54 protein-coding genes (1 of these 54 running past the window's edge) are annotated in these 56,300 nt (G+C 62.0%); 29 read left to right on the top strand and 25 right to left on the bottom strand.

Annotated features, from left to right (window positions below; genetic code table 11):
• Positions 1-1,032 carry the 5' portion of an MFS transporter gene (locus tag JQ592_RS21125; RefSeq protein WP_211404718.1) on the bottom strand. Its footprint begins 369 nt before the window's first position, so the window shows 1,032 of its 1,401 coding nt (coding positions 1-1,032); its start codon is at positions 1,030-1,032; its stop codon lies off the left edge, out of view.
• 327 nt (positions 1,033-1,359) lie between these two features.
• Between JQ592_RS21125 and JQ592_RS21120 the strand changes: the two genes are divergently transcribed.
• A complete protein-coding gene (locus tag JQ592_RS21120) occupies positions 1,360-2,253 on the top strand; it encodes an IclR family transcriptional regulator (protein ID WP_349630481.1) in 894 nt (297 codons plus the stop codon).
• Between the two features lie 26 nt (positions 2,254-2,279).
• On the opposite strand, the gene JQ592_RS21115 is transcribed toward JQ592_RS21120, so the two are convergent.
• The 15 genes from JQ592_RS21115 to JQ592_RS21045 form a co-directional block, all read right to left on the bottom strand.
• Entirely contained in the window at positions 2,280-2,528 is a 249-nt protein-coding gene (locus JQ592_RS21115) for a hypothetical protein (RefSeq protein WP_211404716.1), read from the bottom strand.
• Between the two features lie 316 nt (positions 2,529-2,844).
• Positions 2,845-4,011 (bottom strand): LPD7 domain-containing protein, encoded by a 1,167-nt coding sequence (locus JQ592_RS21110; RefSeq protein WP_211404715.1) that lies wholly within the window; start codon positions 4,009-4,011, stop codon positions 2,845-2,847.
• Positions 3,995-5,938: a type IV secretory system conjugative DNA transfer family protein gene (locus JQ592_RS21105; RefSeq protein ID WP_211404714.1), complete on the bottom strand. Its 1,944-nt coding sequence runs from the start codon at positions 5,936-5,938 to the stop codon at positions 3,995-3,997. The genes JQ592_RS21110 and JQ592_RS21105 overlap by 17 nt, the downstream gene beginning before the upstream one ends.
• Positions 5,904-6,935, bottom strand: coding sequence for a P-type DNA transfer ATPase VirB11 (gene virB11, locus JQ592_RS21100; protein WP_211404713.1), 1,032 nt, complete (start codon positions 6,933-6,935; stop codon positions 5,904-5,906). The genes JQ592_RS21105 and virB11 overlap by 35 nt, the downstream gene beginning before the upstream one ends.
• Positions 6,932-8,077, bottom strand: a complete 1,146-nt coding sequence (virB10, locus tag JQ592_RS21095) for a type IV secretion system protein VirB10 (RefSeq protein WP_211404712.1) — start codon at positions 8,075-8,077, stop codon at positions 6,932-6,934. The genes virB11 and virB10 overlap by 4 nt, the downstream gene beginning before the upstream one ends.
• Positions 8,078-8,088: 11 nt before the next feature.
• Complete coding sequence (gene virB9, locus JQ592_RS21090; RefSeq protein WP_211377411.1) at positions 8,089-8,940, bottom strand: P-type conjugative transfer protein VirB9; 852 nt, start codon at positions 8,938-8,940, stop codon at positions 8,089-8,091.
• Positions 8,937-9,608, bottom strand: coding sequence for a virB8 family protein (locus JQ592_RS21085; protein ID WP_211404711.1), 672 nt, complete (start codon positions 9,606-9,608; stop codon positions 8,937-8,939). Before JQ592_RS21085 ends, virB9 begins: the two co-directional genes overlap by 4 nt.
• A gap of 349 nt (positions 9,609-9,957) precedes the next feature.
• On the bottom strand, positions 9,958-10,944 hold the full coding sequence (locus JQ592_RS21080; protein ID WP_211404710.1) for a type IV secretion system protein: 987 nt from the start codon (positions 10,942-10,944) through the stop codon (positions 9,958-9,960).
• Positions 10,945-10,955: 11 nt separating this feature from the next.
• Positions 10,956-11,204 (bottom strand): EexN family lipoprotein, encoded by a 249-nt coding sequence (locus JQ592_RS21075; protein WP_211404709.1) that lies wholly within the window; start codon positions 11,202-11,204, stop codon positions 10,956-10,958.
• Positions 11,201-11,923 (bottom strand): P-type DNA transfer protein VirB5, encoded by a 723-nt coding sequence (gene virB5 / locus JQ592_RS21070; RefSeq protein ID WP_211404708.1) that lies wholly within the window; start codon positions 11,921-11,923, stop codon positions 11,201-11,203. The genes JQ592_RS21075 and virB5 overlap by 4 nt, the downstream gene beginning before the upstream one ends.
• Complete coding sequence (locus JQ592_RS21065) at positions 11,920-14,286, bottom strand: VirB4 family type IV secretion/conjugal transfer ATPase (RefSeq protein ID WP_211404707.1); 2,367 nt, start codon at positions 14,284-14,286, stop codon at positions 11,920-11,922. Before JQ592_RS21065 ends, virB5 begins: the two co-directional genes overlap by 4 nt.
• Positions 14,279-14,617, bottom strand: coding sequence for a type IV secretion system protein VirB3 (locus tag JQ592_RS21060; RefSeq protein WP_211404706.1), 339 nt, complete (start codon positions 14,615-14,617; stop codon positions 14,279-14,281). Before JQ592_RS21060 ends, JQ592_RS21065 begins: the two co-directional genes overlap by 8 nt.
• On the bottom strand, positions 14,617-14,913 hold the full coding sequence (locus tag JQ592_RS21055) for a TrbC/VirB2 family protein (RefSeq protein WP_211404705.1): 297 nt from the start codon (positions 14,911-14,913) through the stop codon (positions 14,617-14,619). Before JQ592_RS21055 ends, JQ592_RS21060 begins: the two co-directional genes overlap by 1 nt.
• A gap of 80 nt (positions 14,914-14,993) precedes the next feature.
• A complete protein-coding gene (locus JQ592_RS21050) occupies positions 14,994-15,569 on the bottom strand; it encodes a type IV secretion protein (RefSeq protein WP_211404704.1) in 576 nt (191 codons plus the stop codon).
• 40 nt (positions 15,570-15,609) lie between these two features.
• Positions 15,610-16,245, bottom strand: coding sequence for an acyl-homoserine-lactone synthase (locus tag JQ592_RS21045; RefSeq protein WP_211404703.1), 636 nt, complete (start codon positions 16,243-16,245; stop codon positions 15,610-15,612).
• Between the two features lie 457 nt (positions 16,246-16,702).
• Here JQ592_RS21045 and JQ592_RS21040 point away from each other — a divergent pair, with 457 nt between their 5' ends.
• On the top strand, positions 16,703-17,431 hold the full coding sequence (locus tag JQ592_RS21040; protein ID WP_211404702.1) for a helix-turn-helix transcriptional regulator: 729 nt from the start codon (positions 16,703-16,705) through the stop codon (positions 17,429-17,431).
• A gap of 78 nt (positions 17,432-17,509) precedes the next feature.
• Here JQ592_RS21040 and JQ592_RS21035 read toward each other — a convergent pair whose 3' ends face one another.
• Positions 17,510-17,767: a WGR domain-containing protein gene (locus JQ592_RS21035; protein ID WP_075968524.1), complete on the bottom strand. Its 258-nt coding sequence runs from the start codon at positions 17,765-17,767 to the stop codon at positions 17,510-17,512.
• Positions 17,768-18,412: 645 nt separating this feature from the next.
• Between JQ592_RS21035 and JQ592_RS21030 the strand changes: the two genes are divergently transcribed.
• From JQ592_RS21030 to JQ592_RS20975, 12 genes are all read left to right on the top strand, one after another.
• Positions 18,413-18,589, top strand: coding sequence for a hypothetical protein (locus tag JQ592_RS21030; protein WP_028343048.1), 177 nt, complete (start codon positions 18,413-18,415; stop codon positions 18,587-18,589).
• A 204-nt stretch (positions 18,590-18,793) separates the two neighbouring features.
• Positions 18,794-19,678 (top strand): DUF3991 and toprim domain-containing protein, encoded by an 885-nt coding sequence (locus tag JQ592_RS21025; protein ID WP_211404701.1) that lies wholly within the window; start codon positions 18,794-18,796, stop codon positions 19,676-19,678.
• Positions 19,679-20,009: 331 nt separating this feature from the next.
• The gene (locus JQ592_RS21020) at positions 20,010-25,823 is read left to right on the top strand and encodes a DUF1419 domain-containing protein (RefSeq protein WP_211404700.1); all 5,814 of its coding nucleotides are present in this window, start codon (positions 20,010-20,012) and stop codon (positions 25,821-25,823) included.
• 247 nt (positions 25,824-26,070) lie between these two features.
• Complete coding sequence (locus JQ592_RS21015) at positions 26,071-27,756, top strand: ParB/RepB/Spo0J family partition protein (protein ID WP_211404699.1); 1,686 nt, start codon at positions 26,071-26,073, stop codon at positions 27,754-27,756.
• A gap of 86 nt (positions 27,757-27,842) precedes the next feature.
• Positions 27,843-28,319 (top strand): hypothetical protein, encoded by a 477-nt coding sequence (locus tag JQ592_RS21010; protein ID WP_211404698.1) that lies wholly within the window; start codon positions 27,843-27,845, stop codon positions 28,317-28,319.
• Entirely contained in the window at positions 28,316-29,206 is an 891-nt protein-coding gene (locus JQ592_RS21005) for a DUF7007 domain-containing protein (protein ID WP_211404697.1), read from the top strand. The genes JQ592_RS21010 and JQ592_RS21005 overlap by 4 nt, the downstream gene beginning before the upstream one ends.
• Positions 29,203-29,616 (top strand): hypothetical protein, encoded by a 414-nt coding sequence (locus JQ592_RS21000; protein ID WP_211404696.1) that lies wholly within the window; start codon positions 29,203-29,205, stop codon positions 29,614-29,616. The genes JQ592_RS21005 and JQ592_RS21000 overlap by 4 nt, the downstream gene beginning before the upstream one ends.
• A 397-nt stretch (positions 29,617-30,013) precedes the next feature.
• A complete protein-coding gene (locus JQ592_RS20995; RefSeq protein WP_211404695.1) occupies positions 30,014-30,601 on the top strand; it encodes a hypothetical protein in 588 nt (195 codons plus the stop codon).
• A 340-nt stretch (positions 30,602-30,941) separates the two neighbouring features.
• Positions 30,942-31,868 (top strand): ArdC family protein, encoded by a 927-nt coding sequence (locus tag JQ592_RS20990; protein WP_211404855.1) that lies wholly within the window; start codon positions 30,942-30,944, stop codon positions 31,866-31,868.
• Between the two features lie 654 nt (positions 31,869-32,522).
• A complete protein-coding gene (locus JQ592_RS20985) occupies positions 32,523-32,840 on the top strand; it encodes a DUF736 domain-containing protein (RefSeq protein ID WP_211404694.1) in 318 nt (105 codons plus the stop codon).
• Positions 32,841-33,060: 220 nt separating this feature from the next.
• Complete coding sequence (locus tag JQ592_RS20980) at positions 33,061-33,441, top strand: helix-turn-helix domain-containing protein (protein ID WP_433996431.1); 381 nt, start codon at positions 33,061-33,063, stop codon at positions 33,439-33,441.
• 13 nt (positions 33,442-33,454) lie between these two features.
• Entirely contained in the window at positions 33,455-34,267 is an 813-nt protein-coding gene (locus tag JQ592_RS20975) for a hypothetical protein (protein WP_211404692.1), read from the top strand.
• On the opposite strand, the gene JQ592_RS38595 is transcribed toward JQ592_RS20975, so the two are convergent.
• Together JQ592_RS38595 and JQ592_RS20970 are read right to left on the bottom strand one after the other, a co-directional pair.
• The gene (locus JQ592_RS38595; protein WP_283816150.1) at positions 34,264-34,395 is read right to left on the bottom strand and encodes a hypothetical protein; all 132 of its coding nucleotides are present in this window, start codon (positions 34,393-34,395) and stop codon (positions 34,264-34,266) included. The genes JQ592_RS20975 and JQ592_RS38595 overlap by 4 nt on opposite strands.
• 110 nt (positions 34,396-34,505) lie before the next feature.
• Positions 34,506-35,276, bottom strand: a complete 771-nt coding sequence (locus tag JQ592_RS20970) for a helix-turn-helix domain-containing protein (protein ID WP_211404691.1) — start codon at positions 35,274-35,276, stop codon at positions 34,506-34,508.
• Positions 35,277-35,436: 160 nt separating this feature from the next.
• Between JQ592_RS20970 and JQ592_RS20965 the strand changes: the two genes are divergently transcribed.
• The 3 genes from JQ592_RS20965 (at position 35,437) to JQ592_RS20955 (ending at position 37,069) form a co-directional block, all read left to right on the top strand.
• Positions 35,437-35,982, top strand: a complete 546-nt coding sequence (locus JQ592_RS20965; protein ID WP_211404690.1) for a recombinase family protein — start codon at positions 35,437-35,439, stop codon at positions 35,980-35,982.
• The gene (locus JQ592_RS20960) at positions 35,979-36,089 is read left to right on the top strand and encodes a WGR domain-containing protein (protein WP_211404689.1); all 111 of its coding nucleotides are present in this window, start codon (positions 35,979-35,981) and stop codon (positions 36,087-36,089) included. The genes JQ592_RS20965 and JQ592_RS20960 overlap by 4 nt, the downstream gene beginning before the upstream one ends.
• Before the next feature lie 116 nt (positions 36,090-36,205).
• Positions 36,206-37,069: a restriction endonuclease gene (locus JQ592_RS20955; protein WP_246820566.1), complete on the top strand. Its 864-nt coding sequence runs from the start codon at positions 36,206-36,208 to the stop codon at positions 37,067-37,069.
• Between the two features lie 197 nt (positions 37,070-37,266).
• On the opposite strand, the gene JQ592_RS20950 is transcribed toward JQ592_RS20955, so the two are convergent.
• On the bottom strand, positions 37,267-37,842 hold the full coding sequence (locus JQ592_RS20950) for a mobilome CxxCx(11)CxxC protein (RefSeq protein WP_211404688.1): 576 nt from the start codon (positions 37,840-37,842) through the stop codon (positions 37,267-37,269).
• A gap of 228 nt (positions 37,843-38,070) precedes the next feature.
• Here JQ592_RS20950 and JQ592_RS20945 point away from each other — a divergent pair, with 228 nt between their 5' ends.
• Positions 38,071-38,751, top strand: a complete 681-nt coding sequence (locus JQ592_RS20945; RefSeq protein WP_211404687.1) for a hypothetical protein — start codon at positions 38,071-38,073, stop codon at positions 38,749-38,751.
• A 447-nt stretch (positions 38,752-39,198) separates the two neighbouring features.
• On the opposite strand, the gene JQ592_RS20940 is transcribed toward JQ592_RS20945, so the two are convergent.
• From JQ592_RS20940 to JQ592_RS20930, 3 genes are all read right to left on the bottom strand, one after another.
• Positions 39,199-39,627, bottom strand: coding sequence for a GIY-YIG nuclease family protein (locus JQ592_RS20940; protein WP_211404686.1), 429 nt, complete (start codon positions 39,625-39,627; stop codon positions 39,199-39,201).
• Positions 39,628-39,928: 301 nt separating this feature from the next.
• Entirely contained in the window at positions 39,929-40,666 is a 738-nt protein-coding gene (locus JQ592_RS20935) for a type IV toxin-antitoxin system AbiEi family antitoxin domain-containing protein (protein WP_211404685.1), read from the bottom strand.
• A 285-nt stretch (positions 40,667-40,951) separates the two neighbouring features.
• Positions 40,952-42,151, bottom strand: a complete 1,200-nt coding sequence (locus JQ592_RS20930) for an RHE_PE00001 family protein (RefSeq protein WP_211404684.1) — start codon at positions 42,149-42,151, stop codon at positions 40,952-40,954.
• A gap of 1,964 nt (positions 42,152-44,115) precedes the next feature.
• Here JQ592_RS20930 and repA point away from each other — a divergent pair.
• The 4 genes from repA (at position 44,116) to JQ592_RS20910 (ending at position 48,303) form a co-directional block, all read left to right on the top strand.
• A complete protein-coding gene (gene repA / locus JQ592_RS20925; RefSeq protein WP_211404683.1) occupies positions 44,116-45,330 on the top strand; it encodes a plasmid partitioning protein RepA in 1,215 nt (404 codons plus the stop codon).
• Complete coding sequence (gene repB, locus JQ592_RS20920; RefSeq protein ID WP_211404682.1) at positions 45,327-46,346, top strand: plasmid partitioning protein RepB; 1,020 nt, start codon at positions 45,327-45,329, stop codon at positions 46,344-46,346. Before repA ends, repB begins: the two co-directional genes overlap by 4 nt.
• A 197-nt stretch (positions 46,347-46,543) precedes the next feature.
• Positions 46,544-47,776, top strand: a complete 1,233-nt coding sequence (repC, locus tag JQ592_RS20915; protein WP_211404681.1) for a plasmid replication protein RepC — start codon at positions 46,544-46,546, stop codon at positions 47,774-47,776.
• A 107-nt stretch (positions 47,777-47,883) separates the two neighbouring features.
• Complete coding sequence (locus JQ592_RS20910; RefSeq protein ID WP_246820564.1) at positions 47,884-48,303, top strand: hypothetical protein; 420 nt, start codon at positions 47,884-47,886, stop codon at positions 48,301-48,303.
• 141 nt (positions 48,304-48,444) lie between these two features.
• Here JQ592_RS20910 and JQ592_RS38305 read toward each other — a convergent pair whose 3' ends face one another.
• Entirely contained in the window at positions 48,445-48,645 is a 201-nt protein-coding gene (locus tag JQ592_RS38305) for a hypothetical protein (protein WP_024342295.1), read from the bottom strand.
• Between the two features lie 147 nt (positions 48,646-48,792).
• Between JQ592_RS38305 and JQ592_RS20905 the strand changes: the two genes are divergently transcribed.
• The 7 genes from JQ592_RS20905 (at position 48,793) to JQ592_RS20875 (ending at position 54,282) form a co-directional block, all read left to right on the top strand.
• Positions 48,793-48,975, top strand: coding sequence for a hypothetical protein (locus JQ592_RS20905; RefSeq protein ID WP_211404679.1), 183 nt, complete (start codon positions 48,793-48,795; stop codon positions 48,973-48,975).
• 713 nt (positions 48,976-49,688) lie between these two features.
• Positions 49,689-50,000 carry a DUF736 domain-containing protein gene (locus tag JQ592_RS20900; RefSeq protein ID WP_211404678.1) on the top strand — a complete coding sequence of 104 codons (312 nt, stop codon included), beginning with the start codon at positions 49,689-49,691 and terminating at the stop codon, positions 49,998-50,000.
• Between the two features lie 61 nt (positions 50,001-50,061).
• Positions 50,062-50,205 (top strand): hypothetical protein, encoded by a 144-nt coding sequence (locus JQ592_RS20895; protein ID WP_188108185.1) that lies wholly within the window; start codon positions 50,062-50,064, stop codon positions 50,203-50,205.
• 344 nt (positions 50,206-50,549) lie between these two features.
• Complete coding sequence (locus JQ592_RS20890) at positions 50,550-51,311, top strand: ParA family protein (RefSeq protein WP_211404677.1); 762 nt, start codon at positions 50,550-50,552, stop codon at positions 51,309-51,311.
• Positions 51,301-52,269, top strand: coding sequence for a ParB/RepB/Spo0J family partition protein (locus tag JQ592_RS20885; RefSeq protein WP_211404676.1), 969 nt, complete (start codon positions 51,301-51,303; stop codon positions 52,267-52,269). Before JQ592_RS20890 ends, JQ592_RS20885 begins: the two co-directional genes overlap by 11 nt.
• A gap of 421 nt (positions 52,270-52,690) precedes the next feature.
• Positions 52,691-53,209, top strand: a complete 519-nt coding sequence (locus JQ592_RS20880; protein WP_211404675.1) for a MobC family plasmid mobilization relaxosome protein — start codon at positions 52,691-52,693, stop codon at positions 53,207-53,209.
• The gene (locus tag JQ592_RS20875; protein WP_246820562.1) at positions 53,206-54,282 is read left to right on the top strand and encodes a relaxase/mobilization nuclease domain-containing protein; all 1,077 of its coding nucleotides are present in this window, start codon (positions 53,206-53,208) and stop codon (positions 54,280-54,282) included. The genes JQ592_RS20880 and JQ592_RS20875 overlap by 4 nt, the downstream gene beginning before the upstream one ends.
• 434 nt (positions 54,283-54,716) lie before the next feature.
• Here the strand turns inward: JQ592_RS20875 and JQ592_RS20870 are convergent, their stop codons facing one another.
• Complete coding sequence (locus tag JQ592_RS20870; RefSeq protein ID WP_211404674.1) at positions 54,717-56,222, bottom strand: hypothetical protein; 1,506 nt, start codon at positions 56,220-56,222, stop codon at positions 54,717-54,719.
• Positions 56,223-56,300: the final 78 nt, after the last annotated feature.

Below are 56,300 nucleotides of genomic sequence, written 5' to 3'. Positions count from 1 at the left end.
GGTCAGAAAGCCCAATGAGGCGACGATCGGAAGCGACAGCGCGAACAGCATCGCCACTGGCGTAAAGCCATGCTTGTCGAGCGGTCGAGCGAGCGCGAGACCCCCGACCGTGCCGCCGATCTGGAACAGCGAGGTGGCGAGCGCGGCATGCGAGGTCGGTACCTTCGCGGTCGCAAGGACCGTCGGCAGCCAGCTGTTGGTGAAATAGAACGACATTTGGCAGCAGATGAACATCACCCACAAGAGTGGGGTGAGATACGCAAGGCGGCCTGCAAACAGCAGCTTTGGCGTGAAGCCCGAATACGCCGGTTCGTCCTGGATCACGAAGCACGTCTCTGGACCAACGCCGATAGCCGGGTTGAGGGCTTGGACGACCCGAACGATCGCCTCGCGGCTGCGATTCTTCAGCACGAGAAATTTCAGGGACTCCGGCAGGAGAAAGATCGCGAGGACCGCTGCCGCGATCGGAACCACGCCGCCGATGAGAAAGAGGACCTGCCACCCATGCTGCGGCACCAGCGTCGCGGAGATCAGGCCCGGAAGCGCCCCGCCGAAGGTGATGCCGGTGAACATGATGATGATCATTGTCGCGCGGATGCGCCGCGGCGCGAACTCCCCGTTCAATGCGGTGATGTTCGGAAGCAGCCCGCCGATTCCGATGCCGGCGAGGAAGCGCAGATAAAGCAGATCCGTCACCGAGCCAGCCTCGATGCACGCGAGCGTAAAAAGCCCGAACGTGAGGCACGAGCCGACGATCGCGACCTTCCGACCGAACCGATCGCCCAAATAGCCGAAGAGCGGCGACCCGAAGAGAACACCGAGGAGGCTGGCGCTGAAGACAGGCCCGAGCGCAGCCATGTTCGTGATGCTCCATTCCTTCACCAGGAACGGCGCGGCAAATGCGGCCGAGGTGATGTCGTATCCATCCATGAGGACGAGCAGAAACGAGAACGCCACCAGCTTGATGTTGAAGCCGTTGATCCGGCGCTCGTCGATTAGGCGCGATACGTCGACTGTCTTCGGCTCGAGCATGCTTCCTCCGGTTGATCGTGCGGTTGGTCGCTACCAGAGAGGCGCGGCTACCGCGTTCCGTATTTCGGAATAGACGTTCTAATATGCTGTACGCTAATCGCACCGCGGCCCGCAAGTCAATAGTGCTTGCCCGCAACGCAACGGCCGCTACCGAGTGGCGCGGTAAATCGGCCAGCGCTCGCTACAGGTTCGAAATTCATGTAAAGTTCGCTGTCCCAGTCGCTTCTTGCACCTTCGCCGCGCGAAGGCCTGAGTGGCCGCTCCCGTCCGCTTAGCGTTCAGGTCCGATTGCATGCGTAGACGTGGGCGCGTCGGCGACGATAGATTGTGGGGATTCGAGTGCCTGTTTCGAGGAAGGACCGCTCCGAACCAGCTTCCGGACGCGATCCACGCCGTACGACCGCGCCGGCGGGCGTAGACAAAACTCTGACGAAAGGCTTGATGCTCATCGAGACCCTCTGCCGGAGCAAGCAATCGCGCGGTGTCTCGGACCTTGCGAGCGAACTTTCCCTCACCAAAAGCAACGTCCACCGGCTCCTTCAGACATTGGTCGCCAGTGGTTTCGTGTCGCGGGAGGCAGGCAGCGATCGTTACGTCATGACCACGAAGCTGTGGCGCTTGTCCCGCGCGCCGCGCTTTCACGATGCTCTGCTCGCGTTGGTCCACCCGCTCCTGAGTGAACTCGTCGCCGAGACGGGGGAAACCGCTACATTCGTGATCGTTGAGGGCAACACCGTCGTCACGCTGGACCAGGTGGAAACACCCCAGACCATTCGCGTGTACTATACGGTAGGTGATTCACAACCTCTCGACCAAGTTCTTAGAGGCGGGCGTGGCATCAGCGGGATCCAACAGGTCGCCTTCGCCTTCCAGCCGGACGTTGACGTTCGAGGTGCATTGGACAGAATCCGCCAGGAACTCGGCCGCCCGCCAACGTACGTCGATGAGCAGATCGCCCGGGTAGAGGCGGTTCGACGCGATGGGTACGCTCTCGTAAAAGGCGAGTGGATGGAGGGCGTCAACGCCATCGCCGCCCCGGTCAAAGGCGACGCTGGCGATCTCGTCGGTATCGTCATTAGCTTCGGTCCTGCGCACCGGCTGACCGGGGCGGCCCTCGATCGAATCCGAAAGTCGACATGCCAAATGGCAATTCGGTTCACAGATAAGTTGGTTCGTGACCTGCCCGACCGCCAGACGCATGCGTCTCGCCCAAAAAGCTGAACCTTCAGCTCAGGTGACCGTCCTTTTCACTTGTCGAGGCCGATAACCCTCCCTGGCGTCATACTGACCTGTAGAGCAGCCCTCAGGCCGAGCGCCTCGTCTGGCAGCTCCTCAACGCCAAAGATCGTGCGACTGCGGATTCCGATGATCGCGCCCAGGTGTACCGAGATGATGTCGCCCGGCATTCCGAGATTTCTCGCCCCCCATTCCGAGACGATGTCGCTCGGGCATGGAGCGTTCTGGCAGTCGTTTTTCTGGCCCTGGTCGAGCCGCACGGTCGCCCTGCAGGTTGGTTGGCATGCAGCCGAAGTCTTACCGCCACGCCTCGGCCCGGCCGGACGATGGACCGTACCGCGCCGCGCTAGATGCTAAGCGTTTGATTTATATGGTGGGCGCACAAGGGCTGGAACCTTAAGAGTCAGCTGCCCTCAGAGGTGCTCGCACCGCGCGACATCTAGGCGTCACGCCACCAGCAATTCCCGGCTTCAGGAGTCCGATTCCGCTGTTCTGCATTGTCGCGACGGTTGAGTTGTCTTCGAGGGGGTACTTTCCCAAAAGCCCAGTGCGGCCCAGTGATTGACCTCGGTGCATTCAGCGCTCACGCTTACGCATTCTCGCGCGTTCCCCAGTCTGAGCTATTCGGATCTCCTTATCTCTTTCCAATGGATGACGATCTCGAACCGTTTCCATGACTGTTGCCCGCAAAAACGTATGCCCGTTCTCTAGATGCTGGGCGATGCGCTCCTTGGCGAAAGCCATAATGTTCTGGCGAGCATTCTCATCGTTCGGCAGAGCGCGTTCGACGAGCTTGTTGATAGCGACAATCTGGGATTGGGCCGCGAGCAGGTCGGAATCATGCGCGGCCACCGGTCGGTCTGCACGGCGTGCCTCCACCGTTACACTCCACCTGTTGCGCCACATCTGGCGCCGTTCAATGCTAGCGATTCCTGTGGCGGCGTCTGTGGACTTGATCGCCCTGATGACGGGCTCGACGCCATCCCTTCGCAGAGAGATGCGATCGCCAGGCCTGGCGCCACTGTCTGCGACGTCCGTTACCACGCCGACGCCCCACACCTGATGTCGCCGGCCATCGTCCAGTTCAATGGCCACATAGGTTGAGGGCTCCGCGTCGGGGCGGTTGCGGTAGGGGCCATAACCGACCGCCATCAGACGTCCGGAAACGCCCTGGTCATGATCGAGCCTATCCGCTTGCAGTGGCCTGTTGGAGGCCGAGCGAGCCTCGACATCGTTGGTCCGGGCCTGGGCTCGATCCCATGCGACTCGTCGGTCAGCGAGCGCCTGGCGATCAAGCTCGTTTGGCCGATAGCCCTGCACCTCTATTCCGCGCGCACTAGCCTCGAGCCAGGCCTCACGCCGGAACTCTGCGGAGCCACGGACGTGTAGTGCCTCCCACTGGCGATGTTGTGCAACGCTGACCATGTCCCGGATCACCTCTGTGGCAGCTATGCGGGTGACCAGGCGATCGTCAGTGGCCTTGAACGCGAGGTACTCTTTCCGTTCATCGGCATAGAGTCGCGCTTCGCGGTCGGGTCCATCCTTTTGGGATTCCTTGGCCACCACGTAATATTTCCGACGAATGCGATCGGGAAACGCACTATCGGTGACCTCCGCGGATGAAGGCGTGTTGGGGGCTGTTGCTATGGACTTATCGTCCCCCTTGTCTCGGGGGGAAGCGCGCCCCGCGCGACGTTGTCGCTCCAGGCTAAAATCCTCGCTAGCGTCATGCCCGTCGTTCATGCTCAACCTTCTGCTTGTGGCCAGTCCGCTGCGTCGGCGGAATGGCCTGAGCGTCGATGTAGTTCAGGGTCCAAGCTTTGAGATCGTCCTCAGAGAGCCCTTCGAGCTCGACGTCTACATCCCCAAAATCGAAAGAGGCGTTCGCTGGAATTGTGGAGGGGTCGGCCACCTCCTCGTCGGTCAATGGGCGAGACCGAAATACCGCGCGCAGCTCGGCGACCTCGGAGCGAAGCTCCTTGATCTCGGCGTCAAGCAGCGCGGTCGAGCGGCCCCTCGGCAGCTTCGGGACAGGGGCCGGCAGCAGACGTGACAGGAACGCCTTGTCTTCGTAGTAGACGATCTTGTCCGCGACGACAGGCGGAAGGCCGGTGCCCAGGATGAACGCCTTCGATTTGGGAAGAAGTTTCAGCTCTTGCGGGAGCATCAGGGCGCGGCGGTGTTCAGAAATGGTCTCGCTGGTCGAGCGCGTCGCCAAGCCTTTCGGTCCGCTGCGGCTGCGCGCTTTGACGGTGTCGAAACCAATCCGTTCGGAAAGCTCATTAGCGACATCCTGTTCCTTCGGGGCGAAGACCACCTCGACGGCGTGGTTGGTCATGAAGTTGCGGGCCGCGTCGATTCCGTAGATCGCGCGTAGCTGCGCCGGACTCTGGACGACCGTAAGGAGGCGGATGCCATATCCGGCGATGAAGGCGACTGATTTCGCGAGAACGCTGACATTGCCCAGCGCCGGAAACTCATCGAGCAACAGCAGCACCTTGCGATTGACTTTGGAGTTCTGTTCGGGCAGCTCGCGGGTATTGAGATCGACCACCTGCTGAAAAAACAGATTCAGAAGCGGCGCCATGCGGTCGAGATTGTCAGGGGTCACGCCGAGATAGATCGACATCGGCCGTTGCCGCAGCTGCCGCAAGTCGAAATCGTTGGTTGCGGTCGCCGCGTCGATGCGGGGATTGAGCCAAAGGCCGAGCCTCGCGGTCACGGTCTTACGAACCGAGTTCATGGTGTTTTCGGAAGCCGCGAGGAAGTCGTTCAATGCTGTAATGCAGTGTCGCGACAGTGGGGAAGGGCCGGACTTGCGAGCGACGATGAGTTTCTCAAAATGTGCCTTGAGGTCACTGGCCACGGCAAGCTGGTGCAGGATTTCGCCGATCGTCAATGGAAGACCTGGCGTTTCCGCGACATAGCCGCCGATCGCGACAAAGGCCGAGCGGGCAGCCTCGAACCAGAAGGGATCGCCTCGGCTTTCGGCCGGAAACAGCATGACGGCAATGCGCTGTAGATCGTCATAGAGGTCCGCGGGATCGCTGCGCACATAGCCAAGCGGATTGTAGCACGCGGTGCGACCATTTTCCTCGAGCGGATCGAATAGATAGACTTCCTGCCCGTGGGCTGCGCGAAACCCCGCCGAGCGATCCCAGTTCTCCTTCTTCACATCCAAAACGACGACTGAATCCGCCCAATTGAGAAGGTTTGGAATGACATAGCCGACGCCCTTTCCGGCTCTGGTCGGAGCGTAGACCAGGACGTGTTCCGACCCGCCGAAGCAGAGCAGCGCACCATCCTTGCGGCCGAGCAGCACGCCTTCTTTGGATCGCAGGCCAGCGGCCTTGATCTCGCGCTCGGATGCGAAACGAGCGCGGCCGTGAAGCGGGAGAGCACGCTGCCGGAAGATCGCACCGGCCAAGCCAAAGACCACAACCACGCCGGCAAGGGTCGACAGCGTCAGCCAGCGGTCGAAACGCGGGTCGGTACCGTAACGCGGCCAACTCGTTACGATCTCCGACCAGTGAAAGCCGCCATCGTGAAGCCTGAGCCCGAGCAGTAGAACGTTCGAAGCGACGAGCAGGAAGACCGCGCCGGCCACGAGCGCGAGCGCCGTGCCCCCAGCCGCTTTAGCGGGCGTGGTCGCGTTTGCGAACGGGGTCATAGTAGATTTCCGAGATGCGGTAGCGGCCGTTGCGCTTCTGCATCTGGACGACGACGTCGACCAGATGTAGCAACAGCGAACGGATATCGTCGCGATGGAGGTCACGCCCTTCCGCACTCTCCTTGACCAGCAGAGTCATTTGTTCAAAGGCGAGGCGAGCGCTGTCGGCGTGAACCGTCGTGATCGATCCCGGGTGCCCCGAATTCACATTCCTAAGATAAAAGAAGGCGGTGCCGTCGCGCAGCTCCTGCAGCAGAATGCGGTCAGGCCGCATGCGCAAGGACGATTCCAGGAGTTCGCGGGGGCCGATCTTGGCCACACCCTGTCCATCCTTGGCATAGAGCAGCCGGACGCAATTCTGATGCGGGATGACCAGCTCGGCGGTGTCTTCGATGGTGATGAGCCGTTGATGCGCCGGAATAGCAGCAATCAGCGCTTTGGACAGAGTGGTCTTGCCGGACCCCGTCGCCCCCGAGATCAAGATGTTGCGGCGAGTGTGTACCGCAAGCTCAAGGAACTCGCGCCAATGGCCAGTTTCTTTCAGCGTGAGCAGCCGATGCTCGTCGGCATCCAGTTCGTCACTGGCGGAGCGGACCTCATCGAACAGCTTTACCCGCTCCAAGGCGTCCAGGTTCATGGTTAGTGTTGAGGGCTTGCGGATCGTGAGACTGATCATGCCTGCGGGGACCGCGGGCGGCACAACGATTTGACAGCGCTCCTCGCCGATCAAGCTGGTCGACACCACCGGACATTCCGGTCCGATGTCCTGGCGGGTGTGACCGGCGGCCGCTGTCGCAAGGTGTGAGAGGTACGCGTGCGTGAGCGTCGCTTCCTCCTGCCGTCTCCAGCCGTCAGGTCCTTCCACAAAAACCTCGCCAGGACGGTTGACGACGATTTCGGTCAGGGTGTTGTCGGCCAAGTATGGCGCCAGCGGCTCGAGGTAGCGCGCCAGCACCAACCGTCCGCCATCGTGATTGACCGATGCGCCTGTGCTCATTTCGTCACCACGGCTGGCCCGACGAGGCCTCCGGGGAGGGTGCGGTCGAGAATCTGGGTGCGACTTTCGATCCGCTTAAGTTGGTAGACCGACGAGAAATCGAGGTCGCGCGCGACAAAGATATTCACGAGTTCACCCTGGTTCTTGCTCAGCGTCGGCGGGATGTTGATTGATTGCTCGACGGCGATGCCGGCGGCGGTGTTGCTCGCACCAGCAGTGTTGTTGATCTGGATCGAGCCGTCTTGCAATTGCTGCCGCCCGATCGAGGAGGCATCGCTGACGATCGACAGCAACAGCGCCGAACCGAAACGCTCCCAGAAATGCGTGTCGATGTCGCCGTCGAACCCTGCGCGGCCGAGCGCATCAGTGGCAGGCGAGGCCAGCGCCACGATCACGCCCGTCGGCGTCTTGGCGCGCGCCCATAGCACAAACATCCGTTTGGAGCCGCGCCGGACATTGCCACGATATTCGCCGACCACTTGAGTGCCTTTTTCCATGAGCACCACATTGCCGGAATCCGACATCACATCTCGCAACACGACACAGGAGACGAAGCCCGCCACATCCGAGGACATCGCAGTCTCGAGCACGCAAGGGATCGATGTGCCCTGGGTGACCAAAAGATTGCGATTGTGAAGCCGGGCCGCGCGCACGCCTTCGATCGGCGTGGGTTTCAGCTTGTCCGCAAGCTCGTTGCGTGGCTCGGCCCGCCCAAAATCATAGGGATCGATGGGGACGCTTCCGGTCGGGCCATTATGGGGCGGACGCCCCGACGCGACCGGCCGGTTATAGGCGAGCACCGGCGCGCGCCGTGCGCTTTCCAGCATCTGGTCGGGAGCCGGCGCGGGGGCCGCCGGCGTGGCAGCAACAGGTGCGACCGGGATGGACGCCGTGGTGATGGGTGAGGCAGGTGGCTCGGCGGCGGGCTCGAACGCCGCCGCCTGACGGATCATGAGCTTGCGGGCGGACTCGCTGACCGGCTTGTCGCTTTTCCAGGTCCCCCAGATGATCAGAAAGGCGAATGCGGTGAGCGCAAGCGCGCCGAAGCCGCGTTTGAGCATGGCTGCTCGACCATTGTCCCCTCCTCCCACCGGGGTGATTCCTCGCTCGCCGGCAAGCGTTTCATTCTCATGCTCGGTCATGTTGTGCCCGCCTATCGTGCCCTTGGGGTTGGAGTTGGCCTCTTCGCCCGCCGCTCGACCGAGGGGCTCGTGGTGTTGGTGCCGGGATTGACGCCGACAGCATCGAACGCTTCGTTGAAGATGCAGAGCACGATGTCGCCCTTGCGCAGCCGAAACTCGCGGGCCGTGGCGTGGACCACCACAAGCTCGCCGCGGACATCCTTAGGGACGAGACTTTCAGAGCCATCCGAGTTGATCAGGTAGATGGCCGGGATCTCCCGATTACCAGCGAAGCGGAACGTGGTCTCCTTGCCGTCGTCGAAGACGGCTTCGGGTTCGAGGTCGATCGAGCCTTGGGCGGAAAAACGCCAGTTGCGGGCGCCGTAGGCATGATGCAGGTCAAACGTCTGATCGATGAGCGCGCCTTCCCGTTCTGCGCCGCGGGCAGCCGCCTCAATGCGCCGCCGCTCGATCTCGTCGCCGGGATAGGCAAAGCGGACGACGAAGTAGCTGTCCGCCAGCGTGGTCTCAGCGATCGACAGCTCGAACTGATAGGAGCGCTTGCGTCCGTCGGGTCGGGTGGTGACGACCTGCAGATTCGTTGGTGGGTGTTTTTCGCGGGGCTTGAGGAAAAGGATCGAGCCCGCGGGTGCGACCTCCCATGCGATCGCGTCACCGATCGCAACATGGGCGATTTCCTCGTCATCGGCAAACACGACCTGGGTCGAGGCGCGGATGACGCCGTTAAGGCGGACCACATTGGTTGGGTCATAGGTCACGGTCCGTACGCGCGCATCGTGTTGCCCGGGCGCTGGCTGCTGCAGCGCCAACACCGGTCCGGCAAACCCGAGAGCTAAAGTGATCCAGAGCGCAAAACGTTTCATGGCAAGACCTCCGGATCGGCACGATATTCCGAAACCAGAAAGCCGAGCGGATTGATCAGACGGTCGGCCGATGACATCGGTGCGTTGGCGTATGAGAATGTCAGGGTAGAAACCCAATGGGTCACATGGGTTTCTTCGCCCTTGCGGCTCTCTTTCATGAACCGTACGGACGCGACATTGTCGGCCAATAGCGAGATCGCCTTGATCCGCACTGTTGCGACCCCAAAACGGCCCTGAACGACTTGCGGGCTTTCGGGATTGGAGCCGCGGTACCAGGCTGCGAAACGCGCTTGCTCGCCCTGCCCCGAAAGCAAGGAGATCGTGCGGAAATTGGTTTCGGCCTCCGGATAGCTGTAACCTTCGCGTGCGCGAACATAGCGTCCAAGGAAATACTTGGTGACGGCTTCGTCGTACCGCGCCGGCGTCGAATTGAGGGCCGAGACAGTGTCGACAATGCCGGTCGCGTTGTCGACGCGGATGACGAACGGCTCGACGGTCTTGAGCGGAGCCAACGCTGCGACCGCACCGACCGAGGCAACCGCCAAGACACAGGAGCCCGCGGCAATCACCCACGCTGTTCGCCGCGAGCGATGGGCCGAGAGTAACAGGTCTTGTTCCCAACGCCGCGCGTTCTCGAAGTAGCTTTTCAGCTCATCATGGCCGACCATCTCAGGCCTCCTTGCCGCAAGCGCGGTAAGAGGCCTCAATGTCGGCCCACCGGCCGGACGCGGCGAGATGGGTCGAGGGCGTTGGCGGGCTGCTCTCGCCTTTCCGGGTGATGGGGGCGGACGGCGAAGCCGACGGCTCGGGTGTCGTTGGCGGCGCGCCGGACTCCGAATCCCACAGCGAACGGTTGAGCGGCCGCCGAGCCGTGCCGTCACATGACGGCGGCCCCTTTGACCAGGTCCCGCAGCCTCCAAGCTGCGATGCGATGACGCAAATGATGAATACTCGACGCCACATCGTTCTGATGCCCCTGTCGTTGTCTATCGCCTGATTGCTGGCGACTATTGTTGTTTAGGCTGCCGTGGATCCCTGCGATCGGGCACGCTGCATACTGCCGCCCTGTCGGCCGGCTCTTATGGCGGCGAGACCCCTTCTGGCCGACCAGCGCGCGCCGGCATACGCACCTCCGGCCGCCGCCGTGGCATTGGCAACCAGTGGGCTAGTGACCAGCCGGCTAGCGAGCGACGCGCCGCCGCCGGCGAGACCGCCTGCGATGATCGGTAGCTGAAGTGCGATATATCCGGATAGGCCGAGCACGGCACTTATGGCGACAGCGGCCACTACCATCTCGCCCGCCGTTCCTGCGTTGGCTCCAAACCTGTCGATGAAGCCGCTGACAGTGGACAGCATCAACCCGACCAGCGCGACAACCAGGACAAGCAGGATCACGAAGTTCGCGAGCTGCCGAAGCCAGGCTTCTGTAAACGGGCGCGTCGCTTCGAAGAGTCCCAGCGCAATGAAGATCGGGCCGAGTGCGATGACAACGCCTAGACCAACCTTGGCATAGAGCAGGATAGCGAACTGTAAGAAAGAACCAACTGCCACAAAAACGAGAAGAATGCCCGCAATCAGTGCCGGCGCCACATCGGTGATTCCCGCTTGATCGTAGATCTTATTGGCGACGTCGATTCCTTTGGAGAGAAGTTGGTCGAAGGGAGCTCCCGAACTGGTATTCAGTCCTGAGCCCGCTAACGCATTGCCGATTTCTTTCGGCAACGAGTCGAAGAACAGACTCGTGACGTATTGCTGAAACGCGCTGGAATTCGTCGCCAGCAACACCACGACCACGATCCGCATCGCCCGCCAGGCGAATTCCATGATCGGCTCGGAGATCGCGCCGCGCATCACGGCAAAGCCATATAGAATGACGTAGAGCGTCACGGCGGTACGAAGTGGACCGTCGATGTAGGTGGCGAGATTCGAGGCCGACGTCGACACGAATGCCGTGATTGGTTGCTCGAACTCCTTCAGGAAGCTGTCGAAGACGTTTACGGCCATCGTGGCGGTCCTTACTTCAGAGCGTCCTTCATCTCTTTGACGAAGGCCTTCTTGCTGGCTTCATTGGCATTGATGCAGTCGGGTCTTTTCCCGCGCTCGCCCGGATTGTCGCGGCACGCCTTGAGAGCCACCGCAAGTTCATCGCGATGATCCAGGAACCAGCCGACAGTTTTGACTTGTTGACCCTCGTTGGCGTCGTTGCAGCCCGTAAGAGCCGCGGCGATTACGGTGAGGAAAGCAATGGCAAGTCTCGTCTTCATTGCAGAGCCGCCTTCATTTCATCGACCAGTTGTCGCCGTCTCTCCCGCTCCCGCTGGCCATCCATTTCCGCCCGGGCCTGCTGGATCATGGCCAGACCCTGCATTCGGAGCACGTCGTTCTGCAGCAGCGCTTGTTCGGCCTGCAGCCGCGCTGAGAGATCAAGAACCTCTTTGGCGTCAGTCGCCGAGCTGATGCGAGCTCTGAGCTCCTCAAGCGCATCGATGCGCTGCGAGGCCGTGTCGTATACCGCCTGACCCATGGAGTGCTTGGCTCCGGTCTGCCGGGCGATCCGGTCGAGCTCGCTCTGGTAATACGAGTTGCCGCTGTTGCCGGTATAAAGGCGGTTCTGCGAAAGATAATGGTCGATGGCGTTGGCGAAGTTACCGCCACCCTGCCCCGCGACGAGACGTTCGATATCGGAGAACTGTTGGGGCAGAACTTTTCGGAACTGCGGCGTGTTCAAGAGCGCGCCGATGTCGTTGGCGTTGGTCCGCTTGTTGAAGCTGTCATAGAGCTGCTTGGCCTGGCTCAATTGGTCCTGCGCGACCTTGAGCTGCGACGTCAGGGTGTCGACCTGCTTCTTCAGTTCCGTCAGCTGCTCAAATTGCCGCGCGAACACACTTGGGTCGAACACAATCTCCGCCCCAGCAGGTGAGGCAATCAGGAGGGTCACGACCGACAGGGAGGTGAGAACCGTAGGCATACGTTGGATCATCATTGGGCTTTCCTCCTCTCGGCGTGAAACACTGGCAGCCAATGCGCGGGATCGTCACCGACCTGGTTGCGAATGCGATCGAGCAGCTCGACGGTCTCTGTGCGTCCTGACAAAACGGCGAGCGCATCGTCGAAGCCGCTGAGGTCGAGTTCCGCCACCACCGAGTTGTGGCCTTGCTTGACCAGGAAGCGCCGACTTTCGGGGGCGAGCTCCTCCTTGATCAGACGGAATTCCGTGTCGGTCAGATGGAAGCCGTCGACATAGTCCGCGCGTGTGCCCCGCGCGTTCGGCAGGAAGATTTGGGTCGGGCATTGTTCGACGATGGTGTGCGCGATCGGCGAGGCCAGCGCGTCGCGTGGCGACTGCGTGCCAAACACCATGACACCGTTCTGCTTGCGGATGGTCTTCAGCTTGTTGTTGGCGAGATCTCGGAACGCCTCGTCCCCCAGCGCCTTCCAGAATTCGTCGATGTCGATGATCAGGCGCCGGCCGTCGATCAGCCGCTCGACGCGGTGAAATAGATACATCATGAGTGGCGTGCGAACGGTGGGGTGGTCCAAGAGATCGGTCATGTCAAAACCAATGAACCGGGCTTCCAGGCCAATGGCGTCCTCTTCGCCATCCAGCACCCAGCCGAAAGGCGCGCCCCGGCACCATCGCTCGAGCCGTGCACCGATGCCCTCGCGGTCCTGCTGGCCGAGAAAAGCCCGCAGCGTCCCGAACGAACGTTCTGCTTGCCGCAGCTGACCGAGCGCTCGCAATCCGGAATCGATCCGTTCCTCCTCGACAACCGTCAGCGGGCGGTCATCCGGCGTAACGAGTTTCCGAACTAGTTCGCCCAGGAAAGAAAGGTTTGCTGGCGTCAGCTCGAGCGCCCTAAGCGGTGCGCAGCCGGTCGGCATGCCGTTGCGCAAGGTCAGATAGGTGCCGCCGGCGGCGCGCACGAAGATCTCAGCACCCCGGTCCTTGTCGAAGAAAACGTAAGAGGCCCCTAACCGCTCGGCCTGCGAGAGCAGGAAGTTCTGCACGACGGTTTTTCCGGACCCCGATGGGCCGCAGATGAAGGTGTTGCCGAGGTCGCCATGATGGAAGGAGAAATAGTAGGGCGAGCCCGACGCCGTCTTGAGCATCGCCACCGCCGGTCCCCAGTGGTTGCCTGCAGGTTGCCCGGTGGGATAGGTGTGAAAGGGAGAGAGCGCCGCGAAGTTCCGCGAGTTAATCGCGCCAGTGCGCGCCCGGTATTTGAACAGCCCAGGAAGCTGCGCCCAATAGGCAGCTTCAAGTCCAAGATCTTCCCGGGCGACAACCGCTCCCGCATCGGCAAGCGCGCGCCGTGCGACGCTCATTTGTCCCTGCAGCTGCGAAGGCGTGTCGGCGTAGACCAAGAGCGAGAGGTGATGATCTCCAAGCACAAATCGGTTGGATTCGAGATCGTCGAGGGCGTCAGAGAGCTCGTCGATCTGCGAGGCTGCCGGATCCTGAGCCGAAACCAGCTGGTTCTGCTTTCGTGTCAGGACCGTCTTGGCGTCGGCTTTCGCCAAAAACGCGAACGATTGCGTAATGACCAGCTCGAAAGGCGCCGAGAGTAGCGCGTTCAACAGGCCAGGCCGGGTGGACGCCGGATATTCCTTGAGTCCGAAGATGCCAGCGAACCGCGATCCGCCGGCCGCCCGAATCTCGAGAGCTTCGCGGCCGAAGATGACTCGATTTGAGTAGAGTGCGGGGCCGATCGGCCCCTGCGGCAACGGCATCGGCATCCATTCGCCGGAGGCGAGCGCATGGAGCAGCTCCATTGGTTCTGAGAAGATGATGCCGTCGCGCTCAGCCACTCCGACCGCACGGGCGCCGTAACGGTCGAGTGCCGCGATAACATCTCGCGTGGCATCGTTAAGCCGCTTCAGGGCCTCGCCGTCGACTTCGACGGAGTGACCGGCGCTTTGGCGAAGCCGCCTGAAGAACGCGGCGGCCGTATCCGTCGCCGCACGACCGGGATGGCAAACCAGTGTCAGATAGAGATCGTTGCGAAACAGCGCCTCTTTCTGAAGGCGTTCGTGATATTGTGCGTCGAGTCCAGCCGCAAAAGCTGACCGGAAGGTACCGTCCGGATAGACCGACGTTCGGCGGCGCACCAGGTGGGTCCAGAGTGCGAGGCGCGGGTCTGCGACATTGCGCAGGGTGAGATTCAGTTTGCCGTGAAGATCGTTCAGATCCGAGGTCTCGGCAGTCTCAAACGAGGTCCCCTCGATCCGGATCACCGTGAGCAGGGCTCGTGTGGTAAGACTGATCACTGTATCGGTGACATGCCGGCCAAACGGCAGGTAGACGTTGGGCTCGATCTCCCGGGTTTTAAGCGTGGCGTTACGCATAACCGAGGTCCCTGGTTCGATATCGCCTGACGAGTTTGAGCGGCGTGCAGGACGATCCACCCCAGAATGTGGCGTTGCGTGCGCGTCCTCGCGTTTCGATCCAGGCCAGAAGAATTCGGAACATATTGGGGTCGTGCCGGCAGATGATGCGGCAAAGACCGTGGATCGGAATCGCGACCAGGCCGTAGATGATGCTTCCGGCCACCAGAAACAGGATGCAGGAAAACATCACGTTGAGCGCCATAGCTTCCATAGTGACACCGGCAATCATGGCTGGACGCGTGCAGGCGAGGAACAAGGTGTCCTCCGTGAGACGCGCGGCCTCGGCCATCAATGACCTCCAGTCAAGGTTGAGACCACCTCTGAGGCACCGAACGTGATGGCGACACCGAGGACGACATAGGCGGCCTTGCGCAGATCGAGGTAGCCAAACATCCAGGCGATGCCGACGATGATGACCGCCAGCGTCGCCAGCAGGCGCGCAACGTTGCCCGTCAACATGTTGACGATGTTCTGCAGCACGCCCTCAATGTTCGCGGTCTGCGCCAGCGCCGGCTCTACTAACGCGATGCTGAGAACGGCCCCCATGCAAAGCAGGGCGGCGGAGTGTTTAAGAAAAGAAGTCATGACACTGCTCCGATTGGCATTGCAGCCGGACCCTAGGGTCGGACCGCGTATTTTTGAGTGGAGATAGAGAATGGCGATCCCTATCGGTCATAGACGAAGGCTGATGTGCCCCGTCCTGAGCGATAGACGTCCCAGCGAGGATGCTCGCTGACCAACGGTGAAGGTGGATTGATCGGCGACGCATCGCTGTTGGAACGCTCAGTGTCGGCGGACGCGGTTGGCTGGATGTGAGGCTCGGCCGTTTGGCTGGGAGCCCTCGCCGCGAAGCTTGCGACAACGCGGACAACAGCCTGGTCGCGGTCTGAGCTTTTGATGCTGGCCGCTTTCAGTCGCGCGCCAAACAATCTGCCAAGGCCAGCGATATGCTGACACGCGTCGAATGTCGTCGCAGGCGTCAGCCCGGCCTGCTTTGTTTCCGCGGGGTCAAGTTGGGCAAGACCAGTTCGAACCCGCTGGCCCGTGGCGATGGCCTCAGTCGTGAGCTGAATGGCTTCCTCGCGGTCGCTCGCCAGGATCGGAACCGGTTTCCGCCCCTCAATTGTGATGAGCAGCGGCTCGAACGCGCTCGCCTGCCGCACAATCGCCGTCAGCGGCCGCACCAGGTCCGGTGTTGGAGCGCACTGCTCGACCAGAGCAGCAAATGCCGCAGGATCCATTGTTGATCGCCTTCTTGTCTGGAGCTGATGACGTTCGACGCTATGCCGCGAAGGGCAGGCGTGACGGCGCGTCAATGACAGGTCCGGAAATCTTCCCGGCCGCTCGGATCGCACCGAGAGCGTCATTGGTGATCGGCAATAGTCCAGCCACGGCTTTGGTCGCCCCGATCTGTCGGGGTGTCCCGAGACGATCGAGATGCCATCCGGCTCGGCGCAGGATGCGCTCCATGCGCAGGTCAGTGACCGTTACGATGGCCCGAAGGTCGCACTGCTGCCCCCATTCAATCATGGCCGCAAAGAGCAGGAACGTCGCTTCGCGCAGTCCGTTCTCTGTTGTCGCCGTGACGTTCTTGGTGTCAACGCAGAAACGCGAGCTCTCCCAGATCCCGGTGGCTTTCGGTGCGGCGTGACCATCCAGCAACACTGGGAACGTATCCGCGAGCATGTTGGGCCCGGTGGTGGGCAGCAGGCGAACAGAGCCGACAACCTCGCCCTGGTCGAGCGCTAAGAGGTAAATCGGGCTATGTGTGTCGTACTGATCGATCTCCAATCCGTCAGAGATGGAGACGTCCCAATCGAGCCGCTCCTTGAAGACGCGCCCTCGAAGACGATGCATTCCCGTCGCTAGTTCGAAATCATGCAGCAGCGCAGCACGGGTACGGACAATGACCTTCATTCTTAACCTCAAGCTTACGAATCACAGCTTCGAGATCAGAAAAGCAGCCGTTGTCACGGCGTTGCGCTGTCGGTTCTGACAGGGCGTCGTGGAACTGTGGGGGCCGCGACCAATAATCGCAGCGCGCGATCGTCGCGCGCCGTCTCGGAAAAGGTAGCGACGAAGACGCGGAGATTCGACGGGACAACAATGAAACTTCTCGTGTTCCGTAGACAGAGAAAAATCGTCGGGTAGAACGCCGCAATCCGAGGCGGTTTCATCTCTCTCTATGTTCGCGGTTGCAGTTGCTGCTTGAAAGCGGCGCTCAGACGAGTCTGATTTTCGAGTCTGTCAGGACACAGGTTTAGAATTGTTCTTGCCGCAAAGCTGCCGCAACGTGTCAATAGACGCCATGCACGTACAGCGCGAATCGTTAAAAGACTCGCGTTTGGGGCCAGGAAGCAACTGAAGTGGTGCAATGAAAGATGTTAAAAGAGCATGCGATGAGTTTGTCGATTGTCTTCACTCTGCGCATACGGAAGATGATTTTCGGCGTATCGCGGAACGAACAGCGCATGCATTGGGCTTCCGTTGGTTCGCCTATCTTGGCCAACGTGCCAATGGCCCCAATCTGATCTCATCTTATCCGAAGAGTTGGACCAGCCACTATTTTCGCGAAGGATACCACAACATCGATCCCGTTCTTCAGGAACCGCGAACGTCAAGTCGGATGATTCATTGGGACGGACGCGGCGCACGAAGTGCACGTTCGGCGAAAGAGCGCCGTCTGTTTGACGACGCTCTCAGCTTCAAGATCAGGACCGGCCTGACCATTCGCATTCCCTCCAGCCAAAACCAGTTCGCTGCGTTCACCTTGGCGGCGGACGACCGCAGCCTTGGCCTCGATCGTTTCATCGAAACCTCGCGGGACATGTTGGAAATGGTGGGTCTCACCTACCATGCACATGTGAGTGCCAAGATCGGACGCACGGCGGCAGGCGGCGGGATGGGCAACCCACTCACACAGCGCGAGCGGCAGTGTCTCGCGTGGATCTCTGACGGCAAGACGATGCAGGATATTGCGGAGCTTCTTGATGTTACACCGCGAGGTGTGAAATTTCATCTGGACAATGCCAGGCGAAATCTTGCCGCTTTAACCTTACCCCATGCCGTGGCTCTCGCGTTTCGGCGGGGATTGCTCCCGTAATACGCAAAACAGCCATCGGCTTGTAAGATGTGCTCAAGATTGACCGTTCGATCAGGTTGGGAGACTGGGCGGTTGCACTCAGGGCGCAGGACTCTTTTGTACATAACCACGGCGTGTTTTGCGGACGAGCCAGGCCTCGAGCTCTTCGACGGCCTGGACTCTCCCGGCAAACAGATCCATCCGCCGGCGGCCGCGTTGGCCGAGACGCCCCCATTCGCGCACCAGCGCGGTATCACCGAACAGGGTCGGTTCGATCGTGAGTACATAGAACCTGGCCATGTTGCGGGCCGGATCGCAACGTTGGAGCACGAGGTATGGCACCGTGAGTTCGGACATGCGCAAGAATCGCAACTGTCCAAACCGCCGTCCAATTAAGTTATCGAATCGATCAGGCCTATCGATTCAGATTTTCAATACCGGTGACCAAAGCGATTGAGGGTGCTCAACGAGTGGTCTCCGCAATAGATTGGCTGTTGTGCGCCTCTGATTGCGAAGAAGGTGGGCGTCGCCCTGCGGGCCGGGCTGGAGGCTGCGCTGAAGCCCCGCGAGCGGGTCTTCCCCCTTACGGGCTGCCATCCCTGACGCGAAACGGCCGGAGTCGTCGAACAAGACAGCTGCAGAGTCATCGGAAGCGCCCGCGTATTCGGGCAGGACGCTTTCGCGGGCAACCTTCAGGCGGGCAAATCCACTTACGCTCCCGACAAAAGGACGGCGGCTGTTCTAGCTGTCAACAGACCAGCATTGCATCCACCGGACGAAAGATGTGCACCCTGGCTCGCCATACTTCCGGTGAAGGACCAACCCCGCTCTCGAATGGCTTTCCTTGGTTCGGTTGCGGCCTTCCACGATCAACCCGCAAGGGGTTCGCTACGCAAGCGTGCGACCTCTTCGGCTTCGCCTGCGAGGTGACCGCAGCCGCCCCCGAACACGTCGGCGCCTGTCGAGCGGGGATGGTCCCCGCCGCAAGACGGGAGCCTTTCGATGTCGCACAATCTCACCCTCGCTCAGAACCACGCCTTCGATCTGGCCCGCACGCTGATGGTGCCGGTCATCCTTTTCCAGGCTGAGAGCGAATTCGGCGTGATGGTTTCCAGCGAATACGACGGCGATCAGGACGCCATCGTCCATGAATACGACCCCTGGTGCCCGGCTCATTGAGCCGGGTGGCCGGCTGCCGCTGGCGCCATGCCGGCTGCAAGGGAGGCTTCGCCGCGCCGCCGATGCGGCGACTGACGGTTGATCAGCGCGCCCTTGCATTCGGCAGGCTTCGCGGCCGGTCGGGGATGTGCCGCAAGGCCAGGAACAAGTGAGACCAACAGATGAAGGGGCCGGATCTCGCCAGCGCGACTCCGGTGCAGACAAATGAACAAGAGAGAAATTGAAGAGCTGCGCGAAAAGGTGGGCTGCGCAGCCCTGCTGGAGAAGGACGGCTGGAAGGTCGATCGCAAGGAAAGCACCCGGCGCGCGATCAAATTTCGTCGCGACAGCAACATCGTCATCGTCATTCACGAAGGCCGCGGCTGGTTCGATCCCCTGTCGCCGGCGAAGGGGGACGTGTTTTCGCTTGCCGAACACCTCGGCGCCGACGGTTTCGTCGAGGCATGTGACCGTGTTGCGGATATGGTTGGCTTCGTCCCTCGCGCACCAGATTGGCAGCACCCGGCAAGGCCCAAAGCCCTTGCGTCCATCGTAGAGCGGTGGGGACATCGCTTCAGGCCGGGCCCCGGCTCGCCAGCCTGGCGCTATCTTACCGGCGAGCGCGGACTGCCAGCGGACATCGTGAAGCAGGCGGTCACTAGCGATCGGTTGCGAGAGGGCCCCCAAGGCAGTATGTGGGCGGCGCATACCAATTCTCTTGGGGCGCTCACTGGCTGGGAGGAGCGTGGACCGGCATGGCGGGGTTTTGCCACAGACGGCGGCAAGGAGCTGTTTCGCTTCGGGGCGGAAGAGTGCGAGCGGATCTGCATCACCGAGGCGGCCATAGATGCCATGAGCCTCGCCGCGATCGAGGTCCTGCGCCCTGACACCCTTTATGTCAGCACCGGTGGCGGTTGGTCGCCCGCGACCGATGACGCCATTCGCGGCCTCGCCAAACGCGCCAACGCCCGGCTCGTGGCAGCAACCGACAACAATCGGCAAGGCGACATCTACGCCGACGGTGTTCGTGCCATCGCAGCGGATGCGAGTGCGCGGTATGCCCGATTACGGCCGTGCGCCGGCGACTGGAATGAGGATTTAAGGGCCTGACGGCTGCCTGTTGATGTGGTTCGCAAGGGCGACGCGCAGGCTGCGTAGTGACGCCGCGCCAAGGACTCCGCATGAGTGGCTCTCTGATGCCTCGGCATTGAGCGAAGGGAAAAGGAGGTCGAACGACGAGGGAGGGAAGATGAAATGGGAATGAGCGCTGCCGCATGACCGGCCGTCGCGTCAAGGGTGAAGCTTCGCCCGCGTTCCGCGGCCCTTGACCCGCCGGACCTTCGATGCGGCCGGCGAGGAGGTGTGATGAAGGACTGAAGTGACGAAGGGATCAGGCGGATCGATCGCGCTGTCAGTCCGGCCAGGCCAAGAGGAGCCGCCCATGCACACCTCCCCCACTATCCGTAAAGTCCTCGAAGGCGTTGCGACGCGCCATGAGATGCACCGCTTGTTCAACCGCCATCGTGGCGACCCCGCGATGGCCGAAGGTGAAGGCCAGCGTCTCTTCGCCGGCGAGTGGTTCGAGATCAACGAGCGTGAGCACGACTACATGCTCGAGATCCTGCCGCCGCTGTTCATGCGCGCCGACATGTTCGCGATGCGCGAATTTATGACGGGCAGCGTCACCAGCATCTTCTTCGCGCTTGCCATCGACGGAAGGCGGCGTTGGTTCCATGGCTATTGCGATCTTTCCGATCGGCTGTCGCCGGAGTGCATGAAGGCGGCGATCATCGAGCGCGAGTCACGGCCCGTGCGCGCGATGACGCGCGACGAGCGGCTCGAGCATATCTGGTCGAGCACGCATGACGATTATCGCGGCTATGCCGGCGAGCGCTGGCCGCTGGCCATGCGCGGCCGCCGCACCATGCTCGTCTATGCCGGCCAGAGTGGCACAGTCCTGAAGCTGCTCGACGACCTCACCGAGGCCGAGATCGCGGCCAAGCTGCCCCCCTCCCCGCCCCGCGGCGGCCCGTCCTCGCGCCGGGCGTCGCATTTCAGCACCCGGCTAGGTGCCGGTCCACTCATCGACACCCGCAACGCCGAGCCGTCCGTCGCAACCCGCGCCGGCGGACGGCGGCGCGCGCGTAACTGGAGGACATTTCCCATGGCGCATGACGATCCTTTCACCCTCGACCTCTTCGGCAATACCGCCCTTTCATCCAGCCTCGGCCTTGGCGTCACGGCTTTCGCCGGCGATGATGACCATGAGGATGATCCGCCGCCGTCGACGCCGACCTCGGCAGCGCCGGTGGTCGGATCGGCGCGGTGCTCAGAGTCCGGTCCCCGCAAGCGTGGCGACAATTTCTATCTTACCGGCGAGCGCGGACTCGCAAAGAACTGGAAGCAGCGCGCCCGCGACGGCATCGCCGCAGTTCGGCTCGCCGCACAGATCGAGGCCGCGCAACGGCCCGCGACGGTCGAGGAGCAGCGGCAACTGATCCGCTTTACCGGCTTCGGCGCCTCAGAGCTCGCCAATGGCGTTTTCCGCCGACCCGGCGAAACCGAATTCGCGAAGGGCTGGGACGAGATCGGGGCCGACCTGCAGGATGCGGTCAATGAGGCTGACTACGCTTCGCTTGCACGCTGCACGCAGTATGCCCATTTCACGCCGGAGTTCATCGTCCGGGCGATGTGGGCGGGTTTGCTGCGTCTCGGCTGGCGCGGCGGCCGCGTGCTCGAGCCCGGCATCGGCACCGGCATGTTTCCAGCGCTGATGCCGCCGGTTCTGCACGAGGTCTCCCACGTCACCGGCGTCGAGCTCGATCCCGTCACAGCGCGCATCGCGCAGCTATTGCAGCCGAGGGGGCGGATCGTCATCGGCGATTTCGCGCACACCGAGCTGCCGGCGCGGTTTGACCTCGTGATCGGCAATCCGCCCTTCTCCGATCGCACCGTCCGCTCGGACCGCGCGCTGCGCTCGCTCGGTCTGCGACTCCACGACTATTTCATCGTCAAGGCGATCAAGCTGCTGAAGCCGGGCGGGCTTGCCGCCTTCGTCACGTCCCAAGGCACGATGGACAAGGTGGATGGCTCGGCGCGCGCGCTGATTGCAAAGTACGCCGATCTCATCAGTGCCATCCGTCTGCCAGAAGGCAGCTTCCGCGCCGATGCCGGCACCAACGTCGTGGTCGACATCCTGTTCTTCCGGCGGCGCAAGCACGGCGAGCCCGAAGGCGACCTATCCTGGCTCGACCTGGAGGAGGTATGCCCGGCGACCGAGGACGAGGGCGCAATCCGCGTCAACCGCTGGTTCGCGTGCCATCGCCGCCTTGTGCTCGGCGCGCACGCGCTGACCTCCGGCCCGTTCGGCGAGACCTACACCTGTCTGCCGAGTGACGGCGAGGACCTCGTGGCTGCGCTGGACGACGCGATCAACCTCCTTCCGGTCGCAATCTATGACGGCGAACCGGAGGCGATCGACCCAGACGACGAGTGCGAGACCGTGCCGGCGAAGTCGGAGGGCTCGGCGAGCCTCACGGCGCGCGAGGGCAGCTATCTGCTCGATAGCCGGCATGGCTTGATGCAGATCCTTGACGGCCGGCCAGTTGCCGTCACGGTTCGCAAGGGCCGCAGTGCCGCCGGTGTTCCGGACAAGCACGCTCGGATCATCCAGAAGCTGATCCCGATCCGCGATGCGGTCCGCGAGGTGCTGAAGTGTCAGGAGCTCGACCGGCCGTGGAAGGACGCGCAGGTCCGCTTACGCATCGTGTGGTCGAACTTCGTGCGCGCCTTCGGGCCGATCAACACGACCGTCGTGTCGACGGCTGAGGACGACGAGACCGGCGAGGTCCGCGAAACGCACCGCAGGCCGAACTTTCTGCCATTCCTGGACGATCCGGACTGCTGGCTCGTGGCCTCGATCGAAGACTACGACCTCGAGTCCGACACGGCGAAGCCGGGTCCGATCTTCACCGAGCGCGTGATCGCTCCGCCGGCGCCGCCCGTCATCACCAGCGCCGCCGACGCGCTGGCCGTCGTCCTCAACGAGCGCGGCCATGTCGACCCCGACCACATCGCGGAGCTCGTGCACCGTGACGCGGACGACGTCATTGCCGAGCTTGGCAGCGCCATCTTCCGCGATCCCAGCGGTGGGTCGTGGCAGACCGCCGACGCCTATCTGTCGGGAGGTGTGCGCGACAAGCTGAAGGTTGCGGAAGCGGCGGCTGCGCTCGACCCTGTCTATGCGCGCAACGTGACCGCCCTGCGCGAGGTACAGCCCGCCGACCTTCGGCCCTCGGACATCACCGTACGCCTTGGCGCGCCGTGGATTCCCACCGCCGACATCGTCGCCTTCGTCAAGGAAACGATGGGCACGGAGATCAGGATTCACCACATGCCGGAACTGGCGTCGTGGACCGTGGAGGCCCGGCAGCTCGGCTGGATGGCCGCTGGCACGTCGGAATGGGGCACGGAGCGGCGGCACGCCGGGCAGCTTCTCTCTGATGCGCTCAACTCCTCCGTCCCGCAGATCTTCGACACCATCAAAGACGGCGACAGCGAACGTCGGGTCCTCAACGTCGTCGACACCGAGGCGGCGAAGGAGAAGCTCTCGAGGATCAAGACCGCCTTTCAGAATTGGATCTGGTCCGATCCGGATCGGACCGACCGACTGGCGCGGGTCTACAATGATCGTTTCAACAACATCGTGCCGCGCGCCTTCGACGGCTCGCATCTGAAATTGCCAGGCGCATCGGGCGCCTTCGTTCTCTACGAACATCAGAAGCGCGGCATCTGGCGCGTTATCGCCTCAGGTGCGACCTATCTCGCCCACGCCGTCGGCGCCGGCAAGACGATGACGATGGCGGCCGCGATCATGGAGCAGCGGCGTCTCGGCCTGATCGCCAAGGCCATGCTTGTCGTTCCCGGCCATTGCCTGGCACAGGCGGCGCGCGAGTTCCTGGCGCTCTATCCCGGTGCCCGCATCCTCGTCGCCGATGAGACCAACTTCACCAAGGACAAGCGGCACCGCTTCCTGTCGCGCGCCGCGACCGCAACGTGGGACGCGATCATCATCACCCATACGGCATTCCGCTTCATCGGCGTGCCGTCCGCCTTCGAGCAGCGGATGATCCAGGACGAGCTCGAGCTCTATGAGACGCTTCTCATCAGGGTCGAGAGCGACGACCGCGTCTCGCGCAAACGCCTCGAGCGCCTGAAGGAGGGATTGAAGGAACGGCTCGAAGCGCTGGCTACGCGCAAGGACGATCTCCTGACCATCTCCGAGATCGGCGTCGACCAGATCATTGTCGACGAAGCACAGGAGTTCCGCAAGCTATCCTTCGCTACCGATATGTCGACGTTGAAGGGCGTCGACCCCAACGGCTCGCAGCGCGCCTGGGACCTCTATGTGAAGTCGCGCTTCATCGAGACCAAGAACCCTGGGCGGGCGCTGGTGCTCGCCTCCGGCACGCCGATCACCAATACAGTCGGTGAGATGTTCTCGGTGCAGCGCTACCTCGGCTACGCAGCGCTCCTGGATCGGGGCTTGCACGAATTCGACGCCTGGGCCTCGACCTTTGGCGACGTATCGACGGAGCTCGAGCTCCAGCCGTCCGGCAAGTACAAGCCGGTCACTCGCTTCGCGACCTTCGTGAACGTCCCCGAGCTGATCGCCATGTTCCGGTCCTTCGCCGACGTGGTGATGCCGGAGGACCTGCGGCAGTACGTGAAGGTCCCGGCGATCTCGACGGGCAAGCGCCAAATCCTGACGGCAAAGCCGACGCCGGCGTTCAAGCGCTATCAAGCCCTGCTCGACGCGCGGATCAAGGCGATCGAGACGCGCGACCGGCCGCCGGAGCCGGGTGATGATATTTTGCTTTCTGTCATCACCGATGGGCGGCATGCGGCGATTGACCTGCGTCTGGTCGATCCGGACCACGATAATGAGCCGAACAATAAGCTGAATCTTCTCGTCGGCAACGCCTTCCGCATCTGGAAGGAGACGTCTTACAACAGTTACGTGCGCGCCGACGGCAAGCCGTACGAGCTGCCGGGCGCCGCGCAGATGATCTTCTCCGACCTCGGAACGATCAGCGTCGAGAAGACGCGTGGCTTCTCGGCCTATCGCTGGATCAGAGACGGGCTCGTCAGTATGGGCGTGCCCCCGTCCGAGATCGCCTTCATGCAGGACTTCAAGAAGTCCGAGGCCAAGCAGCGTCTGTTCGGTGACGTACGCGCTGGCAAGGTCCGCTTCCTGATCGGCTCCTCAGATACAATGGGGACGGGCGTCAATGCGCAGCTTCGCCTGAAGGCTCTCCATCACCTCGACGTGCCGTGGCTGCCGTCGCAGATCGCGCAGCGCGAGGGCCGGATCGAGCGCCAGGGCAACCAGCACGACGTCATCGACATCTTCGCCTATGCCACCGAGGGCTCGCTCGACGCGAGCATGTGGCAGAACAACGAGCGCAAGGCTCGCTTCATCGCCGCGGCGCTCTCCGGCGACACGTCGATCCGTCGGCTCGAAGACCTCGGCGAAGGCCAGGCCAACCAGTTCGCGATCGCCAAGGCGATCGCGAGCGGCGACCAGCGGCTGATGCTAAAGGCTGGGCTCGAAGCCGACATCGCCCGGCTCGAGCGTCTGCGCGCGGCGCATATCGACGACCAGCACGCCGTCCGTCGGCAGATCCGAGACGCGGAACGCGACATCGAGTTCTGCGCGCGGCGGATCGCGGAGGTCGGCAAGGATATCGAGCGCCTTGTTCCGACCGCTGGCGACGCCTTTGCCGCGACCGTGGCCGACACGCGCTATGTCGAGCGCAAGGAGGCCGGCCGCGCCCTGATGAAGGAAATCCTGACCCTCGTCCAGCTCCAGCAGGAGGGCGCAACCATTATCGCAACGATCGGCGGGTTCGACCTCGAGTACTCCGGCGAGCGTTACGGCCGTGACGGCTATCGCTACGGCACCATGCTGATCCGCACCGGGGAAGCGCATGAGATCGAGTTGCCCCTCACAGTGACGTCGCTCGGCGCAATCTCCCGTCTCGAGCACGCGCTCGACGATTTCGAGGGCGAGCGGGAGCGCTATCGCCGGCGTCTCGCCGACGCATATCGCCGGCTCGCCTCGTACCGGTCGCGCGAGGACGGCGAATTCGTATTTGCAGCCGATCTCGCCGAGAAGCGCCGGCAGTTGGCGGAGGTCGAGAAAGCCCTTGCGACGGATGTGGAGGGCGGGGGCGAGAGCGCTATCGCAGCGTGATGAAGAAGGAAGGGAAAGGCCCGCTCGCAGATCGGCCAGGCCGGCAGCGCTGAAGCTCAACCGCCGCCTGCGCGATCCCAGCCCGTCGTCCCTCGCAGGGCTGTTAGCCCTGCTTGTCCGGCCGGGTGGGGATGCTCGGCCGCAGTTGTGCCGGCCCGACCGCTCCGCGGGGCCCGGGGGTGTCTTCGGGAAGAAGACGAGGAAGGGCCCGCAAGCCGCGGTCCGCGAACCCGAACAGGAGAATCTCATGCATCTCATCAAGATTGATCCGCGTGCGCTGAACGAAAATCCCGACCGCATGCGCCAGACGAAGTCGACGCCTCAGGCGGACGCCCTCCTGCTCGCGACGATCAAGGCGGTTGGCATCGTCCAGCCGCCGGTCATTACGCCCGAGAGCGGCGGCCGCAACGGCTATGTCATCAATGCCGGTCATCGCCGCGTGAAGCAGGCCATCGCCGCCGGCCTCGAGGAGATCGACGTCCTCGTCGACGAGGCGGCGAACGACAACGGCGCCATGCGCTCGATGATCGAGAACATCGCCCGCGAGGCGCTCAATCCCGTCGACCAGTGGCGTGCGATCGAACGCCTCGTCGCGCTCGGTTGGACCGAGGAGGCGATCGGTGTCGCTCTCAGTCTGGCAGTCCGGCAGATCAGGAAGCTCCGCCTGCTCGCAAACGTGCTGCCTGCCATGCTCGACCACATGGCCAAGGGCGACATGCCCGACGAGCGCCAGCTCCGCACCATCGCCTCGGCATCGCTCGATCAGCAGAAGGAGGTTTGGAAGAAGCACAAGCCCTCCAAGGCGGATCCACAGGTGTCGTGGGGGAGCGTGGCGCAGGCTCTGACCAAGGCCCGCATGTACGCACGTCACGCCAGCTTCGGCGACGACCTTGCCCAGGCCTACGGCATCCAGTGGATCGAGGACCTGTTCGCGCCGGCGGACGAGGACAGCCGCTACACCACGGATGTCGAGGCGTTCCTTGGCGCACAGCAGGAATGGATGACGAACAACCTGCCGAAGCGCGGCATGATCGCCGAGACGACGAGCTGGGGCGAGGTCAAGCTGCCGCCAAAGGCGGAGCGCGTCCACGGCAAGCCGTCGAAGTCGGATTGCACGGCGATGTATCTCGACCGTGACGGCCGGGTGCAGAGCGTGCATTACCGCATGCCTGCGGCGAAGAAGTCGAAGGATGGGGGCATGGCGACCGGCACTGACGCTGCCGACGAGAGCACAGCGGTCTCGAAGCCGCGTCCAGACGTGACACGCAAGGGCGTCGAAATCATCGGTGACTTCCGAACCGATGCCCTCCATGAGGCGCTGGCGCGCGCGCCCGTCGAAGATGACGCGCTGATGGCACTGTTGATCCTCGCCTTCGCCGGCCAGAACGTCTCCGTCGATTCCGGTAGCGGCGGCACCTATTACGGCAACCGCCGGATTGCGCGCCATGCCGCCACGCTGTTCGATCAGGATGGCAAGCTCGTCCTCGACATGGACACGCTGCGCGTCGCGGCGCGCTCGATCCTCGTTGAGGTTCTCTCGTGCCGCGAAAACCGCACCGACAGCGGCATCGTTGCGCGCGTCGCCGGCGAGGTGGTCGGCGCGGACAACTTCCTGCCGAACATGGGCACCGACGACTTCTTGTCGTGCCTGTCGCGCACCGCGCTCGAAGGCTCGTGCAAGGACGCGTCGGTTCTCCCGCGCCAAAAGGTGAAGGACACCCGCGCCGCTTTGGTCGAGCACTTCAAGGAAGGCCGCTTCGTCTATCCGGCAGCGCTGTTCGCTCCGGACAAGGTCGCTTTATTTGCCTGGCTGGCGAAGAACGTCGTCACCGCCGCCGACGAGGCCGACGATCAGGTCGAGGACCCGGACGCCGGCGAGGAGGATGGCGGCGAAGCCTCGGATGACGAGGCGTTCCGCGAGGCGGCTGAATAGTCCGCGCACCATATCCGAATGACACCCCGCCGCCGGCCCAGCTGGCGGCGGTTTCATTTCCAACACCCATGAACAGGAGGACGTCCATGTCCGCGCAGTTGATCTACGACCTCGTCCCGCTCGGAGCGATCATACGGTTTTCCGACGGCACGCCGCAGCCACCGGACCGGCACCGCAAGAAGCTTGCGGCCTGGGAACACCGCAACAGCGGCGGGCGGCTGATCCGCAAGCAGGCAGAACGCCGCGTCGGCAACACCGTCATCGGCGCCACCATCACCCTGCACGCCGGCGACTATGGCGGCGGCGGTGTTGTGGTGCTTCGCGTCCACCGGACCTTCTCGGTCGACAGCGACCTGAGGTTCGTCGTGACCGAACGCCCGAGGGTCGGTGCGGTCCGCGTGCTCAGTCGACCCGGTGAGGACGCCGAACTCGTCTATCTCGCCAGCAGCCGCGCCGACGCCGAAACCTGGCTGCAGAGCCACGGCTATCCGGATGCGGTTCTCGACGACGTGACAGCCGATGCGCTGGCAGCCAACGTCATGGAGGGGAGGACGGCCGAATGACGACGCCCTCACCTCTCACCACCGTGACGGACTCGAATTCTGGATTTCCCGAGGTCGAGTTCGGCCGCATTGGCGACGGCTATCTCGTCGCTCGTGTCGGCGACACGGCCTTCGCCATGCTGCCGGGACGCAACGCCCGCCATTATCTCGCGACCGGCTGGCGCATCAACCGGCCGATCGCCGAATGGAAGCGCTCTGACTTCTACGGCCATTCCGGCGGGCTCGCCGACGAGGTGGCCTTCCGGACAAAGGTCTTGGAGAACGCCGAGCATCAGCGCGAGAAGCGTGCGCTCGGCCGTCGCGACGCCGGTTCCAATGCGAACACGCCATGGGGGCCGTCGCAGGGTGCAACCGTCTATGCGGAAGGCGTTGTCTGCCATTCGACGGCAGGCCACGGCGGCTTCCACCTCTCGGCCGAGCGCAACCGCAAGGTCAACCCTATACTGCGCGCTCGGGGCGGCTGGTACGAGGAAGACGAGGCTTGGGCGATCGTGGCGATCACCTTCCCGCATCTGTTCACCGGCTACGAGCGGCGCTGCGCCGAGCGCACCATCAAGGATAGCTGGCCTGATCCGTGGGAGGCGATTTTCGGGATCATGCTGCAGCCCGGCGAATCCCGTGAGAAGGATCGGCGCGCCTTTGAGAAGGAGCACGCCGACAACTGGATCGTCGTGTCGGCGATCACGTCGGATCAGCAGCCGGGCTTTGTCGAAGTCGTCGCCACGCCGGGCGGCAGACGCGGCGCGGGCACCGAGGAGCGACGTTTTCTCGTCCCGTCCGACGAGTACCGGATCGGCCGCTTCGGCTTCGTCGTCGATGAGACCCGCCACCCAGTCTATTCCGGACCGTCGAGCTTCATCGGTTGGCAGGGAAGGACGTCGCCATGAAGGCTTCTTCCGAACGCCTCGCCCAGCTTTCGCGCATGGAGGAGGCTCGTCGCCAGACGCAGCGCCAGCTCGACATGATCGACCGCCAGATCATCCGCCGCATGACGGCGCTGATCCCGCAGCTTGGCCGCAAGCGGTCCGGATACCGTCGCGGCAAGCCGCCTGATCCGAGCGCTTTCCTCGAACGCTATCGTTCGAACCTTGCGGCGATCACCGCAGAGCGCCAGCCGGAGATCGACGCGCTATCGCGCAAGCTCGCCCGGCAGGATGCCGCGATCGAAACGTTGCGGGCCCGATGCGCGCCGGAGTCTCAACCCGCTCGTGACGATCCGGAGCGCGCATATCGCAAGGACGAATGCCGCAGTCCGGTGAACTGTCGTCCGGGCAAGCGCCATGGCGCTGCGGCCTAGCGGGGCCGAAGCCGACCTTGTGGCTCGCTCAGGCGAACGTCTCGAGCACGGCGCGAAACTGGCGATCTGCTGGCTCGAACCTTTCCAAGGTTTCGCCAACCCGGCCCGGACCCTGTCGGCTCTCCCCTCGGGTTTGCTGCGGTCTGCGCCCCCGGCGGTCCGCTTCAAGGCCAAGTCGCAAGCGACCGGAGACCGCCGATCTCGGCAAGGCCCGGCCGCGTCCGGCGCAGGGCCCCAGCAAGCTGGACCCTGCTTGTCCGCAGTCGGACCTCGCTCGCCTGGCGGTCCCCGGACCTTGAAGCGGCCCTCACCCCGGCGGCGCTCGGCGACCGCACCCGAAGGGAGGTCCGGCAGGGGCCGGATCGAACCGACGGCGAAACCAGATAAGGAATTCACCATGACCAAACCTGCTCGTTCCGCTCGCGCCAGCGCCCGTGTCATCCCGCTTCGCAAGGGCACCACTCTCGAAATGGTCCGGCTCGCCTGTCCCGACGCGGCGCAGGCGCAGCGCATCTCCGAAAGCTTCGGCCTTGCGATCCAGGACAGCGACGGCATCCGCGATCTGCATGAGCGGCTTATCATCGAAACCGCCGGCGCGCTCAAGGACGGACTGAGTGAACGCGCAATGCAGATTCACCTTCAACGGATCGTCGGCGCTTACGTCGGCTCCGCGCATGGCGCCGGCCAGTTCTACACCCGCGCAGTCACCGAAGCGCGAGATGCAACCGCCAAGCTAGCCAACGACGGCCGTGATGAGGACCTCGACGGTCCTGTCGGCTTCGATAGCCAGGCACAGCGCAAGCGTGAGTTCGCCGCCGACATGGGCGTGCAGTCTCACGCGCTTCGCATGGCCGCCGAGGGTGCCGTCGCCGCCTACGAAAAAGTCGTCGGCGAGACCTGGAAGCCATTCGAGCGTCCTGTCGACCACACGACCGACACCGTCGGCCGGAAGGCGGCCAAGGCACAGATGTCGGCGTTCGACTGAGGCCGCTGGCGGGGCTTCGGCCCCGCCATTCTCTTTCACCATTCAATGCCGGCCGGTCCCTGCGGGCCGGCCTTTTTCATGTCGCACGGCGCGACGGCGCAAACGAGCAAAGAGAAATGAATCGGGTTGGACTGCCCCTCGCGGCCCGTAGCGGCGTTCGGTCGATGCTCCGGCCCGCGCGGCAGCGCAACGGCTTTGCCGTCCTCCACTGACGTTCCGGTCCAGCCTCTCTGTCGCCACTCAGATCACCAGCGCCACCGGATGCGCGGCCCGGCAGGCCTTCGCAGCGGACCGCCGTGACGGGCCGCGATGGGCGCGGTCTTCAACGGAGACTAGGATGATGACAGGTAAGGAAACGAAACCCCGCGCCGACATCTATGCGCGGATCACCGATCGCATCGTCGCGGACCTGGAGCGCGGCGTACGTCCGTGGGTCCAGCCATGGAATGCGGCCAACGCCGCTGGACGCATCACGCGGCCGCTGCGCCACAACGGCATGCCCTATCAGGGCATCAACGTCGTGCTGCTGTGGTCGGAAGCGGTCGCGCGCGGCTTCACATCACCTATCTGGATGACCTTCAAGCAGTCGCTCGAACTCGGCGGTCACGTCCGCAAGGGTGAGAGCGGAACGATGGTCGTCTATGCAAACAAGTTCACTAAGACCGAGACCGATGAGTATGGCGACGACGTCGAACGGACCGTTCCGTTCCTGCGCGCCTATACGGTGTTTTGCGTCGATCAGATCGACGACTTGCCGGATCACTATTATGGGCGCCCGGCTCCAAGCATCGCGCCAGGGCAACGCATTGCGCATGTAGACGGATTCTTCACCAATACGGGCGCAACCATCCGACATGGCGGCGATAAGGCATTTTTCGCGCCAGCGCTTGATCTCATCCAGATGCCGCCATTCGAGAGCTTCCGTGACGCGGAGAGCTACGCCGCCACGCTCGCGCACGAATGCGTGCATTGGACTGGTCCGGCGCACCGCGTCAATCGCGATCTCAGCCGCTACGCCAAAGATCGAAGCGAGCGCGCCCGCGAAGAGTTGGTGGCCGAACTTGGCGCGTGTTTCCTCAGTGCGGATCTTGGTATCGTACCCGAACTCGAGCCGCGCGCCGATCACGCAAGTTATCTTGCGTCGTGGTTGGAGGTGCTGTCCAACGAGAAGCGCTTCATCTTCTCCGCGGCCGCCCACGCTCAGCGGGCAGTCACTTATCTACACGATCTTCAACCCAAGCAGGCCGAGATCGACCAAGCGGCATGAGGCACAACTGTCCGCGCCTCGGCGGCTTGCGCTCCATCGTTCACCTTTCTAGAAAATGATTAAGGCCTCGCCTCACGGCGGGGCCTTTCTTGTGGCACCGTCATGCGTTTGTCGGCGATTGGAGAGGCGGTGCTTCCCATCCTGACTGTGTCGGCCAGATGCGCCGGGCGGGTTCTTCTGGCTTCCGAGATGCTCATCTGTTTCTGGGTGAGCGTCTTTCCGAAGCCGCAGAAGGCTGATGTCATCCACGATGCGACAGTTCGGGGGTGTTATTCCGTCCGCTGGACCGGAGGAAAGCTTAGGCGGCGCGCGCGAGTCTCGGTCACCGATGCGCCCGTCGTTGTGCGGTGTGGCTTGCGTCTCGCTCGGTCGTATCCTCATCGTTCGGCCTGTCGCGCCCAATGCGTCCTCGATTTGGCATGTCTAACCGGAGGCCGTCGTCGCTGCGCTCCGCCTCGATCAAAAGACCGCAACGGCCGTTCTCGGCTTTCTTCCCCTGGTCGCTGCGCGCTCATTCCTCGCGAGACAAGAAAGCCTCGCCCTGGCCGCCCTCTACTGCGTGGCGGCCCTTCGGGTGCGGTCCGATCGCCTCCGGTCAACGACAGCCATCGAGGTCGCGATGGTCGCGGCCCGAGAACGAAAGAGGACACGAACATGGCTACCATCGGCAACTTCACCGTCAACGGCAACGGCTTCGTCGGCACCGTCAAGACCCTCGCTCTGGGCACCGTTAAGACCAAGATCGTTCCGGCCGATCGCACTTCGGACAAGGCCCCAGATTACCGCATCTTCGCGGGCGCTAACATCGAGTTCGGCGCCATGTGGAAGAAGAAGTCCCAGGACACGGGCCGCGAGTACCACTCGGTCAAGCTGGACGACCCAAGCTTCCCGGCTCCGATCTACGCGACGCTGGTCGAGGTCGAAGGCGAGGAAGGCTTCTCGCTCATCTGGTCTCGCCCGAGTCGCGACTGAGACGCCGCGCAGGTGGCCCCGCCGCGAGGCGGGGCCGTCACCCGTGGGCGGAAAGGAGAAACGATTTTGAACGCGCGCGTAAAGTCGGCAAGCGCAGCCTCATCGCTTATTCGCGATCCCGATCGACCGAGCGATGCCGGTCTCTCTTTCCGAGCCGTTCTATGGGGCTTTCGTGCGGGCCGTGGCACTGTAGTGCGCACCAGACGAAGCGAAGAGCGTCATCATCGAGCGGCAGGAGGCATTGGGGCTCGACGCGCTCGACATGAACATCATCCTGCATCTGTCGCATTATTGGTGGACGCCGGACAACCTCCCGTATCCCTCGGTCGAGCGGATCGCTAAGGCGGTAGGTGTGATTCCACGGACGGTTCAGAAGCGGATCAAGGCGCTGCACGAGTTGGGCATTATCGAGCGCGAAGAGCGGCGGCATACCCGGTTCGGCAGCGACACCAACAAGTACAGCTTCAAAGGCCTCATCGAGAAGGCGACGCCGTTTGCCGAAGAAAAACTCGCGGAAATCGCCGAGCGCCAGAAGGCCAAGGCCGAGCGGTTGAGCCGCAAAAAGCCCAAGCTGACTGTGGTGCCAGGGGGAGCCGCTTAGGCGGCCGTGGGCTATGTCTGAGGTTCTTCAGCTCAACATACGTCTCGATGCCAATGGTGTGGCCGCGCCTGCTCAGCGGGCGGCCTGGCAGTGCAGCGAATTGATCACGTTCTTTTTGAATGTGGCCGCATCTGCCGATCTGTCGAAACAACCGGAGCCGCCGGCCGCCGGCATCAATTACAAATTCAGCAGTCCCGAGATGACGTCTGCTGAACGCCATGACTTGTACGAGAATTGGCTGCTAGGGAAGGGTTTTCACGAGTTGGCACGTGGCGTTCACGAGACCCTCGAGGAGGCAGTGCTATACCTCGAAATGTTCAAGTACCGACCGGGCCAAACGACCGTAGCGGACTTTCAGGCCCACGTTGCCCAGGTGCGAGCTCGAGCAGGGCGGTTGCCCTTTCCTGCATTGTTGGCCGAGGTGAAGGATGGCATGACGTCGCCGATGGTATTCGATGACGACTTCACATCGTTTCAAAAAGTGCGGAATTGCCTTGAGCACCGGGCCGGCATCGTTGGCCCGCCCGACGTCGATGCGACGGGGCGCCTAGTGTTAACGCTGCCGCGCCTCAAGGCACTTTATGTTCTGCGCGACGAAGAAATCGAGATTGGCGCTGGCTCTGTGATCGACCGGTACGAACATCCCGAAATGACGGAAATCTACGTCAAGCGCGATACCAGAGTCAGATCCTATGCGCTCGGCGAAAGAGTGCGGTTCAACGCCCCGGAGTTTCACGAAATCGCATTTGCTTGCCATCTGTTTGCAAGCGACCTAGCAACGAAATTGCCCGTGATGCCTTGGAAAGCCGCGACGGGCCCGAGCTAGGTTCGCCGCCAGCGGAAGACGATCAAGAACACAATGGCCACCAGCGCCAAGATCGCGAGGGGGCCTTGGGCATGCCCCTCGAACATGCCCCATAGCTTGATCCCTATTTCATCACCTGCGCCGAACATGCGGCTTCTCCATAGTCGCGTTGAGGCGGATCAGACTGACCGCTTTGGCGGACCTCGCAACGCACCCGCGCAATATTGCTCGAGAGACATGACCTGTTTGGGATGGGGCCTCAGACCATGGCATGGGCTACGGCCGAGACGAGCTCGATGGTGGGGAAGAAGCCGAGGGCATGCAGTTTTTGAAGCAGCTCCTCAAACTGATGATAGCTTGCGTCGCCGGTCTCGGCAGCCGTCGCCAGCTCGATGAGCTTATCAGCTACCCCTTCAATTTCCTGCTGGATCCGCCGGCGCTCCGTCGTGGGCTGACGCCCTGGGCCATCGACAACGAAGACATCGGAATGTTGCCGCACGTACCGGGCAACAGCTCTCAGTGCCGGCGGCGCAGTCTTCGCCTGGGAAAACGCCTTGCTGATGCAATACGCGGCGTCCTCGAGAAACGGTTTGTCGCGGGCGAGATCTGGCGACGTGTCCCTGCGGCGATAGCTGCTAAAGGAGAAGCCGCCGTTGGCCAGACTGTAGAAGCCCACTTCGAATGGGCCGAACGTCGCAAGCCCTTTGGCAATACTGACAGAGAAGCGGAATTTGGGCCCGCCGCGTTTCTCGACGAGGTTGATCAGGTAAGCGACTTCCTGCGCGTGCTGGCGCGCGCGTTCGATTTGCGCCTGGTCGTTCTCAAAAACTGAAATAGCATCCGGCTTCCACGCAAGGTGCAGAGCGTGAAGCTGATGCCACGCCTTCAGGGCAGCCGCAGCCGGTCCGGGAATCTCCTCCCCGGCCAACCAACGCTGCAGAGTGCGTAGGGAAACGCCAAGCAGTTGTGCGGCTTCGGGTGGGTCGAGGCCGAGAAATAAAAGAACATCGCTGAGTTCAGGTGCCGTCATAACGTCTTTCTATAAATGACAATATGTCTATAAATATACGACGAAATGTCGTCCACGCGAAGTCACATCGTCGTGAGGCGAATTTGGTGCATATCACCAAAACTAACCCGCGGGTGAGATTGCGCTTTCTTGGTGCATATATCTGGTGCATAATGCTCGCATGCTTATCGGATACGCCCGCGTGTCAACAGACGGCCAGAGTCTGGATGCCCAGGTCGCCGAGCTCACGGCCGCCGGCTGCGGAAAGATCATGCAGGAAACCGCAAGCGGAGCGAAAACCGAGCGACAACAGCTCAAGAAGGCGATCGACTTGCTCACCGCCGGCGACGTGCTGGTGGTGACGCGGCTTGACCGCCTGGCGCGATCGACGCGCGATCTGTTGAATACGCTGCATACGATCGCCAAGGCCGACGCCGGCTTCCGCTCGCTGCGGGATGTGTGGGCGGACACCACAACGGCGCACGGCCGGTTGATGGTGACGATCCTAAGTGGGCTTGCCGAGTTCGAACGAGAACTGATCCGCACCAGGACGAGCGAGGGCAGGGCGCGTGCCAAGGGCCGCGGCGTCAAACTCGGCCGAGCCTACAAGCTGACGCCCGAGCAGCGCCGGCAAGCGCTGGCCCGGCTTGAGGCCGGCGAGCCCTCGCGCGAAATCGCGCTGACGTTCAACGTTGCTCACACCACGATTGGAAGGTTGAAGCCATGACGGCAATCGTGCTGACCCGCATTGATCCCGAGAAAAACATGTCCCGCTTTTATAAGCTCGACGTGCAGCCTACATTGTTCGGGGAATGGGCGGTTATCAAGGAGTGAGGCCGGATTGGCCGGAGAGGGACTGTGCGAAGCACGCCGTACATCAGCGCTGTCGAGGCAGAGGTCGCGCCTGATCACCAGTGCGGCGTGAAGGAGCGGCGAGGATACAGCCGGCGATGAACAATATCCGGCCGATCGACATGATGATCCTGGACAGCCTGTTCGAGATGGGCGGCGGTTACGTCCTTAATTTTTCGAACAAGACGTTCAGCGAGTTTTTCCTGGGCGAATTGAACATCGATATCGACGACCCAAAATACGCGCGCGACGGAACCTCTAAGGGCCGACGCCTCAAATGCTTCCTGCAAACGGTCGATAAGCAGACTGTTGTTCGAACGCTCAATGCCCTGTGGGAATATCGCGAAGCGATGCGTGCCAAGTTTGGCAATGCGGAGCCAGTGCAGAACGCGCACGGGCAATTCTTACAGGTCATCGACAGAATCAGCGGGGTAGCTGCGTCGCCGAAACCAACGCCGGCGCCGGCGACCAACCGGCCCGCGCTCCTCCAGCTTTCGACCGATTTGATGGCGATGTCGTCAATGGCCCCGCAAGCGCGCGGCTACGAGTTTGAAAAATTTCTGAAGGGATATTTTGACCTATTTCATCTGCAAGCGCGCGATGCCTTCAGATTGCGCGGGGAGCAGATCGACGGCAGCTTTGTCCTCGATCAGCAAACCTACCTGCTCGAGGCCAAATGGCAGAACGCCCCCACGGGCGCTGCCGATCTGCACACCTTCCACGGTAAGGTCGAACAGAAAGCCGAATGGTCACGTGGCCTGTTTGTCAGCTATAGCGGCTTTACGCCCGAAGGCCTAGACGCTTTCGGCCGGCGCAAGCGCATCATCTGCATGGACGGCCACGATATCTACGAGGCGCTCAGCCGCGAGATCCCGCTCAATCATGTGCTCAGCGCGAAAGTACGAAAGGCCGCGGAAACCGGCGCGGCCTTCCACCACGTCAGAGATCTTTTCCCGGTCTAGAATTTACCGCCCGCACCAAGGACAGCCAGTAGGCAAGGGGCCCATTGAAATCCCGGCATCTTTGCGAACGTTCTCGCGGAGCACGCCTTTCTCCTCGTAGCCTTTGATTGATTCGAGAAATTCGCTCTTTTCGTCATCTGATAGCGAATGAAAAACTCTCACAGCTCTTTTGGTTTTGTCTAGCACTCTTCTTCTCCCTAGTTGCCGCCGCAAACTCCACACTTCGATTTGGGAAACCAAGGCGTGGTTGTTGTTTGCGGACGATGTGTGCACACACACGCACGCTGAAATTCTATAAGGCCTGCTCGCATGCCGAATTGCTTTTCACGAGATGTGATGCCCGCGGCCGCGTCGCGGACGGCTACGACTTCCTCTCTTTGACTCAGCAGCGCATATTCCAGAGTGAGATCCTGTGCGTCATTCTGGCCAAGTTTTGTCCAGGCCACTTTCAGCTGATGGTTATCTCGGGTTGCCGTGACATCGTCCGCGAGCTCTTCATCCCAACGCGCCAACAATGACCAGAGAACGAGCAGGGTTTGTAGCGCAGCTGCGACCCCAAGAAGGCCGATGGCATATGGGCGGAAGGGCTTCAGCGGCTCAAACACCTCGGAGCCCAGGAGATAGGCCAACAAAACTGGAACGGCGAAGCCCCAAAAATCGCGGATACGCGTCTTCCATCGCAGCGCTGCCGCCCGGCGCTCGAACACGGCGCGAGTGCCTTCAGCATGCAAAGCCTTGTCCCACGCCAACCGGCGCCGTTCAGTATCATCCATGGAAGCAACTCACCTTAAGCGGGAGCGGGAAGATATATCAACTTTTGTTCCATAAGATAGATGATGCGAATCAATGACTTAGATGGGAAAAGAGGCCCGGGAGCGTGAGCTCGACCGGGCCTCTAGAAAAGCTTGCCCCGAAGGTGTGCAAGTGCAGGGACCAAGCGGGGCTTACCGACATAAGATAGGTCAGATATTGGAAAAGTTCAACTGAAATGAGGGGTCGCAATGCCGACTTTTGCAGATGCTCTGTCGGCCGACCGATTCAGTACCTACCGGCTTTGGACCGGCCAAGATGACGCTTTAGCTACGCGACTATACACCTTTAACGTCAATCTGTCAGCGGCCCTCTATGGGCCGCTGCATATGCTGGAGGTCTCCCTCCGCAACGTCGTCGACCGCCGGCTGACGGCCACCCGCGGCGTGAATTGGATGGACGATGCGGTCGTGCTCGTCACGGCCTACCAGCAGTCCTGCATCACCAAGGCGCGCGATCAGCTCAGGCGCGATCGGAAAGCCGGCACGCACGGCCAAATGGTGGCCGAGCTCAACTTCGGTTTCTGGAGCTCCCTGTTCGGCCGCCAAAGCAACCACCTGTGGGGCAACGACCTGCGAGCGGTTTTCCAGACCGGCAGGCTGCAGCGTCACTCCATCGCCTCGCAGCTTTCGGATTTTCGCGGGCTCCGCAATCGGGTTGCTCACTATGAACCGATTATCGCCCTCCCCCTCGCCCAGCGTTACGCGGATATCGTCACGCTGACAGGATGGCTTTCGCCGAGCGCGGTCCAGTGGATCAACGACACTTCCAGCTGGCCGATGATTTATCCCGGCATCCCGATCCTGGTCGTCGACCCGACTACAGGCGTCACGAGCATCGCGCCTGGGGTAATCCCTCACCTGCCCGCCTGATCAGGGCGTTTCGCGAAGCGCCGATTTTTTCCGGTCTGCGAGAGCGGGCAAATGCGCGCCGAGCGCGCCCGGGCTGCTCCAAATTGGGAGATTCAGATCTCTATAAGACTACCCAAGGAAACCTGGTGGGGTCCTGAGCTAGGGCATAGCGGGGCCATCCCCCGGAAAACTTGCGCTTAAGCCGAGAGACGGCCGCCTGCCCTGCAACGATGTTGGCGGTTCGGAAACCCGGAGCCGGCCCCTCGCGTCGGGCGCCATCTCTCCCCTGCCCGGTGAGACGGCTTGCTCGCTACTTCTCGACAGGAAAGCAGCCTGCCGGCGATCCTTGGGCTTCGAGCTTTCGCGGTGCCCTTCGGGATTCATGATCGCATCCCCACAGTATCCCGGTCGGTCGCCGCGCTGCCGGTATGGTCTCCTCGACCACGGCGACCCTCTCACTCAAAATAGCTAAGGCTTCGCGGCCAACGCAGCGAGCAAGCCGCTGTAGAGCGGCGTCGATTGCTCATTCAATGGCGCGGGATGGCCGTTGCGGATGTCGGTCTCGATCCGGAAGCGCTCTGCATCCGTGGTCGCCAACAGGTGGATGTGCAGCTCAGTAGCGCCGTGCAGTTGGGCCAGCATGAGCTTTTCATGGCGCGGCAATCGCGTCCGCAGGTTCTCGGATTGACCGATGTAGATCGCCTTTCGGGTGCCATCCGTCAGACGTTGGACCATGATGTAGTTGGCGCCCTCGATGAACGTCTGCGCCGTCAACGGGAAGATCGTGTGAATATACCAGGCGCCGGATCGGCCCTGCCAATTCCACATCGGCAACTGCGGCGCAGCGACCGGCTGCGGCGCAAGAGAGCCGAAAATTCCGCTCAGATAGTCGACCATCGCGAATCTCCTCAGTCCCAAGCGTACGCTTTGGCCAGGGTCTGCGGCAGAACGAAGGCAGTACAAAACCTTTCCGGCTTCGGCTGTGGATAACCAGGGCCCACGGGTCTGCAAAACCGTTCCGAGGCAGCTTCTGGACGCCTCGGGCGGCCATGGCGCTCGGGCGACCTCCCCTCACCCGTCCTCCTTGCCGTCCTGCGACAGCCACCGGGCGTCGGCTTGGCACGCGTTTGCGGATATCCTCGACGAGCACCAGCGGCGCCACGCGTGTCAGCAACCGCGCTGTCGAGGTAGATCTGGTTCATGGCTTCAACACCAGGAGCCCATCATCGGAGCGTGACACCCAGGCCCTGTCGCTGCCCTTGGGCAACTGAGACGGATCGAGCTTGCCGGCCCAAGGCTGCGAGAGTTCGCGGCCGAGCTGCAAGCACAGGCGAACGGTCTTGACGCTGGTGCACCGCTTAAGCAGGTCTCGCAGCAGATCGGCACGCAGGCTGTAAGTGCTTTCGACCAGCTCGCGCGCTTCTTGCAGCGGCTGCCGGACGCCGACTTCGCTTAACACCTCCAGCAACGCGCGTTCCGGCGCCGAGACGAGAGGGCCGCCCTTGCGGTTCTCGAAAGGCCGGACATGAAGCAGCGCGCCGGGCTCTTCCTTGAAGAGGCGCTTGCGGTGGTACTCGGCTGGGAAGCGCTCGGTGAACCAGTCCGGAAGGCGTCCCGCTTTCCAGCCATAGAGGTGGAGGACAGGCCGTTGGGACAGGTATTGCCGTATGCCGTGCCAGTCGAGCGCGGACTTGCCGCCGACATGCAATCCTTCGAAACTCCGCTGCAGCAGGACGAGACTCGGATGCAAGGCGGGCGGATCGTTCGGCCGGCAATACACGCCGCGGGCCAGCCGTTGCAACCAGCCGGCACGGACATAGTGGACGGCAAGGTCAGCCGAGATTCCGAGGGCGGCGAGGTCATCGGAGGTCAGCGGCATCGCGGGCGCCAAGTGGGTATAAAGCTTGTTTAGCTTATCCCTGTGAATCGTAGCCATGCTACGACAATACGTACTATTCTAAACCGCTGCAACTATTAGATTTGACGCCAATATCGTAGTCGAGCTACGATAAATAAGATCAAACTAAGTCAATCTTCAGGCCTGCCTCTCCGGGCGCCAGCTGGAATAAAGGCCTCGGTCCGGTGTATTGAGCGTAACCGGGGTTTTGCGTCACACCCTCCCGGGGCTGGAAAGGCCGCCGCCTGCGTTGGATTTCAAGCGGGCGGCGTTTTTGTTCTTATTCTCGGCTCAGTCACCGAGCATCCATACCGACTTTCGCCGCTACAGGACGCCCCACGCCCGATAGCGTCCCCGCCCGGTCGCCTCGCGCAGGCCGAGTTCGGCCACCAGGTTTTGGGCAGCACGGGGTGTGATCCCGAGCTCCGCCGCAATCATGCCCGCGGAGACGATCGGCCTGGTCAGCACATAGTCGAGGAGAGCCGGCAGATTTGAAGTGGCGCGGCGGCCGGCAAGTTTTCGGGCAAGCAGATTTCTGGTCATCAGCCAGCGGTCGTGGTCCTTACGGCCAGATTCGGCGGCGGCGGTCATGGCCTCGAGCTGCACGACCAAACGCGCTGCGACGTCGCGTGGCCGCCGGCGCTCACGCGGAATGTTCTTCAGCCCAGCATGCAGGCACGGCAGATGCCAGCGCGTTTTGCCGCGGTCCCTCAACAGCGCCGCGGCGAGCAGGCGGCCGAGCCACGGCGTGTGCTCGAGCGGCTCGATCTCACCCCAAGCGTCGGCGGCAATCGCCCCTGCTAGGCTCGGCGGCAGGCAGCGGGTTTGGTCGACCACGGCGCGCCAGTGGTCGAGTCGCCCCTCCTCATCCCAGTCGGGATCGTAGACGAGAGAATCCCGATCCGGCCGAAACCGAGTCTCGTCGGCAAGCCTGCGCTCCGCCCTAGCGTTCGCTGCGTCGACCGCGTCGAAGGCAGCGGTCAGGTGGGCATCGGTCTCAAGGACGCCGATCGGCCCTTCAAGATCCACCTCCTCCCGCTCCACGTCGTCGTCCACCTCAAGACTCCCCTCACCTCCCTTCCGGTTGCTCGTCTCCTGTTCTCGCTCGCCCCGGCCGCGGAGGCTGGTGAGCCCGGTAGCTGACAGCGCCCACTCCGGCTTCGCATCGGCGATGCGCCGACGGGCGCGCAGCACCGCATGGGCGCGCGTCAGCTCGTGGGTGGGGGCGCGGACGTCCATGCCGGCGTCGTGGAGGACGAGGTCATCGAGGTGGACAAGTTCGCCGTCCAGCCACAGACTGGCGCAGGCATCAGTGAAGTGCGTCCGGCTGATTGCGCCGTCGCGGATTGGGCTTTTGGCCAGCCGCTCGTCGAGGCGGGCCAGTGCATCCTCGGCGGCGGCGAGCGGCCCGACGAGCTGGGCCCAGGGCAGCGGATCGGGGATTTTGTAGCTGCACGGCAAGGTCTTGATAACCTTAATGGGAACCAACGAAACGGAAGCTAACACGACCTTTGCTTCCGTCATAGCGATGTCGGTTCCGGACGTCCCTTCTCGATCATTGCCCGATCAAAAGGATTGAATTCGGTTCGCCAATCAGCGGTCCTGGCGCCTTGGCGGCCGTGGCTTCAATCGCCGAGAGGGCGCGCCGCTTGGCAGCTCCCTGCCCTCTTTCGGACCTTCGTCGGTCCGGTCGCAGCATAGCTCTTGGGCTGGCTTGCCCGCAGTCGGCTCGGCAGCTTCGCCGCGAATCACCGTTCAGAACTTCTGCCATGTCCCGCCTCGCTCCGATAGTAGCGCTTGTCAGGCCGCCTCGTCGGTCTGGGGGAAATCGGCGCCCTTGATCATCAGCGGTTCTAGGCGAGAGGGTCCCCGAGATTGAACCGGGTGTCGCCCTTGCCGTAGTGAGGGTCACAAGGACGCGCAGAGGTCATCAGGCTTCTTATGGTTAGTATTCTATGAATGCCGACCTCCCAGTCGTCCGGTGGTGCTTCGCATGTCCTGGGCTGGAGGCGAGACCAATCTTTTCCGAATGAACTCATCGGGTCCAGATCGACGAGGGCTGACGGGCATGGCTCGACGGGACGGACATGCGTCGGCGACGTGTATCCAAATGACCGCAGGACACAGATTGTTGTCAGCTGACAACAACTGCTCCAGGGACTGGTTGGTAGCTGGCACCGCGTGAGTTGATTCTCCCCTGCCCGATCGAACCGACCTCGTTCTGATGTCACGCAACTCTGCCAGATTGGATTGTCGGTCGGCCTTGCGCCCGCGAACGCAGTGCCGTTTCGACGCCGGACACGGCGTATTAGCTTCCTGACGCATCGGATCCAGGCAAGGCGCGAGCTCAACTTGCTCGTCGGCTAGTCCAGACAATCCACGGTCACGCCTTGATCCCGATGCCGACTACGATGGGGGCCGGCTGCGCGTTCGCCTGCCGACCCTGGCGCCGCCATCCTCTTGGGGGGGCGCGGGGAGACGATGTTGTCAGCTGACAACATCCGTCGCGCCTTCCTGATGCCCTGCGATCGAAGCCCCTTGCTCGGGATGGAATCCTAATGCGGCGCACGGGTGTCGAACTTACCGTCTCCCAACTTTTGGATCCGGCTCGGCGCAAGCCGATCTGCAGTACGGCGTGCCAGTCCGGGTGAGGACCGGGGCCACGTTGTCCTCCTTCGCCGCAGGCAGGGCCGGGCTGGTTGGCGGCGTTGCGGCCAGAGGTCCGGGCTCCCCCGGTGCGATCAGGCTGCGCAAGAGCAATCGCAGATTCGACACCTGGTCGCCCGACCGGCTGGAGACCTGTTACCATGTGCCGCGCTTCGGGCGAGTGGCGCCCAGTACAGTGCTGCGGTAGCGCATCGGTCAACGCGGTGACAGCTTAACTGCGTCCGGCCCTGGCGATCCAACATCCCACAACGTCCCGCCGCTCGCTATCCCCGCTCGGGTATTTCGACGCGGCCGGGAAGGGCGCCTTTCGTGGGACCGCCGGTCCGGGCGCCGGGGTTGAGTAGCTTGAGCGGGCCCGCCTTGCATTCCGAGGAAGCAATTCTCCGGGGGCGACGACTGGCTGGGAAGTGGGAAATAGGGACGCTCGCGCGGGGAGAGAAAACCCTCCGTCAAGCCCGGTGCACGCTGAGTCGATACCAAAAGCGAGCAGTTTACGGCGCATGGAAGGAGGCCCCGGCGCGCTGCGGGGTAGCGACACTGATCGAAGCAGCAGGTGGCGTGACTACAGAGTGACGCTTGGGGTGGTCCGTGGAGCCCCGCCGAATCACGCTATGGTAGAGGCTCGCTCCGCCGGCTGGGGCCATTGTTGTCAGCTGACAACAGCAAGGCGACGCCAATAGGCCGTTTGCTCGCTGTTAGGCGCGCCATCGGGCGTTAAGAACTCGTTAACCCTTTATTTCTTGCTCAAATCATAGAATCGTGGCCATCTCTCAAGACGGAGTTTAGGCGTCTGACGCGCAAAAACCGTCTTGAGAAGGCAAATGGCGATCTTAGCGGAAGATTTGGGTACGATGAGCGAGACCGCGTCTGCGCGGATCTCTCGGCATGCCGGCATTCTTTCCGGCCAGCTTCGCTCGCTCGCGACGACGCTTTTCCCGCCTTCCGCGAGCAAGTCGCTCCGGTCGTTCACCTCAGGGGAGGTCGCGCGAATTGCGGGCGTGTCCGATGGGTATCTTCGGCAGCTTTCTCTCGACGGACTTGGACCGACCCCAGCGACAGGAATCGGGGGGCGACGGTCTTACACTCTGGGTCAGATTCATGAGTTGCGTGGGTATCTAGCCACCGCGCGGCCCCGCGAAGCAATGGAATTTCTCCCGCGCCGGCGCCCAGGCGACAAGCTACAAATCATCACCGTCGCGAACTTCAAAGGCGGCTCTGCCAAGACGACGACGGCGTTGTATCTTTCGCAATACCTTGCCCTTGCCGGCTTTCGGGTCCTCGCGATTGATCTCGATCCGCAAGCTTCTCTGTCAGCAATGTTCGGGTACCAACCCGAGTTCGACATCGGAGCGAACGAAACCCTCTACGGCGCCATACGATATGACGAACACCGGCGGCCAATGCGCGAGGTCGTTCGGACGACCTATTTTGACGGGATAGGTCTCGTTCCAGGCAATCTCGAGCTTATGGAGTTCGAGCACACAACACCTCGAGCAATGGTCGAGCGGCGTGAACGCGGACACGACTTATTCTTTCGTCGTGTCGCCAGCGCTATCGACCAGGTCGCCGACGACTACGACGTCGTCGTCATCGACTGCCCACCCCAACTTGGTTACTTGACCATGGGCGCGCTGAACGCGGCGACCGCGATGCTCGTGACCATCCATCCTCAGATGGTCGATGTCGCATCCATGAGCCAATTTCTCCTCATGACGTCGGACCTCATGTCCGTCATCGAGGAAGCTGGCGGACGACTCGATCATGATTTCATCCGGTACGTCATCACGCGTCACGATCCCAATGATGTGCCCGAAGCCCAAATCGTGGCTCTCCTCCGGACCCTTTTTGGATCGGATGTGCTCCAGGCCACCGTGTGGAAATCGACCGCGATCGCCAATGCTGGTCTCACCAAGCAATCACTTTATGAGCTGGAGCGCGGCGCCGTAGGGCGGGGCGCCTACGACCGGGCATTGGAATCGGTCGACGCGGTCAATGCTGAAATCGCGCAACTTCTTAAGAAGGTGTGGGGTCGATGAGCAAACGTACTGACACCATCAAGAGCCTTTTCACGGCCCCCCAGTCACCTCTGTTGTCAGCTGACAACGTGCCGGGAGCCTTGCCACGGGTCTCGTCCGGCTCAGTCCGCTCGTTGAAGGACACCTTTTCCGGAGTCGAGAAAGAAAACGAGGAGCTGCGTGAAAGGATTGCCTCGGGGGCGATGATCCTTGAAATCGACCCCTCACTTATCGATCCGTCGCCGCTAGCCGACCGGTTTCGCGACCAGGATGATAGCTCGTTCGAGGCACTTAAGCAGTCGATCGCACAGCGTGGTCAAGAGGTGCCCATTCTCGTTCGGGAGCATCCTGACGCAAAAGGGCGCTACCAGAGTGCATATGGTCATCGCCGCGTCCGCGCCACGCGCGAATTAGGCATTTCGGTTAAAGCGATCCTGCGAGCGCTGTCAGATGAAGCGCTTGTCGTGGCGCAAGGGCTCGAGAACGCGCCACGCGAAGATTTGAGTTTCATTGAGCGCGCCACCTTCGCGATGCATATCGAAGATGCCGGGCACAGTCGGTCAATCGTACAAGATGCCTTGTCGGTCGATCGGGCGGAGGCCTCGAAACTTCTTGCTGTGGCCCGATCAGTTCCAACCGATGTTATTCAAGCCATCGGCAAGGCTCCGAAAGTCGGCCGCTTCCGCTGGCAGTCATTCGCTGAATTGATCAAGGATGCAGCGGCGCTCAAACGAGTCAGAGCGGCGATCGCCGAACCGAAATTTGCAGAGCGAGAAACCGATGCACGATTTCTCGCAGCATTCTCAGCAGCCAGCCGTCCGCCGTCCGCGGGCACATCGAAGGCTTCGGAAGACAAGCCGGTCTTTTCCGCATCCGGCGACAAGATTGCGCAGGTGCGTCATGCTGAGCGCGAATTGAAGCTTACCCTCGACAAGAATGTCTCGGCGACATTCGCGGCATTTCTTGTCGACCAACTCCCGGCGCTGTTCGACGCCTTTTCCAAGACGAGCAGCGGTCAGGAAACTACCGAGGCTTAACGGCCTCGTCCCGTTAACACGAACCAGGAGCAGACAAGGCAAAAGAAAAAGGCCCCCGAAACGGAGTTCCGGAAGCCCTTCTCTTCAAGTTTGGCGACTGACAGAGAATCACTTTCGCGAATCGCAGTCAAGAGTTTCTACGCGATTTTATCGTCGTTTCGGCGAGCAGGTTTTCTTTGCCCAGCTGAGGCAAAGACATGCAGTCACACTCTCCAACGACGCCCTTCGGGCGGCGATCGCTGACGCTTGCCCATGTGGCAAGCCAAATGGTCGCAACGGAACGCCCTCCCGAAAAGATCGTGCACAAGTGGAAGATCTTCCACGCCATCTGTACGGCACGGCCGCGCCTTGGCGTGTCGGAGCGTTCGCTCTCGGTGTTAAACGCGCTCCTGACGTTCCATCCCGAGACCGCGCTCACAGGAGAGGATGATCTGATCGTCTTCCCGTCGAACCATCAGCTCAGTCGGCGGGCGCACGGCATGCCGGCATCGACGCTGCGGCGTCACCTCGCTGTGCTGGTCGACGCGGGACTGATCGTTCGGCGCGACAGTCCAAATGGCAAGCGCTATGCGCGGAAGGACGGTGCCGGCGAAATCGAGCTCGCCTTCGGCTTCGATTTGTCGCCGCTCGTCGTGCGTTCGGAAGAGTTTGAGAGCCTGGCGGCCGATATCGAGGCCGAAGCCCGCGCGCTCAAGCTCGTGCGTGAGCGGATCACGCTGTGCCGGCGCGACATCGCGAAGATGATTGCAACTGGCATCGAGGAAGGCGTCCCAACGCGAAGGGCAGGGCAGGGACCCGCTGATTGGCAGGAGGTGCATGCTGCCTTCCGCGCAATGGTCGCCCAGATTCCGCGTACTGCGACGCGTCAGGAGCTAGAGCCGATCGCCGACGAGCTGTCGCAGCTTGCTGACGATGTGCTCAATCTTCTGGAAGAACACATCAAATCCAAGAATTCGAGCGCCAATGAGTCCCATTCTGAGCGCCACATACAGAATTCAAATACCGATGCCTTAATTGATCTTGAACCTCGCCTTCCAGAAGGCAGGGCGGCGGGAGCTGAGCCAAGGCCTCAACCACCGCGAGTCGCCGAAGGTTCGTATCCGTTGGGAATGGTTCTCGGTGCATGCCCGGACATCGTCGATTATGCAAAAGGTGGGATTTCGAACTGGCGCGATTTCCTCGCGACCGCGGCCGTTGTGCGATCGATGCTGGGTATCAGCCCGAGCGCTTGGGAGGAGGCGCAAAAGGTTATGGGCGAGGTGCCCGCAGCCATCGTCGTCGCGTGTATCCTGCAGCGCGGGACGGCGATCAATTCCGCCGGCGGTTATTTGCGCGGTCTGACGCGAAAAGCGGAGGTCAGGGAATTTTCGCTTGGTCCGATCCTGATGGCGCAGATCAATTCCCGCCGGCGAGACAAGCAGCGGGCGTGAGGCAATGAAGCGCCGTTCCCAGACCTTGCTTTTTCGTGCGATCGAAAATATCCGCACCGACCCAGCTGCTGCGCTGGGTCGACGCAAAGCCGTTCGGAGAGACCGTCATGGCAAAACACCCTCCAATCATCCTCACGCCGTTCCTCCAGCCTCGTGATGAAGGCGCGGCGGAGCAACGGATGTACGTGGCGGGGTTCGCGGACGAGGCGGGCGAGGCCTGGGGGACGCTGATTCCGTTGGATGCGGAGATGGTCGAGCACGCCGTTCTGGGACAACAGACATTCACCGTTTGGTGCAACTCCGACGGCCGCATCCAACCGCAACCGAGCAGCGATAGGCTGTTTGAGGAGCTTCTGGAGAAAGGCCAGTTGAAGGAGACGCCCCTTGATGAACTCGTCGCCGAAGCGATCGAGCAGGGCAAGAATGAAACCAATGAAGAGATCCTCGATATGTTCGAGACCCTGCATGAGCGGCTGGTGCGGGCGGAGGGCATGGTCGCTGACGAGATCGCGCGGCGCAGGCGATGACCCTTCGCGGCGCGCGTGCGCGGTTCAGTGTAGTAGGGCTTAGCTTGTACTGACGCGCGCATCGTGACCGCGGGCGGCAGACACCCGGACCGGTCGATGAACACATAGAAAAACGACGACCGGGCCGCGCTCCGACTAGTCTTAAGCTTCGCCGGAGCCGGAAAACAGCGCCGTCGGTGGCGTCGCGCGCGGCGGCGGGAGGGTCCGACCGCCCGGGGCTCCCGGTCTGCTCTTGAGATCGTATCGCTGGGCTAGGTCGAGTAGCCGCCGCTTGGTGAACGGATCGGCGTTCTCCGCCAGATCGCGCGCCCGCTGCGCGAAGCCCCTGTAAAATTCTTCCACGACGCCACCCCGCAACATCACTGAAAATCGGATTTCAGTGTGAGACGCGCTCCACGTCAAGCGGTCTGGTGCATGCGGACAATTTTCGTCGATCTACTTGTGCTCGCGGCGCAAGCGGAACTAAGCTGGTCCCGGCAGGCAAAAACCATGACTCCGCTCTACCTCAGCCGGAAGCTGTGCCCGAAGTGCGGTAAGCCGATGACGGCCGTGCCAGACGATGTCACGCCCGGCCGGCCGCGCTACGGATGCCCGGTCTGCGAGGACGATCCGCTGCGCGATCCTGCCGCCCGGAAGTGGGCCGACAGCCCGCTGCGAGCGCCGGCCAAATAACGCTCGAGTTAAAATCGAGCCGGGCTGCCGGATTGCTGCAGAGGCCGAATGTGCTCACAAGCCTCTCCAACGCTGTGGAGTTGCAACCCGAACGCCCAGCTTCGTTCTATCGCGCGTGCCGGCGGAATCGCCCCGGACTCGGAGGCCGGCATGTCCAGCGAGGCTAGCATCTGTTTCACGCCTCGCAGGGCGGTCGGTCGCATGGATGGGGACGGCGGGGTTGCATCCAACTGGCGAGTACGTCGCCAGCCTCGTTATCGATCTTGCGATGGCGAGTTCGACAGGTGCGCCGACGTTGTTGACAGCGACGGTTTCCATTGCGGGTGATGACGCGGCGCTTAGGTGGCCTGCTTAAGGTGAGCTACGTTTCGTTGCGACGCCCGTTACTTTGATGCGAATGGCCGAACCGACTAGGGCTGCCTGTCTTCATTCCCTGTGTTTTCGCGACAGGCGCACCCATCAGCGTCCTCGATAGAGGCTGGTCTGACCGAAGACCGATCCCGCTTCGCGGGCTCTCGATCTTGTCCCTGCAACGACCGTCCTCGACTTTCTTCCCCTGGCGCTGCGCACCATTCCTCGCGGTCCAAGAAAGTCGCTGCCGGCCGCCCTCCATTTCATTTCGGCCCTCCGGGTGCAGGTCGATCGCCTCCGGTCTCACGACCGCCATCGAGGTCGCGATGGGCGCGGCCCGAGAAAACCAAGGGAATGAGACAATGGCAACCATCGGCACCTTCGCCTCCACGGGCAATGGCTTCTCCGGCGCGATCAAGACGCTCAACCTCAACGTCAAGGCCAAGCTGATCCGTGTCGAGAACCCTTCCGACAAGGGACCGCACTTCCGCATCTACTCGGGCAACGTCGAACTGGGTGCTGCCTGGCAGAAGACCGCCAAGGACACCGAGCGCGACTACCTCTCCGTCAAGCTGGACGATCCGAGCTTCCCCGCTCCGATTTACGCCACCCTGACCGAGGTCGAAGGTGCGGAAGGTCTCCAGCTGATCTGGTCCCGGCCGAACCGGGACTGAGGCTCAGCCAGTGGGCTCCGCCGCAAGGCGGGGCCCGCTCCCTTCGACTGGAGATGCGATCATGACCATCGACACCATTGAAGAGGTACGCGCCGAGCTGCGCGGATGCGTATTCACGCCGGCGGAGCGCAAGTCGCTCGAAGTCGAACTGGCCGAACTCATCCGCCAACGCAACGAAGCGCTCGCAGCCGAGGAGGGGGCATAAGCCCCCTCGTCTTGCATCTTACGATGCACTGTCGTTACTCGCGCCGCCGGGCAGCGCTCCCGGAGCCCGCAAGCGGTCTCCGCGCATTCGCGTGACGATCCTCTCGCGACCGTGTCGATAGCAGTGGTCCAGCAATGAGCACGGTCCCAGCCGCGCTTGCCAGAATTTGTTCCTTCCGATGGCGATGTACTGACCTGACTCTTCTGGCAGGGGATTCGCCGGATGAATTTGGGGATCGTTCCCACGATCGGATTCGCAGTCGCTGTTGGTTCAAACCAACATCCCCTTGTCATGACGGACGAAGATATGCCTCTCGCGCCGTCAGACCCATTTCGGACCTTAATATGAAGACCATCGTCATCAACAATCAAAAGGGCGGGGTCGGCAAGACGACTCTTGCTGTGCATTTGGCGTGGTTCATGGCCGAAACGAATCTCCGCGTTCTCGTGATCGACGTTGATGCGCAGAGCAATGCGTCAGATACGCTGAGGCACTACGCAGGTTCAACGTTAGCCGCGGATTTGTTTAAGCCGGGAATGCGGGTCGTACCCAGAGACGACGAAAACCTAACGCTTGCGCCGGCCGATAGCTCACTGACTGATCTCGATCGAAGCGATGCGGCCGCCATAACGACTCTGCAAAAGAACCTCGCCATCGCGTCGGATCAGTTCGATGCCTGCGTCATCGATACGCCGCCTTCACTTGGACTTCGCAGTGTCTGCTGTTTGGTTGCGGCGTCGCATGTGCTGGCCCCTATCTATCTGGAGGACTATTCGATCAAGGGCGTCAAAGGTCTGATGCAGACCGTTATCGGCGTGCAGAGGCGCTATGGCCGCCAGGATACGAAGTTCCTCGGGCTGCTGCCCTCGAACTTCAACACGAAATCGCCGCGTCAAAGGATGCATCTTGAGCAACTTTTGCGCGAGGCTGGCAAATATGTATTCCCAGGCCAGATCGTTGCAAGGGACGGCTATGCTGAAGCCGTCGCGGAACGCCTGCCGGTCTGGAAGCTGAAGCGCCGCTCTGCGCAGGAGGCCGGTCGGGAAATCCGCGATGTTCTCGCCAAGATCGTCGCGCAGATGGACGAGTCGGCCCATGGCGCTTGATCTCAGCTTCAAGCAGCTCATCGCGGTCGCAGAAGATGGTGCCGCCACAATCGGGCAACCGACGTGCATCTCTATCGACCGTATCGACGAAGATCCGGACCAGCCCCGTCGCAGCTTCGACGAAACCAAGCTCGACGAGCTTGCGCAATCGGTCCTTCAGCATGGAGTGCTGCAACCGATCGTGCTGCGGCAAGCGACCGAGGAAGGCCGGTACGTGATTGTCATGGGCGCGAGGCGGTATCGTGCTGCTAAGCGCGCCGGGCTCCGTGACATGCCGGCTTTCGTTCATGCCGCTGGTTCTGCAGATCGCTATGTTCAGATGATTGAGAATATCCAGCGCGATGACCTTAATGCCCCCGAAATTGCGGCGTTCATCGCGGACCGCTTGGAGCAGGGTGATAACCAAGCCGACATCTCGCGCAAGCTCGGGAAGCCCAGGGACTGGGTGTCTCGCTACGCGTCGGTCCAGAATATGCCGGAGTTCCTTCGGTCGAAGCTTGCCGGCTCATCAATCCGTGCTGTGTATGAGCTCTACCAGGCCTGGCGTGAGCAGCCCAACGCCGTCGAGACCTTATGCGCAGCACAGGAAAGCTTCACCGACGCACACGCCCGCCGACTGGCCCGCGAAGTTCGCACGAAGGTCCGCGGCTCCCCTGCCGATGGCGAAGGTGCCCCTGGAGCTCAACCAGCACGTAGGCGGATCGCACCCCAATCGGCATTGCGAGACCGTGCAACGGCGGCCGCGGAAAAGCGCCTCAACTCCTCGGACGATCGGAACGAGCGAATGGGGACATCGCTGACGATCAGAGTGCGTCACCACAATCGCACGGGCTGTCTCCTAATCGATCGACTCGCTTTTCAAGGCTCACGCCATGCCGTGGTGCTGATCGATGGTGCAGAGGAAGCGGAAGAAGTTCCAGCATCGACCATCACAATCGAAGAGATCCTATCGGCATGAAGCTGCTCAACAGCCTCCTCAGAAACACTGTTCCGATTGGTGCGCCAGCGGAGCGGATTTCCCATCCGAAGGATGGCGCGTTAGCGCAGCAGCCAGAGGCCGAACGCGCCCCCCACAGCGCTGTAGAGAGGCCGGAGGCTGCTGGAAAGCCGCGGTCCTCATATTCAGTGCTAATGTTGCGAATCTGCACGCGCGGTCTTCGTGGAGTACAGGCATTCGGGGTGACGGCTGCGTCATTCCCGAAAGAGCTCTCCTTATCGATCGTCGACTGTGTTGGATCTCACCTGCAGCAACTGCCGAGCCTTGACCGCCGAGCCCGATGGTTTGAACCAACATGGAGGGGGTGGAGGGATTCGCGTTTTCTAGTGCAGGATAGGCTTCGCGCCAGCGATGTATTACATCGCGATTGGGATTGGAGTGCATGGCTCTGATCTCGCTTCGAGTCTCCGACGAAGTCGCGGCGGCGTTCTCAGTGCTTGCAGCTACCCAGGGAGGCAAATCCGCGCTGCTGCGGCGTCTCATCGCTGATGCACTAGCTGCACCGGCCCCGCGCATCTCGGCGTTGCCGGTCGGACGGCCGGAAAAGGTGACGGTACGATTTCGCGAGAGCGAGATGCGACAGCTCGCGGAGGTCTCGCATCAGCGTGGCATGACGCGAACCGGCTGGATCGTTTCGCTGGTGCGCTCGCGGTTAGGATCACCCGTGCAGCATTCCCCGAACGAGCATGATGCGCTTCGCGCGATCGTCCGCGAGCTCAACCGGATCGGCGGCAACATCAACCAGATCGCGCGCGCTGCAAACACGAGTGTGCTGCAGGGCAGGGCGGTCGAACCCGATCTGTCCGCCATCCGAGAGGCCAAATTGGTCATCGAAACGGAACTCGCGCAACTACGTAATGCGCTGCATGGCAACGCGGATTATTGGGATGGACGGCGATGAGTCGGCGCTCCTCGCCTCGGTCGGCCGACCCAGCCTCCGAACTTCTGCCGATCTCGTATGTCTGGGAAACGCCCAATCGGCGTCCACGGCGAGCTGAGTGGGATATCCCCGATCCGGCCGCTTCAGGCCGCCTTACGCCGGCGATGCGTGCAAGGCTAGAACGCATCGTGCGGCGGGCACCAGAGGTGATGGTCAAGATTACCGGTCGCACCAAAGGCGTGGCGCATCTTAAGTCTCACCTGGCTTACATCACGCGAAACGGCGACCTCGATGCGGAAACAGAGCAGGGCGCGACGCTAGCGGGTCGTTCCGGATTGAAAGATCTGCAGCAACGCTGGGAAGATGATGCCAGTCTCGATGGCAAGCGCCGCCGTGATGGATCGCTTTCGATCAACATCATTTTGTCGATGCCGGCTGGCACCGATGCCGTCGCAGTCAAAGATTCAGCCCGGGCATTTGCCATCGAGACATTCGGTGACAATCACGATTACGTCTTCGTCCAGCACCTCGACAACAAACACCCCCACGTGCATTTGACCGTTCGGTCCCTCGGACATAATGGCAAGCGCCTCAATCCCCGCAAGGCGGATCTTCAGGCCTGGCGAGAACGGTTTGCTGGAGAACTCCGGCTTCGCGGCATCGCGGCGGAGGCAACGCCGCGGCGGACCCGCGGACAGGTTCGAAAGGCCGATCGCGGGGCGGTGGTTGCCTTGCGCAGGCGAAAGATCGTGCCCGATGTTGATCGGCTAGCTCGTACAGAGGTGCTTTCGGAGGTGAGGGGCGGCAGGACTGCCAAACATCCTTGGGACGAGCAGATCAAGTCACGTCAGGACGCGATCCGGCGGCGATATCTCGACTATGCCGCCCAGCTCCAGCGTTCTGGAGCGGCAGCAGATGAGGCGCTAGCGCGACAGATACGGCAATTCGTCGACGACATGCCCGCTATCGAAACTCGCCGGCATGCGCTGAAGAACGAGCTTTCGGAGCTGGCCAGTAGTCGGCGCCGAGACGCGAAACAGGACATTGATGCACAGAGGCACGACAAAACACGAGGCGACGAGCGGACCAGATAGGGAGCGCAGGAATCATAATCCTGGGGTCAAGTGTTCGCCTTCAAAGCCCCGGCGGCGCTATAGGCTATTAGCCGGCGGCGGGCACGCGCCTTGGTGTCTTCTCTGTTCTTGAGCTCCTGAAGCTCTGCCTCAAGTTTTTCCTACATCGGGACCCAGAAGTCGCCATCCTGCTCGATGAAGTAGGCGAGCAGTACCAGAGCGCGGTCGATGCGCTCGATCATAGAAAGGTGGGATGCTGTCTCGCTCGGCATGGCGCGAGTCTACGAGAGTGCGGCAGCGGAAATCCTTGCAATGATTGGGAAATGGCAGGGGTTGACAAACATTTCGGTCCAACCATGCTGAAGCCGCTGGCCGGTCTCAACCGGCTCTGTCACGGCCACGAACGATGCCGGCACCTCTTTCTGCAGGGTGTCGCGCTCATCTGTTTCTCCACGTCAATCGTCCACGTCGTAAAAGATAGTATCGGCCGCCACCGAGCCTGTGTCCGAACCACCTGAAGGCGGCGAACTCCAGGCCGAACCGTCTGGCGATGAAGCTCTGGCCTCAAGTTCTCGGATATGCGCGTCTAGTTCGGCGTAGAGTTCAGCGAAAGCCTCGTCATCATCGTCGATCTCGAAATAGCGCTGCGCAATCCGCAGATTCTCTCTGAAATCCGTGTACATTCCGGCTTCGTCGTCCGAGGAGAAGCGGCCCAAATCACTGAACACGCTCGCCGGATCAGACAGCCACTCCTTGCGAAACCGCTCGGCGTAGTCAGCAAACTCCGCTTTTTTGAAGATTTGCTGCAAGATTTCATCCTTTAGAGGCTTGGCGTCGAGCCACTGGATCGAATGATCTGAGATATCTTTGACTAAACGGAGCCGGCTTTCCTCCGGCAGCAATTCCCAAGACGCCATTGCAGCGAGCAGCAGGGTGCCGCTGACCGATGCGCCGATTGCCGAGACCTTCGATGCCCACTCGAAGATATCGGGTCGAGTCTCCAGAACCATTTCGAGGAAAGCTTTCTCGCATCGCCCGCCGAGGAAGGACTCCAGCCCTTCGTCCAACGGACAGCTCTTCAACCTCGCGACCAGCGGGGCGTAGAGCTGCGGCGGAATACGCAAGCGATCGGTCGCGGCGCTTTGCGGCCGGCAGACGGCTTCCCTGACCAACCGATCGAGCTTAGCGCCATGAACGTACAATTCGACCAATTCGGGGGAGGTTGCCACAATACTGGCGAACGCGTCGGTCACTGTGGGGTGACGAAACACCCAACGATTGCCGTCCTCCCGAGAGTCGAGCCGGGTCAGGCTGTCATTTAGATGCTGCATCGCGCGCGCCACATCGGCGTGCTGCACACCCATGAGGCGCATTACCATCTCCAGGGCCGGGCTCGCCTGAATCGGTGACGGCACCCCGGTCTGCGAATTCAAGAAAATTAAGGCGATGGCTGCGCGTGATGCGTCGTCCAGTTGCTCAAGAACTTCTGTCAGGAATTCGACAGGGCGCTCAACCAACCGTGTAAAATGCTCCGCAGTGAAGGCGATCTTGGCCGTGAACAAAGGGTCGCCCAAGCGACGCGCCGTTTCCGGGATAAACGCCTTGTTGGATGCTACCGCTGGAAGGAATGCCTTCAGGCGTTTGCGAATTTTCTGCGGCTGGGCCCGCCGCACATGGTTGTATAGCATCTGGGCGCGCTCATCTTCGCTCAGGGCATGGACGTTGACCACGACCTGGCTCTCCCGAAGCGGTGGGAAGGCGCTTGTCTTTAGGTGCGGCCTCGCAGCCTCCCAGATGTAATTTCGCGAAGTGAATACGATGCGCGCGCCACCTTCCACCGCCGCGCGCAGAGCGCCCAGTTCGGCGTTCCAACGGCTCATTCGAGTCACATCGAATTGGTTCGGCCCGAAGGCATCATCGACCCAAAGGAACTGCCTTTCGCCGGGATGCCACAGGCTCATTTGAACCGCCCCGGGATTGCCGGAGGCCATTCGGTTTGAGTTATGCCGCCATGGTCGGAGTTTCCAGCATGGCGTAGT

The sequence above is a fragment of the Bradyrhizobium iriomotense genome (genome assembly GCF_018129405.1).
Classification (GTDB): domain Bacteria; phylum Pseudomonadota; class Alphaproteobacteria; order Rhizobiales; family Xanthobacteraceae; genus Bradyrhizobium; species Bradyrhizobium iriomotense_B.
Note: the sequence above shows the minus strand (reverse complement) of the source record. Positions and strands in the feature narration are given on the sequence as shown.

What these genes read in the sequence shown, in the direction of transcription:
- JQ592_RS21110 (WP_211404715.1), bottom strand. Translation starts at nt 4,011, where the DNA reads ATGAACGACGGGCATGACGCTAGCGAGGATTTTAGCCTGGAGCGACAA.
- JQ592_RS21105 (WP_211404714.1), bottom strand. Translation starts at nt 5,938, where the DNA reads ATGACCCCGTTCGCAAACGCGACCACGCCCGCTAAAGCGGCTGGGGGC.
- virB11 (WP_211404713.1), bottom strand. Translation starts at nt 6,935, where the DNA reads ATGAGCACAGGCGCATCGGTCAATCACGATGGCGGACGGTTGGTGCTG.
- virB10 (WP_211404712.1), bottom strand. Translation starts at nt 8,077, where the DNA reads ATGACCGAGCATGAGAATGAAACGCTTGCCGGCGAGCGAGGAATCACC.
- virB9 (WP_211377411.1), bottom strand. Translation starts at nt 8,940, where the DNA reads ATGAAACGTTTTGCGCTCTGGATCACTTTAGCTCTCGGGTTTGCCGGA.
- JQ592_RS21085 (WP_211404711.1), bottom strand. Translation starts at nt 9,608, where the DNA reads ATGGTCGGCCATGATGAGCTGAAAAGCTACTTCGAGAACGCGCGGCGT.
- JQ592_RS21080 (WP_211404710.1), bottom strand. Translation starts at nt 10,944, where the DNA reads ATGGCCGTAAACGTCTTCGACAGCTTCCTGAAGGAGTTCGAGCAACCA.
- JQ592_RS21075 (WP_211404709.1), bottom strand. Translation starts at nt 11,204, where the DNA reads ATGAAGACGAGACTTGCCATTGCTTTCCTCACCGTAATCGCCGCGGCT.
- virB5 (WP_211404708.1), bottom strand. Translation starts at nt 11,923, where the DNA reads ATGATGATCCAACGTATGCCTACGGTTCTCACCTCCCTGTCGGTCGTG.
- JQ592_RS21065 (WP_211404707.1), bottom strand. Translation starts at nt 14,286, where the DNA reads ATGCGTAACGCCACGCTTAAAACCCGGGAGATCGAGCCCAACGTCTAC.
- JQ592_RS21060 (WP_211404706.1), bottom strand. Translation starts at nt 14,617, where the DNA reads ATGGCCGAGGCCGCGCGTCTCACGGAGGACACCTTGTTCCTCGCCTGC.
- JQ592_RS21055 (WP_211404705.1), bottom strand. Translation starts at nt 14,913, where the DNA reads ATGACTTCTTTTCTTAAACACTCCGCCGCCCTGCTTTGCATGGGGGCC.
- JQ592_RS21050 (WP_211404704.1), bottom strand. Translation starts at nt 15,569, where the DNA reads ATGGATCCTGCGGCATTTGCTGCTCTGGTCGAGCAGTGCGCTCCAACA.
- JQ592_RS21045 (WP_211404703.1), bottom strand. Translation starts at nt 16,245, where the DNA reads ATGAAGGTCATTGTCCGTACCCGTGCTGCGCTGCTGCATGATTTCGAA.
- JQ592_RS21040 (WP_211404702.1), top strand. Translation starts at nt 16,703, where the DNA reads ATGAAAGATGTTAAAAGAGCATGCGATGAGTTTGTCGATTGTCTTCAC.
- JQ592_RS21035 (WP_075968524.1), bottom strand. Translation starts at nt 17,767, where the DNA reads ATGTCCGAACTCACGGTGCCATACCTCGTGCTCCAACGTTGCGATCCG.
- JQ592_RS21030 (WP_028343048.1), top strand. Translation starts at nt 18,413, where the DNA reads ATGTCGCACAATCTCACCCTCGCTCAGAACCACGCCTTCGATCTGGCC.
- JQ592_RS21025 (WP_211404701.1), top strand. Translation starts at nt 18,794, where the DNA reads ATGAACAAGAGAGAAATTGAAGAGCTGCGCGAAAAGGTGGGCTGCGCA.
- JQ592_RS21020 (WP_211404700.1), top strand. Translation starts at nt 20,010, where the DNA reads ATGCACACCTCCCCCACTATCCGTAAAGTCCTCGAAGGCGTTGCGACG.
- JQ592_RS21015 (WP_211404699.1), top strand. Translation starts at nt 26,071, where the DNA reads ATGCATCTCATCAAGATTGATCCGCGTGCGCTGAACGAAAATCCCGAC.
- JQ592_RS21010 (WP_211404698.1), top strand. Translation starts at nt 27,843, where the DNA reads ATGTCCGCGCAGTTGATCTACGACCTCGTCCCGCTCGGAGCGATCATA.
- JQ592_RS21005 (WP_211404697.1), top strand. Translation starts at nt 28,316, where the DNA reads ATGACGACGCCCTCACCTCTCACCACCGTGACGGACTCGAATTCTGGA.
- JQ592_RS21000 (WP_211404696.1), top strand. Translation starts at nt 29,203, where the DNA reads ATGAAGGCTTCTTCCGAACGCCTCGCCCAGCTTTCGCGCATGGAGGAG.
- JQ592_RS20995 (WP_211404695.1), top strand. Translation starts at nt 30,014, where the DNA reads ATGACCAAACCTGCTCGTTCCGCTCGCGCCAGCGCCCGTGTCATCCCG.
- JQ592_RS20990 (WP_211404855.1), top strand. Translation starts at nt 30,942, where the DNA reads ATGACAGGTAAGGAAACGAAACCCCGCGCCGACATCTATGCGCGGATC.
- JQ592_RS20985 (WP_211404694.1), top strand. Translation starts at nt 32,523, where the DNA reads ATGGCTACCATCGGCAACTTCACCGTCAACGGCAACGGCTTCGTCGGC.
- JQ592_RS20975 (WP_211404692.1), top strand. Translation starts at nt 33,455, where the DNA reads ATGTCTGAGGTTCTTCAGCTCAACATACGTCTCGATGCCAATGGTGTG.
- JQ592_RS38595 (WP_283816150.1), bottom strand. Translation starts at nt 34,395, where the DNA reads ATGTTCGGCGCAGGTGATGAAATAGGGATCAAGCTATGGGGCATGTTC.
- JQ592_RS20970 (WP_211404691.1), bottom strand. Translation starts at nt 35,276, where the DNA reads ATGACGGCACCTGAACTCAGCGATGTTCTTTTATTTCTCGGCCTCGAC.
- JQ592_RS20965 (WP_211404690.1), top strand. Translation starts at nt 35,437, where the DNA reads ATGCTTATCGGATACGCCCGCGTGTCAACAGACGGCCAGAGTCTGGAT.
- JQ592_RS20960 (WP_211404689.1), top strand. Translation starts at nt 35,979, where the DNA reads ATGACGGCAATCGTGCTGACCCGCATTGATCCCGAGAAAAACATGTCC.
- JQ592_RS20955 (WP_246820566.1), top strand. Translation starts at nt 36,206, where the DNA reads ATGAACAATATCCGGCCGATCGACATGATGATCCTGGACAGCCTGTTC.
- JQ592_RS20950 (WP_211404688.1), bottom strand. Translation starts at nt 37,842, where the DNA reads ATGGATGATACTGAACGGCGCCGGTTGGCGTGGGACAAGGCTTTGCAT.
- JQ592_RS20945 (WP_211404687.1), top strand. Translation starts at nt 38,071, where the DNA reads ATGCCGACTTTTGCAGATGCTCTGTCGGCCGACCGATTCAGTACCTAC.
- JQ592_RS20940 (WP_211404686.1), bottom strand. Translation starts at nt 39,627, where the DNA reads ATGGTCGACTATCTGAGCGGAATTTTCGGCTCTCTTGCGCCGCAGCCG.
- JQ592_RS20935 (WP_211404685.1), bottom strand. Translation starts at nt 40,666, where the DNA reads ATGGCTACGATTCACAGGGATAAGCTAAACAAGCTTTATACCCACTTG.
- JQ592_RS20930 (WP_211404684.1), bottom strand. Translation starts at nt 42,151, where the DNA reads ATGACGGAAGCAAAGGTCGTGTTAGCTTCCGTTTCGTTGGTTCCCATT.
- repA (WP_211404683.1), top strand. Translation starts at nt 44,116, where the DNA reads ATGGCGATCTTAGCGGAAGATTTGGGTACGATGAGCGAGACCGCGTCT.
- repB (WP_211404682.1), top strand. Translation starts at nt 45,327, where the DNA reads ATGAGCAAACGTACTGACACCATCAAGAGCCTTTTCACGGCCCCCCAG.
- repC (WP_211404681.1), top strand. Translation starts at nt 46,544, where the DNA reads ATGCAGTCACACTCTCCAACGACGCCCTTCGGGCGGCGATCGCTGACG.
- JQ592_RS20910 (WP_246820564.1), top strand. Translation starts at nt 47,884, where the DNA reads ATGGCAAAACACCCTCCAATCATCCTCACGCCGTTCCTCCAGCCTCGT.
- JQ592_RS20905 (WP_211404679.1), top strand. Translation starts at nt 48,793, where the DNA reads ATGACTCCGCTCTACCTCAGCCGGAAGCTGTGCCCGAAGTGCGGTAAG.
- JQ592_RS20900 (WP_211404678.1), top strand. Translation starts at nt 49,689, where the DNA reads ATGGCAACCATCGGCACCTTCGCCTCCACGGGCAATGGCTTCTCCGGC.
- JQ592_RS20895 (WP_188108185.1), top strand. Translation starts at nt 50,062, where the DNA reads ATGACCATCGACACCATTGAAGAGGTACGCGCCGAGCTGCGCGGATGC.
- JQ592_RS20890 (WP_211404677.1), top strand. Translation starts at nt 50,550, where the DNA reads ATGAAGACCATCGTCATCAACAATCAAAAGGGCGGGGTCGGCAAGACG.
- JQ592_RS20885 (WP_211404676.1), top strand. Translation starts at nt 51,301, where the DNA reads ATGGCGCTTGATCTCAGCTTCAAGCAGCTCATCGCGGTCGCAGAAGAT.
- JQ592_RS20880 (WP_211404675.1), top strand. Translation starts at nt 52,691, where the DNA reads ATGGCTCTGATCTCGCTTCGAGTCTCCGACGAAGTCGCGGCGGCGTTC.
- JQ592_RS20875 (WP_246820562.1), top strand. Translation starts at nt 53,206, where the DNA reads ATGAGTCGGCGCTCCTCGCCTCGGTCGGCCGACCCAGCCTCCGAACTT.
- JQ592_RS20870 (WP_211404674.1), bottom strand. Translation starts at nt 56,222, where the DNA reads ATGAGCCTGTGGCATCCCGGCGAAAGGCAGTTCCTTTGGGTCGATGAT.